The sequence below is a fragment of the Sinorhizobium fredii USDA 257 genome (genome assembly GCF_000265205.3).
Taxonomy (GTDB): domain Bacteria; phylum Pseudomonadota; class Alphaproteobacteria; order Rhizobiales; family Rhizobiaceae; genus Sinorhizobium; species Sinorhizobium fredii_B.
On record NC_018000.1, the window covers coordinates 5,107,485 to 5,163,617 of the forward strand.

General features: G+C 62.7%; 55 protein-coding genes and 2 pseudogenes (2 of these 57 running past the window's edge). 21 read left to right on the forward strand and 36 right to left on the reverse strand.

Features of this window, described 5'->3' with window-relative positions; genetic code table 11:
• The 8 genes from ureC to USDA257_RS24000 all read right to left on the reverse strand — a co-directional run.
• Window positions 1-1,558 carry the 5' portion of an urease subunit alpha gene (gene ureC / locus USDA257_RS23965; protein WP_014765584.1) on the reverse strand. 155 nt of this gene lie to the left of the window's left edge, so the window shows 1,558 of its 1,713 coding nt (coding positions 1-1,558); the start codon lies at window positions 1,556-1,558; its stop codon lies beyond the left edge, outside the window.
• 4 nt (window positions 1,559-1,562) lie between these two features.
• Window positions 1,563-2,213 (reverse strand): hypothetical protein, encoded by a 651-nt coding sequence (locus tag USDA257_RS23970; RefSeq protein ID WP_014765585.1) that lies wholly within the window; start codon window positions 2,211-2,213, stop codon window positions 1,563-1,565.
• Window positions 2,214-2,216: 3 nt separating this feature from the next.
• A complete protein-coding gene (locus USDA257_RS23975; RefSeq protein ID WP_014765586.1) occupies window positions 2,217-2,639 on the reverse strand; it encodes a lysozyme inhibitor LprI family protein in 423 nt (140 codons plus the stop codon).
• Window positions 2,636-2,941, reverse strand: coding sequence for an urease subunit beta (locus USDA257_RS23980; protein WP_014765587.1), 306 nt, complete (start codon window positions 2,939-2,941; stop codon window positions 2,636-2,638). Before USDA257_RS23980 ends, USDA257_RS23975 begins: the two co-directional genes overlap by 4 nt.
• A 13-nt stretch (window positions 2,942-2,954) precedes the next feature.
• A complete protein-coding gene (locus USDA257_RS23985) occupies window positions 2,955-3,209 on the reverse strand; it encodes a DUF1272 domain-containing protein (protein WP_014765588.1) in 255 nt (84 codons plus the stop codon).
• 10 nt (window positions 3,210-3,219) lie between these two features.
• Window positions 3,220-3,522 carry an urease subunit gamma gene (locus tag USDA257_RS23990; protein ID WP_014765589.1) on the reverse strand — a complete coding sequence of 101 codons (303 nt, stop codon included), beginning with the start codon at window positions 3,520-3,522 and terminating at the stop codon, window positions 3,220-3,222.
• Between the two features lie 27 nt (window positions 3,523-3,549).
• Window positions 3,550-4,383 (reverse strand): urease accessory protein UreD, encoded by an 834-nt coding sequence (locus USDA257_RS23995; RefSeq protein WP_041414599.1) that lies wholly within the window; start codon window positions 4,381-4,383, stop codon window positions 3,550-3,552.
• A gap of 237 nt (window positions 4,384-4,620) precedes the next feature.
• Window positions 4,621-5,610, reverse strand: a complete 990-nt coding sequence (locus USDA257_RS24000) for an alpha/beta fold hydrolase (RefSeq protein WP_014765591.1) — start codon at window positions 5,608-5,610, stop codon at window positions 4,621-4,623.
• A 183-nt stretch (window positions 5,611-5,793) separates the two neighbouring features.
• Here USDA257_RS24000 and USDA257_RS24005 point away from each other — a divergent pair, with 183 nt between their 5' ends.
• Entirely contained in the window at window positions 5,794-6,246 is a 453-nt protein-coding gene (locus tag USDA257_RS24005) for a MarR family winged helix-turn-helix transcriptional regulator (RefSeq protein WP_014765592.1), read from the forward strand.
• Window positions 6,247-6,272: 26 nt separating this feature from the next.
• Here USDA257_RS24005 and USDA257_RS24010 read toward each other — a convergent pair whose 3' ends face one another.
• The 11 genes from USDA257_RS24010 to USDA257_RS24060 form a co-directional block, all read right to left on the reverse strand.
• Complete coding sequence (locus tag USDA257_RS24010; RefSeq protein ID WP_014765593.1) at window positions 6,273-7,262, reverse strand: beta-ketoacyl-ACP synthase III; 990 nt, start codon at window positions 7,260-7,262, stop codon at window positions 6,273-6,275.
• On the reverse strand, window positions 7,259-8,527 hold the full coding sequence (locus USDA257_RS24015; RefSeq protein ID WP_014765594.1) for an adenosylmethionine--8-amino-7-oxononanoate transaminase: 1,269 nt from the start codon (window positions 8,525-8,527) through the stop codon (window positions 7,259-7,261). Before USDA257_RS24015 ends, USDA257_RS24010 begins: the two co-directional genes overlap by 4 nt.
• Window positions 8,524-9,165: a dethiobiotin synthase gene (bioD, locus tag USDA257_RS24020; RefSeq protein WP_080605681.1), complete on the reverse strand. Its 642-nt coding sequence runs from the start codon at window positions 9,163-9,165 to the stop codon at window positions 8,524-8,526. The genes USDA257_RS24015 and bioD overlap by 4 nt, the downstream gene beginning before the upstream one ends.
• Entirely contained in the window at window positions 9,162-10,304 is a 1,143-nt protein-coding gene (locus USDA257_RS24025; RefSeq protein ID WP_014765596.1) for an 8-amino-7-oxononanoate synthase, read from the reverse strand. Before USDA257_RS24025 ends, bioD begins: the two co-directional genes overlap by 4 nt.
• Window positions 10,301-11,320 (reverse strand): biotin synthase BioB, encoded by a 1,020-nt coding sequence (bioB, locus tag USDA257_RS24030; protein WP_014765597.1) that lies wholly within the window; start codon window positions 11,318-11,320, stop codon window positions 10,301-10,303. Before bioB ends, USDA257_RS24025 begins: the two co-directional genes overlap by 4 nt.
• 250 nt (window positions 11,321-11,570) lie before the next feature.
• The gene (locus USDA257_RS24035) at window positions 11,571-12,689 is read right to left on the reverse strand and encodes a branched-chain amino acid ABC transporter substrate-binding protein (protein ID WP_014765598.1); all 1,119 of its coding nucleotides are present in this window, start codon (window positions 12,687-12,689) and stop codon (window positions 11,571-11,573) included.
• Window positions 12,690-12,804: 115 nt separating this feature from the next.
• Window positions 12,805-13,149, reverse strand: coding sequence for a DUF6867 family protein (locus USDA257_RS24040; RefSeq protein ID WP_014765599.1), 345 nt, complete (start codon window positions 13,147-13,149; stop codon window positions 12,805-12,807).
• A gap of 21 nt (window positions 13,150-13,170) precedes the next feature.
• Entirely contained in the window at window positions 13,171-13,896 is a 726-nt protein-coding gene (locus USDA257_RS24045; RefSeq protein WP_014765600.1) for an ABC transporter ATP-binding protein, read from the reverse strand.
• Window positions 13,893-14,780, reverse strand: a complete 888-nt coding sequence (locus USDA257_RS24050; RefSeq protein WP_014765601.1) for an ABC transporter ATP-binding protein — start codon at window positions 14,778-14,780, stop codon at window positions 13,893-13,895. The genes USDA257_RS24045 and USDA257_RS24050 overlap by 4 nt, the downstream gene beginning before the upstream one ends.
• Window positions 14,780-16,165 (reverse strand): high-affinity branched-chain amino acid ABC transporter permease LivM, encoded by a 1,386-nt coding sequence (gene livM, locus USDA257_RS24055; protein WP_014765602.1) that lies wholly within the window; start codon window positions 16,163-16,165, stop codon window positions 14,780-14,782. Before livM ends, USDA257_RS24050 begins: the two co-directional genes overlap by 1 nt.
• Before the next feature lie 4 nt (window positions 16,166-16,169).
• On the reverse strand, window positions 16,170-17,072 hold the full coding sequence (locus USDA257_RS24060; RefSeq protein ID WP_014765603.1) for a branched-chain amino acid ABC transporter permease: 903 nt from the start codon (window positions 17,070-17,072) through the stop codon (window positions 16,170-16,172).
• A 383-nt stretch (window positions 17,073-17,455) separates the two neighbouring features.
• On the opposite strand from USDA257_RS24060, the gene cysQ reads away from it, so the two are divergent.
• Window positions 17,456-18,232: a 3'(2'),5'-bisphosphate nucleotidase CysQ gene (gene cysQ, locus USDA257_RS24065; RefSeq protein WP_041414601.1), complete on the forward strand. Its 777-nt coding sequence runs from the start codon at window positions 17,456-17,458 to the stop codon at window positions 18,230-18,232.
• Between the two features lie 14 nt (window positions 18,233-18,246).
• Here the strand turns inward: cysQ and USDA257_RS24070 are convergent, their stop codons facing one another.
• Together USDA257_RS24070 and USDA257_RS24075 are read right to left on the reverse strand one after the other, a co-directional pair.
• Complete coding sequence (locus tag USDA257_RS24070) at window positions 18,247-18,630, reverse strand: response regulator (RefSeq protein WP_014765605.1); 384 nt, start codon at window positions 18,628-18,630, stop codon at window positions 18,247-18,249.
• Window positions 18,631-18,756: 126 nt separating this feature from the next.
• Window positions 18,757-19,509, reverse strand: coding sequence for a Crp/Fnr family transcriptional regulator (locus USDA257_RS24075; protein ID WP_041414602.1), 753 nt, complete (start codon window positions 19,507-19,509; stop codon window positions 18,757-18,759).
• Window positions 19,510-19,660: 151 nt separating this feature from the next.
• On the opposite strand from USDA257_RS24075, the gene USDA257_RS24080 reads away from it, so the two are divergent.
• The 4 genes and pseudogenes from USDA257_RS24080 (at window position 19,661) to USDA257_RS33095 (ending at window position 26,896) form a co-directional block, all read left to right on the forward strand.
• Complete coding sequence (locus USDA257_RS24080) at window positions 19,661-20,521, forward strand: SDR family NAD(P)-dependent oxidoreductase (protein ID WP_014765607.1); 861 nt, start codon at window positions 19,661-19,663, stop codon at window positions 20,519-20,521.
• Between the two features lie 67 nt (window positions 20,522-20,588).
• A complete protein-coding gene (locus USDA257_RS24085) occupies window positions 20,589-22,145 on the forward strand; it encodes a VOC family protein (protein WP_041415585.1) in 1,557 nt (518 codons plus the stop codon).
• A gap of 1,003 nt (window positions 22,146-23,148) precedes the next feature.
• Window positions 23,149-24,039 (forward strand): annotated as a pseudogene (locus USDA257_RS38860) (VCBS domain-containing protein); the annotation flags it as partial.
• A 115-nt stretch (window positions 24,040-24,154) separates the two neighbouring features.
• The gene (locus USDA257_RS33095; protein ID WP_048657433.1) at window positions 24,155-26,896 is read left to right on the forward strand and encodes a beta strand repeat-containing protein; all 2,742 of its coding nucleotides are present in this window, start codon (window positions 24,155-24,157) and stop codon (window positions 26,894-26,896) included.
• An 87-nt stretch (window positions 26,897-26,983) separates the two neighbouring features.
• On the opposite strand, the gene USDA257_RS24100 is transcribed toward USDA257_RS33095, so the two are convergent.
• The 8 genes from USDA257_RS24100 to speB form a co-directional block, all read right to left on the reverse strand.
• Window positions 26,984-27,541: an NADPH-dependent FMN reductase gene (locus USDA257_RS24100; protein WP_014765610.1), complete on the reverse strand. Its 558-nt coding sequence runs from the start codon at window positions 27,539-27,541 to the stop codon at window positions 26,984-26,986.
• A 138-nt stretch (window positions 27,542-27,679) separates the two neighbouring features.
• On the reverse strand, window positions 27,680-28,633 hold the full coding sequence (locus USDA257_RS24105; protein WP_014765611.1) for a ring-cleaving dioxygenase: 954 nt from the start codon (window positions 28,631-28,633) through the stop codon (window positions 27,680-27,682).
• Between the two features lie 106 nt (window positions 28,634-28,739).
• Entirely contained in the window at window positions 28,740-29,519 is a 780-nt protein-coding gene (locus USDA257_RS24110; RefSeq protein ID WP_041414605.1) for a carbon-nitrogen hydrolase family protein, read from the reverse strand.
• Window positions 29,516-30,316: an ABC transporter permease gene (locus tag USDA257_RS24115; RefSeq protein ID WP_014765613.1), complete on the reverse strand. Its 801-nt coding sequence runs from the start codon at window positions 30,314-30,316 to the stop codon at window positions 29,516-29,518. Before USDA257_RS24115 ends, USDA257_RS24110 begins: the two co-directional genes overlap by 4 nt.
• Window positions 30,313-31,167: an ABC transporter permease gene (locus USDA257_RS24120; protein WP_014765614.1), complete on the reverse strand. Its 855-nt coding sequence runs from the start codon at window positions 31,165-31,167 to the stop codon at window positions 30,313-30,315. The genes USDA257_RS24115 and USDA257_RS24120 overlap by 4 nt, the downstream gene beginning before the upstream one ends.
• The gene (locus USDA257_RS24125) at window positions 31,164-32,201 is read right to left on the reverse strand and encodes an ABC transporter ATP-binding protein (protein ID WP_014765615.1); all 1,038 of its coding nucleotides are present in this window, start codon (window positions 32,199-32,201) and stop codon (window positions 31,164-31,166) included. Before USDA257_RS24125 ends, USDA257_RS24120 begins: the two co-directional genes overlap by 4 nt.
• A 211-nt stretch (window positions 32,202-32,412) precedes the next feature.
• Window positions 32,413-33,492: an ABC transporter substrate-binding protein gene (locus tag USDA257_RS24130; RefSeq protein ID WP_014765616.1), complete on the reverse strand. Its 1,080-nt coding sequence runs from the start codon at window positions 33,490-33,492 to the stop codon at window positions 32,413-32,415.
• Window positions 33,493-33,610: 118 nt separating this feature from the next.
• The gene (gene speB, locus USDA257_RS24135; RefSeq protein WP_014765617.1) at window positions 33,611-34,669 is read right to left on the reverse strand and encodes an agmatinase; all 1,059 of its coding nucleotides are present in this window, start codon (window positions 34,667-34,669) and stop codon (window positions 33,611-33,613) included.
• Window positions 34,670-34,884: 215 nt separating this feature from the next.
• Between speB and USDA257_RS24140 the strand changes: the two genes are divergently transcribed.
• Window positions 34,885-35,928: a LysR substrate-binding domain-containing protein gene (locus tag USDA257_RS24140; protein ID WP_014765618.1), complete on the forward strand. Its 1,044-nt coding sequence runs from the start codon at window positions 34,885-34,887 to the stop codon at window positions 35,926-35,928.
• Between the two features lie 44 nt (window positions 35,929-35,972).
• The gene (locus USDA257_RS24145; RefSeq protein ID WP_014765619.1) at window positions 35,973-37,151 is read left to right on the forward strand and encodes an aminotransferase; all 1,179 of its coding nucleotides are present in this window, start codon (window positions 35,973-35,975) and stop codon (window positions 37,149-37,151) included.
• A gap of 88 nt (window positions 37,152-37,239) precedes the next feature.
• Here the strand turns inward: USDA257_RS24145 and USDA257_RS24150 are convergent, their stop codons facing one another.
• From USDA257_RS24150 to USDA257_RS24170, 5 genes and pseudogenes are all read right to left on the reverse strand, one after another.
• Window positions 37,240-38,085: a DMT family transporter gene (locus tag USDA257_RS24150; RefSeq protein WP_014765620.1), complete on the reverse strand. Its 846-nt coding sequence runs from the start codon at window positions 38,083-38,085 to the stop codon at window positions 37,240-37,242.
• Window positions 38,086-38,282: 197 nt separating this feature from the next.
• A complete protein-coding gene (locus USDA257_RS24155) occupies window positions 38,283-39,716 on the reverse strand; it encodes an aldehyde dehydrogenase family protein (RefSeq protein WP_014765621.1) in 1,434 nt (477 codons plus the stop codon).
• A gap of 316 nt (window positions 39,717-40,032) precedes the next feature.
• Window positions 40,033-40,182 (reverse strand): hypothetical protein, encoded by a 150-nt coding sequence (locus USDA257_RS37235; protein ID WP_041414610.1) that lies wholly within the window; start codon window positions 40,180-40,182, stop codon window positions 40,033-40,035.
• A 122-nt stretch (window positions 40,183-40,304) separates the two neighbouring features.
• Window positions 40,305-41,219, reverse strand: a complete 915-nt coding sequence (locus tag USDA257_RS24165; protein ID WP_014765622.1) for a transglutaminase-like domain-containing protein — start codon at window positions 41,217-41,219, stop codon at window positions 40,305-40,307.
• Between the two features lie 284 nt (window positions 41,220-41,503).
• Window positions 41,504-42,809 (reverse strand): annotated as a pseudogene (locus USDA257_RS24170) (NAD(P)/FAD-dependent oxidoreductase).
• Window positions 42,810-42,933: 124 nt separating this feature from the next.
• Between USDA257_RS24170 and USDA257_RS24175 the strand changes: the two are divergent.
• The 13 genes from USDA257_RS24175 to USDA257_RS24235 all read left to right on the forward strand — a co-directional run bounded on the left by USDA257_RS24175 (window position 42,934) and on the right by USDA257_RS24235 (window position 55,062).
• Window positions 42,934-43,650 (forward strand): FadR/GntR family transcriptional regulator, encoded by a 717-nt coding sequence (locus USDA257_RS24175; RefSeq protein ID WP_041414612.1) that lies wholly within the window; start codon window positions 42,934-42,936, stop codon window positions 43,648-43,650.
• Complete coding sequence (locus tag USDA257_RS24180; RefSeq protein ID WP_014765625.1) at window positions 43,647-44,819, forward strand: PLP-dependent transferase; 1,173 nt, start codon at window positions 43,647-43,649, stop codon at window positions 44,817-44,819. The genes USDA257_RS24175 and USDA257_RS24180 overlap by 4 nt, the downstream gene beginning before the upstream one ends.
• 90 nt (window positions 44,820-44,909) lie before the next feature.
• Complete coding sequence (locus USDA257_RS24185) at window positions 44,910-46,172, forward strand: ABC transporter substrate-binding protein (protein ID WP_014765626.1); 1,263 nt, start codon at window positions 44,910-44,912, stop codon at window positions 46,170-46,172.
• 101 nt (window positions 46,173-46,273) lie between these two features.
• Window positions 46,274-47,209, forward strand: a complete 936-nt coding sequence (locus USDA257_RS24190; protein WP_014765627.1) for a carbohydrate ABC transporter permease — start codon at window positions 46,274-46,276, stop codon at window positions 47,207-47,209.
• A 43-nt stretch (window positions 47,210-47,252) separates the two neighbouring features.
• A complete protein-coding gene (locus tag USDA257_RS24195) occupies window positions 47,253-48,047 on the forward strand; it encodes a carbohydrate ABC transporter permease (RefSeq protein ID WP_048657511.1) in 795 nt (264 codons plus the stop codon).
• Between the two features lie 6 nt (window positions 48,048-48,053).
• Window positions 48,054-49,121 (forward strand): ABC transporter ATP-binding protein, encoded by a 1,068-nt coding sequence (locus tag USDA257_RS24200; RefSeq protein ID WP_014765629.1) that lies wholly within the window; start codon window positions 48,054-48,056, stop codon window positions 49,119-49,121.
• A gap of 211 nt (window positions 49,122-49,332) precedes the next feature.
• Window positions 49,333-49,719 (forward strand): c-type cytochrome, encoded by a 387-nt coding sequence (locus USDA257_RS24205; RefSeq protein ID WP_014765630.1) that lies wholly within the window; start codon window positions 49,333-49,335, stop codon window positions 49,717-49,719.
• Between the two features lie 137 nt (window positions 49,720-49,856).
• A complete protein-coding gene (locus tag USDA257_RS24210) occupies window positions 49,857-50,699 on the forward strand; it encodes a cytochrome c oxidase subunit II (protein WP_014765631.1) in 843 nt (280 codons plus the stop codon).
• Between the two features lie 35 nt (window positions 50,700-50,734).
• Window positions 50,735-52,516 carry a cytochrome c oxidase subunit I gene (ctaD, locus tag USDA257_RS24215; protein WP_014765632.1) on the forward strand — a complete coding sequence of 594 codons (1,782 nt, stop codon included), beginning with the start codon at window positions 50,735-50,737 and terminating at the stop codon, window positions 52,514-52,516.
• The gene (locus USDA257_RS24220; RefSeq protein WP_014765633.1) at window positions 52,513-53,211 is read left to right on the forward strand and encodes a cytochrome c oxidase subunit 3; all 699 of its coding nucleotides are present in this window, start codon (window positions 52,513-52,515) and stop codon (window positions 53,209-53,211) included. Before ctaD ends, USDA257_RS24220 begins: the two co-directional genes overlap by 4 nt.
• A 12-nt stretch (window positions 53,212-53,223) precedes the next feature.
• Window positions 53,224-53,946: a heme-copper oxidase subunit III family protein gene (locus tag USDA257_RS24225; protein WP_014765634.1), complete on the forward strand. Its 723-nt coding sequence runs from the start codon at window positions 53,224-53,226 to the stop codon at window positions 53,944-53,946.
• 10 nt (window positions 53,947-53,956) lie between these two features.
• Window positions 53,957-54,313, forward strand: a complete 357-nt coding sequence (locus tag USDA257_RS24230; RefSeq protein ID WP_014765635.1) for a cytochrome C oxidase subunit IV family protein — start codon at window positions 53,957-53,959, stop codon at window positions 54,311-54,313.
• A 293-nt stretch (window positions 54,314-54,606) separates the two neighbouring features.
• Window positions 54,607-55,062: an RrF2 family transcriptional regulator gene (locus tag USDA257_RS24235; RefSeq protein ID WP_041414613.1), complete on the forward strand. Its 456-nt coding sequence runs from the start codon at window positions 54,607-54,609 to the stop codon at window positions 55,060-55,062.
• 7 nt (window positions 55,063-55,069) lie between these two features.
• Here the strand turns inward: USDA257_RS24235 and USDA257_RS24240 are convergent, their stop codons facing one another.
• Complete coding sequence (locus USDA257_RS24240; protein ID WP_014765637.1) at window positions 55,070-56,053, reverse strand: acyl-CoA dehydrogenase family protein; 984 nt, start codon at window positions 56,051-56,053, stop codon at window positions 55,070-55,072.
• A gap of 79 nt (window positions 56,054-56,132) precedes the next feature.
• Window position 56,133 carries a 1-nt sliver of a hypothetical protein gene (locus USDA257_RS24245; RefSeq protein ID WP_041414614.1) on the reverse strand. It continues 179 nt past the right edge of the window, so just 1 of its 180 coding nucleotides falls inside the window; its start codon lies off the right edge, out of view — the gene reads right to left on this strand; the stop codon is cut by the window's right edge — 1 of its three bases falls inside, at window position 56,133.

A 56,133-nucleotide genomic window follows, 5' to 3' on the forward strand; every position in this document is an offset into this window, starting at 1 on the left:
GGGTGTTTTGAACGGCGACAAGTTCCTTGGCGACACCGAGCCTTCCGGCCAGTCCCGCGTCGAGCGAGGCCTGCGAGACGAAGGTAACTGAAGAATTGGTCCGGCTTCGACCATAGGCTCCGAACATCGGTCGATAGTGCACCGGCTGCGGCGTCGGGATCGAAGCATTCGGGTCGCCCATCGGTGCCGCGGCGATAGTGCCGCCGAGCAGCACCATGTCCGGCTTCACGCCGAAGAAGGCCGGATTCCAGATCACGAGATCGGCGCGCTTGCCGACTTCGAGCGAGCCGATCTCATGGCTAAGGCCATGGGCGATCGCCGGGTTGATCGTGTATTTGGCGACATAGCGCTTGACGCGGAAATTGTCGTTGTCGCCCGTTTCTTCCTTCAGCCGGCCGCGCTGGCGCTTCATCTTATCGGCGGTCTGCCAGGTGCGGATCGCCACCTCGCCGACGCGGCCCATGGCCTGACTGTCCGATGAGATGATCGAGAAGGCGCCAATGTCGTGAAGGATGTCCTCGGCGGCGATCGTCTCCTTGCGAATCCGGCTTTCAGCAAAGGCGATATCCTCGGGAATCGAGGGCGACAGGTGATGGCAGACCATCAGCATGTCGAGATGTTCTGCCAGCGTGTTCAGCGTATAGGGCCGCGTCGGGTTGGTCGAAGACGGGATGACGTTCGGCTGGCCGCAGATCTTGATGATGTCCGGCGCATGGCCGCCGCCTGCCCCTTCGGTGTGGAAGGCGTGAATGGTCCGGCCTTTGATCGCTGCGATCGTGTCCTCGACGAAGCCGCTCTCGTTCAGCGTGTCGGTGTGGATCATCACCTGAACGTCGTATTCGTCGGCGACCGACAGGCAGCAATCGATCGCCCCGGGCGTCGTGCCCCAGTCCTCGTGCAGCTTCAGCGAGGTGGCGCCGCCGAGCACCATTTCGACGAGCGCGCCCGGCAGCGAGGCGTTGCCCTTGCCGGCAAAGGCAAGGTTCATCGGAAAGGCATCGGCCGCCTCGATCATCCGGGCGATATGCCACGGTCCCGGCGTGCAGGTGGTGGCGAGCGTGCCGTGCGCAGGACCTGTGCCGCCGCCGAGCATGCAGGTCAGCCCGCTCATCAGCGCCTCTTCGATCTGCTGCGGGCAGATGAAGTGGATATGGCTGTCCATGCCGCCGGCGGTAACGATCTTGCCCTCGCCGGCGATCGCCTCCGTGCCCGGGCCGACGATGACGTTCACGCCCGGCTGCGTGTCCGGGTTGCCCGCCTTGCCGATCGCGGCGATCCGCCCATCCTTGAGACCGATATCCGCTTTGACGATGCCCCAATGGTCAACGATCAGCGCATTGGTGATGACGGTGTCGACAGCGCCGCCCTCGCGCGTGACCTGGCTCTGGCCCATGCCGTCGCGGATGACCTTGCCGCCGCCGAACTTCACCTCCTCGCCATAGGTCGTGAAGTCCTTCTCGACCTGGATGAACAGTTCGGTATCGGCAAGCCGGACCCTGTCGCCGACGGTCGGACCGAACATGTTGGCATAGGCCGCACGCGACATCTTGTAGGACATGGGTTCAGGCTCCTTGGGGCAAGTCTGACGAAGGTAATGGTTTGAGGCGACGAAGCCGCCCCTCGGCGGCAATCGCATCGACATAGCGTCGCTCGGCGGCAAAGGGATGCCACTCCCAGCCGCTGTGGCCGAAGCCGGCAAGCACGATATCGTCTCCGGCAGAGGCGACGCTGGCGAGGACTTCGGCGATCACCACCAGGCCGCTCGACGGTGCGACGTAAGGTGCCGGCGCGAAACGGGCGAGATCCCGCTCCAGCCGCTCGTGCGTCCCCTCCGGCACGACCCGGTGCTGCCGCCCGGTCGCCTGTGCGAAACTTTCGAAGCCAGTGGAGTAGTCGTCACAGAAATCGCCGAGGTCCGGATGGTTCTTGGCAAGTGCTGCCCGCATCGCCGCGAATTTGGCACCGGAGCGCACACTCCAGATTTCGCGCGCCTGCCGCACCGGCTCGCTCGTCTTCCAGCGTCCGCCGCCGAGCATCGACAAGGCCGGGCGACCGGTGTTGCAGACGGCGACCACGTCCGTCCTGGTTCCGCCGCGGCCGGCCGAGCGGCAGTCATTGAAGCGGATCACCAGGTCGGCGGCATCGATCGTCGCGGCAGCGCCTTCCGGCACCTCGCCATTGCCAACGACCATGATGACGCGCCGGCTCTGCAAAGGTCAGCTCCCTCGAGCTTCGAGGAGCTCTTTCAATTCGGCGGTTCGCTTGCGCGTCAGCTCGGCGAGGCAGCCGGAAACCAGCATCGGTTCCATCGAGCCGCCCCGCGCCTCGAATCCGGCGAGCTCGCACTGGCCGTCGCGATAGCCGATCCAGGCCCGTTGCGCCTTTTTCAATGCTTCGACCGCACCGACATAGGCCGCGTCGATATCACCGAGCTCCCTGTCGGTTTCCTGCATCACGGCGATCGCCTCGCGGTAGGTCTTGTTGAGTTCCGCGTCCGCTGCCTGGTACTCCTGACCGGCGCAAATGTTCAAATCCATCTGCGTCACCGCCTTTTGGCAGTCCACCTCAGGCTGTTCCTGAGCGAACGCAGACGCCGCAACAATGAGAAGCAGGCCTATAGCGGGCGCGACCGCTCTCATAGCTTGCCCATCACCTGCTGGCGGAAGCCGAAAACCTCGCGCTTGCCGGAAAGCGGGATCAGCGTGACCTGCCGGGTCTGGCCCGGCTCGAACCGGACGGCCGTGCCGGCCGGAATATCGAGCCGCTTGCCGCGCGCCGCGTCGCGGTCGAAGATCAGGCCCGGATTTGTTTCCGCGAAATGATAGTGACTGCCGACCTGGACCGGCCGGTCGCCGGAATTGGAGACTTCGATCGTGACGGTCGGAAGACCGGCATTGAGTTCGATGTCTCCAGCGGCTGCGACAATCTCGCCTGGAATCATGCTCCTGTCCCCCTTACGCGACCGTCGCTGGCGCGCAGCCTTGCGGCTTCAGCACGCGCTCCGCCGAGCCCGGATATTTCTTCAGCATCGCAGCCGGGCGCGCCGGACGGCGTACCAGTTCGCCGCTGCAGTTCGGGCAGATCCCGCCAAGCTTCGCCTCGGCGCAATCGGCGCAAAAGGTGCATTCGAAGGTGCAGATCATCGCCTCCCGGCTTTCGGGTGGCAGGTCACGGTCGCAGCATTCGCAGTTCGGACGCAGGCTCAGCATCGATCTCTCCTTACCGGATGGGTTCGTGAACGGTGACGAGCTTCGTCCCATCCGGAAAGGTCGCCTCGACCTGGATGTCGTGGATCATCTCGGGGATGCCCACCATCACCTGGTCGCGGGTCAGCACATGCGCGCCGGCCTCCATCAATTCCGCAACGGACCGGCCGTCGCGCGCACCCTCGACGACGAAGTCGGTGATGAGGGCAATCGCCTCAGGGTGATTGAGCTTGACGCCTCGCTCCAGGCGCCGGCGGGCCACCATTGCCGCCATGGAAATCAACAGCTTGTCTTTTTCGCGCGGAGTGAGATTCATGCGTCGCTATCCGGATTGACTGCGGGATCAGAGAGTCCAGACTTTCGGCACAGACGCGTCTTTACGCAAGTGCGAAATGAGCGGGACGAGGATTTTTCTAAGCTCAAATCCGTCGAGAGCGGTGACCCGGGCGACGAGCTTGTCGCGACCGCCGACCCGGTAGTGGCTGACGCCCGCCTGTACTACCGGAGCAAGCACTCCGCGCAGCTTCGAAAACGTCGCTTCGCAATCCGGCGCTATATAGAGGAGCGTCGCGAAGGCGGCCGCGCCGCCGAGCGTTGCGGGCCTGGCGGCCAGCCTCGCAATATCGTCGGCAAGCGTCAGGTTTTCCGCATGAACCAGCCCGCCGCCGCTCCGCACCCGCCAGCGATCGCGACACAAGCCGGCATGCACCGCCTCACCCATAGCCTTGCGGCCGATGAGCACCGCCTCCACCGCGAGAAAACTTGCATCCGGCGCCAGGTCGACCTCGAGCGAACGCGACAGCGAGGCCCGGTCGAAGAGGATGGTCTCCTGCGGCAGCCAATCGACGCGGCTTCCGGCGGCGGCGGCTATGTGTGTCGTGATCGCAGCCGTGCCGGCGCTCGCCTTGTAGATCTTCTCGCAGGCCTGCGTGGTCAGCGTCAGGCTCGTCCCCTCGCCGGCCGCAAAACCCCACTCGAGCTGGTCGCCACCGGTGACGCCGCCGGAAGAGTTGATGAGCACCGCTTCCATCGAACCGTCGAAGGTCTTCGGCAAACGGATCTTGGCGCAGCCTTCCTGGTAGAGCTCGGCGATGCGCGTGCGCCCCCTTTCGGACTTGGCAACAAGCCGCCCTTTTCCCCACGCCCTTTGCGGAGCGATGATCGCCGCGTCACTCAACGTCTTCAGATGTCCTTGCCGGCACGCCATTTCGACGTGCATCGTGATGCGGCATCGTCTGAAATGGCATGATTAAAGTCAAGTCTCTGTTTCGCAAGCACAATCTGTCCTGCCGAAAGAAACCAAACTCGGGCGGGCGGGCGGCTGAAAGCAGGAGCGAAACCGCGCGGCTTCCCCAAACGAGGAATGGCGCCGGCTTGCGGCGCCCTTCCAATGGCCACTCTGGCACGCATTACCCTAGGATCGCGCGAACTCCAGCAGGTCCTTGTTCAACTGCTCCTTGTGGGTATCCGTGATGCCATGCGGCGCGCCCGGATAGACCTTCAGTTCCGCATGCGGAATGAGCTTCTTCGAGGCCCGGGCGGCGGCGTCGATCGGAACGATCTGGTCGTCGTCGCCGTGAATGATGAGCGTCGGCACGTCGAACTTCTTCAGGTCCTCGGTGAAGTCGGTCTGCGAGAAGGCGACGATCGAATCATAGGTATTCTTGTGGCCGCCGGTCATGCCCTGCAGCCAGAAGCTGTCGATCATCCCCTGCGACGGCTTCGCGCCTGGCCGGTTGAAGCCGAAGAACGGACCAGAAGCGATGTCCTTGTAGAGTTGCGAGCGGTCGGTGAGGCTTGCGGCCTGCAAGCCATCGAACACATCCTTGGGTAAGCCGCCGGGGTTCTTGTCGGTCTTGACCATCAGCGGCGGCACTGCCGAGATCAGCCCGGCCTTGGCGACGCGACGAGTGCCGTGGCGACCGATATAGCGGGCGATCTCGCCACCGCCGGTCGAGAAGCCGGCCAGGAAGATACCCTTCAGATCCAGTTGCTCGATCAGATCGGCAAGATCGTCGGCATAGTGATCCATGTCGTTGCCGTCCCAGGGCTGGCTGGACCGGCCGTGGCCGCGGCGATCATGGGTGACGACGCGGAAACCATCCTTGGCCAGATGGAAGGCCTGGGCTTCCCAGCTATCGGATGACAGCGGCCAGCCGTGGCTGAGGATGACGACCGGCCCATCCTTCGGGCCCCAGTCCTTGTAGTAGATTTCAACGCCGTCGCGAGTGGTGATCCTGCTTCCCATGGTCCTTGCTCCTTCGGTGGTTGATGGCTTCACTGTATCCGCCGCGGCGCCTGGCTGCGAGACGGCAAGCGCGGCGGCCGCGCTGGCGGCGCCGAGTGCTCCCGTCAGCATCTCCCTCCTGGAAACGGTGGCTGTACTGTCCTGAACCTTCGTCATCGAATTGTCCCTCCTTCGTGAGACAGCTATTTAAATCGCGCACGATATAAATCGGCGCCGACTTTTAGTCGCTATCGATTAAATCGTGCACGATACTTACGGTGCGCTGTTCCTCCTGTCAATACCTTGCGATTATATCGCGAACGATTTATTGTGCCTTTGCGGAAAACTCGGGACAAGACCATGACGAAGGCAGACACTCCCTCGCCCGAAGAGTTGATGAAGCTCGACAATTTCCTGTGCTTTGCGATCTATTCCGCGAACCACGCGTTCACGCGCGTCTACAAGCCGCTGCTCGATGAATTGGACCTCACCTACCCGCAATATCTCGTGATGGTTGTCCTGTGGGAAAAGGACGATCAGACCGTTGGCAGTCTCGGCGAGAAGCTCTTTCTTGAGTCGAGCACCCTCACTCCCATGCTGAAGCGTCTCGAGGCGATCGGCTATATATCGAGGATTCGCGACCGGGCCGATGAGCGGCAGGTCCGCGTGCGCTTGACCGAAACTGGCCGGGCGCTGAAGGCAAAGGCCAGCACCGTTCCATGTGGCATCCTCGATGCGACAGGAATGCAGCCCGCCGAGATCGGCCGGCTCAAGCAGGAAATCGTCGCACTCCGCGCCTCGCTGTTGCGGTAGCGATTACAGCACTCTCACGTCCCGCTTCAGATACTGACGAGCACCGCCCCTCCGGTCAGCCCCGCGCCGGCCGCCGTCAGCAACAGCTTTTCACCGGCGATGAAGGGCTTGGCCTTGTGCGCCAGCGATAGCGACAGCGGGATCGTCGCAGCCGACGAGTTGCCGTGCTCCTCGATGGTCCGGACGGTCTTCGACGGGTCGATTCCGAGATTGTTGCAAACCGCATCGAAGATCCGGACATTCGCCTGGTGCGGCACGAAGCGGCTGACATCCGCCGGGCCAAGTCCCCCAGCGGCGAGCGCGCGGGTTGCGCAAGCCGACATCATCTCGACGGCGCGGACAAACACCTCCCGCCCGTCCCGCATCGTCATCAATGCATCCTCCGCCGCCATCCCTGAAGCAAAGGGCTGGCTGCTGCCGCCGGCGGGAATCGTAATCAGATCGTAGCCGCTCCCATCCGAGGCCACATCGACGCCAAGCACCCCCTTTTGTGGATCGTCCGACGGCATGATGACGACGGCGCCGGCCGCGTCGGCAAAGAGCACGGCGCTTGCCCTTTCCGCTTGGTTGATGCGACGGCTCAGGATATTGGCGGCAACGACAAGGACCGGCTTTCCCTGCGCGCGAACGAACCCATCTGCAAGCGTCAGCGCGTAGAGGAAGCCCGAACAGGCGCCGGCGAGGTCGATCGCGCCGGAATTGGCAAGCCCGAGGCGATGGGCAAGCAGCGGCGCAGTGGGCGGCAGCAGGTGATCGGGCGTCGAGGTCGCAAGCAGCGTCAAGGCGATTTCGCCGCGCGAAACCCCCGCATCCTGAAGCGCGGCTTCGCCGGCCCTGGTCGCAAGGCCGCTCAGCGTATCGCCCGCCTCGACCCAGCGCCGCGCCCGGATGCCGGTGCGGCGTTCGATCCAGCCCGGCTCGAGGCCGAGTTGCGTTTCGATCTCGGCATTGTCGACGCGCCGCGCCGGCACAGAGTGGCCAAAGCCGGCAAGGTGGGATGAGCGGACGATGCTCATAGCCGCCCCGATACAAAGGCCGAGGCCGCCGCGTCGATCGCCTCATAGGCCCGGTCGAGATCGGCATCGACGACGCAATAGGGCGGCATCAGATAGATGACGTTGCCAAGCGGGCGGATGAGCACCCGGCGCTCTCGAAAGAAGGCCCTGAGCCGTGGCCCGACATCTGCAAGATAGCCCCCCGTCGGTACGGCAAGGTCGAGCGCGGCGATCGTGCCTGCCTGGCGAACATAGCGGAAGCGCGGATCGGCGCCGAAGCGCTGCAGATGCCGCCGCTGCTTCGCGGCAAGCGCTTCGATGCGTTCGCCGACCGGCTCCGACTTCCACACGGAGAGATTGGCGACGGCCGCCGCGCAGGCGATCGGATTGGCCGTATAGGAGCTGGAATGAAAGAAGGTCCGGCGCCGGTCCGCTGACAGATGCGCGTCGAATATCTCGACCGTGCACAGGGTCGCCGCCAGCGGCAGCGCGCCGCCGGTCAAGCCCTTCGACGTGCACAGGATGTCGGGCGCAATGCCCGCCTGTTCACAGGCGAAAAGTGTGCCGGTGCGGCCCCAGCCGGTCATCACCTCATCGGCAATCAGGAGAGTGCCATGCCGTTCCGCGATCCGCTTCAGTTCGGCAAGGACGAAGGGTGGATAGACCTTCATTCCGCCGGCGCCGAGGACCAATGGTTCGATGAGCAGCGCCGCCACCTGGCCGGAAGCGCAATAAACCTCGAACGCGTCGAGCGTCTCCTGTTCGCGACCGGCTTCGGGAAATGGCAACCGGTCGACGGCGAAGAGAAGCGGCTCGTAAGCCACATTGAAGACGCCGCGCTCGCCGGCCGACATCGTGCCGATCGTGTCGCCATGGTAGCTGTGCTCCATCACGCAGACGCGGCTGCGCGGCGCGCCGATATTGTGGAAGTAGCCAAGCGCCATCTTCAGCGCCACCTCCACCGCGGTCGAGCCGCTGTCGGAATAGAAGACGTGCTTCAATCCGGCGGGCGCGATCCCGATCAGGCCCTTGGCCAGTTCCTCCGCTGGCGCGTGGGTGTATTCGGCAAAGATCACCTGGTCATGGGTTTCCGCGGCACGCCGGATCGCCTCCATGATCGCCGGATGCCGGTGGCCGTGGGTGATTACCCACCAGGACGAGATCGCATCGAGAATATGCGAGCCATCCTCGTCGATGAGATAGGCACCCTCGGTGCGGACGACATGCTTCATCGCCGGCTCCAGCGCGTGCTGGGTGAAAGGGTGCCACACCGGCGAGACGCTCATGCCAGCACCTCCCGGAAATCGTCCACCTTGAACTGTTCGCGAAAGGCCTGGCGGAGACGGTCGGGCGTCAATAGTTCGAGCCGCGGCAGCCGCCCAAGCACTCTGACATGACCAAGTTCCGCGATAATGCTTTCCGTGTCTGGCTGCTCATCGCCGATGAAGGCGACGCCGAGAACCGGAATCGACCGGGCGCGCAGCGCTTCGAGCGTCAGCAGCGTGTGATTGATCGTGCCTAGTCCAGTGCGGGTGCAGAGGACAACGGGAATTCGCCAGCGCGCAAAAACATCGGCAAAGACCATCCGCTTCGTTAGCGGCACCAGCAACCCACCCGCCCCTTCGATGACGAGCGGCGCGTTGGTCTTCGGCGGGGAGAGGCTTTCTGGCCGGATCGTCACGCCGTCGAGCCTGGCAGAGAGATGCGGCGAGGCGGGCGTGGCGAGCCTGTGGGCCTCCGGCAGGATTCGGCGAGCGTCTATCCGGCCGAGCCGCTGGACGGCTTCGCTGTCCGTTTCGCCGTCGAGCCCGGACTGCACCGGCTTCCAGTAGCAGCCGGCAAGGGCATCGGTGAGTGCGGCGGCGAAGACGGTCTTGCCGATGCCTGTATCCGTGCCGGTGATCACGATGCGCGATGTCATCATCTCTCCTCTGCAATCGCGACCTTCAGCCGTTCCAGCATCTGCGCGATCGCAGGCCTGTCGACATTCAGGGTGATTGCGATTCGGAGCCGCGCCGTGCCCTCAGGAACCGTCGGCGGGCGGATCGCGCGGATGTCGAACCCCTCCTCGCGCAGGCGATCGGCGATCTTCACAGCGCGCCCATTGTCGCCGACCATCACCGGAAGGATCTGCGATCCGCTGCCTTCGACCCCGAGCGTAGCGGCAAGAGCCGCATTGGCAAAGGCGCTGAGCGCGTCGAAGTCCGCCCGGCGCTGCGGTTCGTCCGCGGCGATCCGCAACGCCTCGCTAACCGCGGCGGCCGTCAAGGGCGACGGTGCGGTCGAATATATGAAGCCGCGAGCGCGGTTGACGAGATAGTCGCAAAGGAGCCCATTCGCACCGAGCAATGCGCCGGAAACGCCGAGCGCCTTGCCGCAGGTGTGCAGCACCACGAGCTTTTCCCGACCCTTGAGCGCCGCCGAAAACCCGCGGCCACCGGGACCGAAAACACCCGTGGCATGGGCCTCATCGATGACCAGGAAGCCGTCGTGCTCTTCTGCAAGCGCGGCAAGGTCCACGAGCGACGCTCTATCACCGTCCATCGAATAGAGGCTTTCGACGGCAATCCACGGATGCCCGGTTCCGCCGGCGCTGCGCCACTTCCGGATGACGTCGGCAAAGGCATCGACATCGTTGTGTCTTACGGCAACCGCCCGCGCCTTGCTTGCGGCAATGCCCTCATGGGCGCTCGCATGAATCAGCGCGTCGTGGACAATGATGTCGTCGCGCTGCGGCAGGGTCGAAAACAGTGCAACATTGGCGGCATAGCCGCTGCCGAAAAAAAGCGCACGATCCGAGCCGAAGAATTCGGCCGCTTCCGCCTCCAGCGCCTCATGCTCCGGATGATTGCCGCGCAACAGCCGCGATCCGCTGGCGCCGACCGGCACGCCTCGATCGAGCGCCGCGGCGATCGCCGCCTTCAGGCGCGGCGCGTTGGCAAGGCCCAAATAGTCATTCGAGGTGAAATCAATTCCCGCTCGGGCGACAAGCGCGCGGTGCCGGCCCTTTCGCTCGAGTCCAGCCAGGGTTTTCGCGTAGCGGCCCAGACCATCGGCGATCATTTGGCCGGCTCCATCTCCGCCGGCTGCAATTCCATCGGCTTCAGTCCGAGGCGGCGGAAGAGTGCCGCGTCGTGGTCCTCGCCGGGATTGTCGGCCGTCAACAGCGTCTCGCCGACGAAGATCGAATTCGCCCCGGCGAAGAAACAGAGCGCCTGCATCTCGTCGCTCATGTCCGTGCGACCGGCCGATAGGCGGACATGGGACTGCGGCATCAGGATGCGGGCAAGCGCGATCGTCCGGACGAAGTCGATCGGATCGACCGGCGCCGCATCGGCAAGCTTCGACCCGGGAATGGGTATCAGCATGTTGATCGGCACGCTTTCCGGCGCCGCCGGAAGATTGGCGAGCGTCACCAGCATCGAGATCCGATCATCGATTGTCTCGCCCATGCCCAATATGCCGCCGGCGCAGACCTTGATGCCCGCGTCGCGGACGTTGGCAAGCGTTTCCAGCCTGTCGGCGAAGGTCCGGGTGGTGATGATCTCGCCGTAGAAGCGCTCTGAAGTATCGACATTGTGGTTGTAGTAGTCGAGCCCGGCCTCTGCGAGCCGCTCCGATTGGGCCGGCGACAGCATGCCGAGGGTCATGCAGGTTTCCAGCCCGAGCGCCTTGACGCCGCGCACCATCGCGGCGATCGCCTCCATATCGCGCTCTTTCGGCCCGCGCCAGGCGGCCCCCATGCAGTAGCGCGTCGCGCCGCCGTCCTTGGCCCTGCGTGCCTCGGCGATGACCCGTTCGACCTCCATCAGCTTCGACGCCTTGAGGCCGGTTGGGTAATGCGCCGACTGGCTGCAATAGCCGCAATCCTCCGCACATCCGCCGGTCTTGATCGACAACAGCCGGCTCATCTGCACCGCGTTCGGATCGAAATGGATGCGGTGGACGGACTGGGCCCGGAACAGAAGATCGTTGAAGGACCAATTATAGATAGTTTGCGCCTCAGCGAAACTCCAACGCGTTTCATCGGCGCCGGAGCTGACCGATTCTGCTCCGTTCGTTACGATCGCATCCCGCATTCCTGGCTATCTCCCTCTGCTCACCGCAACTAGTATAGATAGAATCACATTTTATCTATAATTCGTCGGTGGAGAGGGACGCAACCGCCTATCGGAATTCTTCCACGCCGATCGCACCCGCGGCGGACCCGGCCGCGGCGTTCACAAGCTCCTCGCAATGTCTCGCCGACAGCGGTTCGGGCCTTTGCGAAAAGCAAAGGCCCGGCGCTTGCACGCCGGGCCTCGCTCGCTGTTAAGCGTCGGAACGAAACTATTCGTTCTGGAAGTAGCTGAACTTGCCGTCTTCACCCTTCTTCCAGGTATACATGACGTAGTCCGGGCGGGTGATGTCGCCCTTTTCGTCATAGCCGAGTTCGCCGATTGCGGTCTTGAACGGACCCTTGGCCTTGATCGCTTCGGCAACGGCCTGCGGATCGTTGCCTCCGGCGGCCTTGGCAGCATCGGCGATCACCTGCATGGCGGCATAGGAATAGAGCGTGTAAGCTTCCGGTTCGAAGCCGGCAGCGCGGAACTTCTCGACGAGTTCCTTGGAGGCCGGGTTCTTGCGCGGATCCGGAGCGAAGGTCATCAGCGTCCCATCGACGGCGTCACCGGCGATCGAAGCCAACTCGTTCGAAACAATGCCGTCGCCCGACATGAACGTTGCCTTCAGGCCCTGGTCCTTCATCTGACGCATGATGAGGCCGGCTTCCGTGTGCAGGCCGCCGTAATAGACGACCGAGACGCCGCCTTCCTTCATCTTGGCGATGAGAGCCGAGAAGTCCTTGTCGCCGATGTTGATACCTTCGTAGAGAGCCTCGGTGAGGCCGGCTTCGTTCATCGACTTCTTGGTTTCGTCGGCAAGGCCCTGACCATAAGGAGTCTTGTCGTGAATGACGGCGATCTTGGCGTCCTTGAAGTTGGCCGCGAGGTAAGCGCCGGCAACTGCACCCTGCTGGTCATCACGGCCGCAGGTGCGGAACGTGTTCCACATGCCGCGTTCGGTGAACTGCGGGTTGGTCGCAGACGGAGTGATTTCAAGGATGCCGTTCTCGGCATAGACTTCCGATGCGGGGATCGAAACGCCCGAGTTGAAGTGGCCGACCACGAACTTCACGCCGTCGGCAACGAACTTGTTGGCGACCGAAATGCCCTGCTTCGGGTCCGAAACATCGTCGCCGAGCACAAGCTTGATCTGTTCCCCGTTGATGCCGCCTGCAGCGTTGATGTCGGCGGCTGCCTGCTCCGCACCTTTCTGGAGCTGCGCGCCGAATGCGGCGTTCGGGCCGGTCAGCGGACCAGCGACGCCGATCAGGAGATCGGCCCATGCGGTGCCGCTGAAGGCGACCATTGCCGTCAGCGCCACAGCCGACAGAAGAGACTTTTTCATTTTGTTACTCCCAAATATTCGAGCGGGTCTCGTTTCATAAGCCTGCGCAATGCCCACCATAATCGCGCCGGTGTTCCTTCGCACCGGCCGCACCCGACCGGCACGCGCTGTTCCCTTATTTGGCCTTCCAGGAGAAAGGTGAGGTCTTCTCGTAGAGCCAGTAGTACATGTTCGACATCTGCTTGGTCCGGTAGTACCGGTAACCGGCGGTAGCAAACAACAAAAGCACGAGCGTGTCTACGATATAGTACTGCGGGCTGAACATCGTGCCGCCGAAAAGCGCATGGTGCACGAAGCGGATAGCAAGCCCCAGAAGGGCCACGTAGACGAGCAGCCGTGGAACCTCTCCCCAGCTTTCCGCGACGCTCTTGCCGGTCCGCCATGCAGTCCAGCCGCCGAGGACGCAGGTGATGAACAGAAACTGCCAGATGGAGGCCTCTTCGTAGAGAATTCCTTGCATGTCACTTAACTCCAGCGTGCATCAATGCCGGCCGCCTTCGAGATAGGCCGCGCGGACCTCCGGATTAGCGAGCAGCTCCTTGCCCGTTCCGCTCATCGTCACTCGGCCGTTGACGAGGACGTAGCCGCGGTCGGAAAGCTTGAGCGCCCCGAAGGCGTTCTGCTCGACCAGGAACACGGTGAGGCCCTCCTGCTTGTTGAGCTTCTTGATCGCCTCGAAAATGCCCTTGACGATCAGCGGCGCGAGGCCGAGCGACGGCTCGTCGAGCAGCAGGAGCTTCGGTCGGGCCATCAGCGCCCGGCCGATCGACAGCATCTGCTGTTCACCGCCGGAGAGCGTCCCGCCGCGCTGAGCCTGCCGCTCCTTGAGCCGCGGGAAGAGCGTGAAGACCTTTTCCACGTCGTCCTTGAAATGCTTCAGATTGTCGAGGCTCGCGCCCATCTGGAGGTTTTCAAGCACGGTCATGCGCGGGAAGATGCGGCGGCCTTCCGGCGACTGGGCGATCCTGAGACGGGCAATCTCGTGCGTCGGCATGCGCGTGATGTCCTGCCCTTCGAAGAAGACCGAACCCGTGCGCGCCTGCGGCTTGCCGCAGATCGTCATCATCAGCGTGGACTTGCCGGCGCCGTTGGCGCCGATCAGCGCAACGATTTCCCCACGATGGACTTCGACATCGACGCCGTTCAGCGCCCGGATATTTCCATAATAGGTCTCGACGCTTCTTACATTCAGCAGCGGAGCAGTCATGGCTGGGTGCCTCCCCGCTCGCTTTCGATTTCTTCGATCTGTTCGATCACCTCTTCAACCTCTTCGTCCTCGACGCCCAGATAGGCCGCGATGACCCTCGGATCATTCTTCACGAAATCCGGATTGCCGTCGGAAATCTTTTGTCCGTATTCGAGCACCACCACGTGGTCGGAGATTTCCATGACCACGGACATGTCGTGCTCGATCAACAGGATGGATGTGCCGGTGTCGCGGCGAATGGTCTGCAGCAGGTTGTTGAGAGCGGCCGATTCGCGCGGATTGAGGCCCGCTGCCGGTTCGTCGAGGCAAAGCAGCTCCGGTCCGGTGCACATGGCGCGAGCGATTTCGAGCCGCCGCTGGGCACCATACGGCAGGTCGCCAGCCGGATCGTCGGCACGATCGATGAGCGACGCCATCTCGAGCCAGTGGCGGGCGAGCTCGATCGAGTCCTTGGAAGCCTGGCGGTAGGCCGGGAAGCCGAGCAGGCCGAGGATGGTGTAGCCGGAAGCCAGCATCAACTTGTTATGCTGCGCCACCAGCAGATTTTCCAGGACCGTCAGGCCCGAGAACATCCGGATGTTCTGGAACGTGCGCGCCACCTTGGCGCGCTTGGTGATTTCGAAATCGGGTAGACGCTCCAGCAGGAACTCATCGCCGGACTTCTGCCGCATGGTGATCATGCCCATCGTCGGCTTGTAGAACCCGGTGATGCAGTTGAACACCGTCGTCTTGCCCGCCCCGTTCGGGCCGATCAGCGCGGTGATCTCGCCGCGCTCCGCCTCGAAGGAGAAGTCGTTGATGGCCATGAGACCGCCGAAGCGCATCGACAGGCGCTCAACCTTGAGAATGGGGTCTTTTGTCATTGTGCTCGTCTCGAAGGTCATCAGCCATGCCCTTCCTTGGTGAAGCTGCCGGAGACCGCCCTGCGTTCGCGCAGGAAGGCGGTCGGTTCGCGCGATCCGACGAAGCCACGCGGCTTCCAGACCATGACCACCACCATGGCAAGCCCGAAGATCAGCATGCGATAGAGTTCAGGCGTGAAGTTGGGCCCGAAGATCATCTTCAGGAAGGTGAGTTCGCGTAGGATCTCCGTACCGCCAATCATCACGACCGCAGCGACGAAGATACCGGTCAAAGACCCCATGCCGCCGAGCACGACGATGGCAAGGATGACGGCCGACTCGAGGAAGACGAAGGATTCCGGAGATACGAAGCCCTGGCGCACCGCGAAGAACGAGCCTGCAAACCCGCCGAACATGGCGCCCGTGGCAAATGCAGTCAGCTTCGTGGTCGTCGTGTTGATGCCGAGCGAACGGCAGGCGATCTCGTCCTCGCGAAGCGCTTCCCAGGCCCGACCGACTGGCATGCGGCGCAGCCGGATGGTGACGAAGGCCGTCAACAGCGCCAGGCCAAGGATCAGGTAGAAGAGGAAGATCTTGTAGTAGGCCGAAGAGATCGGAAGCCCCATCAGCGCCGCGAAGCCGTCCTTCGAGGCATCGAACTTGATGCCGAACAGTGTCGCCTTGGCGATGCCCGACACGCCGAACGTGCCCTTGGTAACCTCGGTCCAGTTGATCAGCACGAGGCGGATGATCTCACCGAAAGCGAGCGTCACGATCGCCAGATAGTCGCCACGCAATCGTAGTACCGGGAAGCCGAGGACCACGCCCCAGCAGGCGGCGAGAAGGCCCGCGACCGGCAGCAGCACCCAGAAGGACAGGCCTAAATAGCTGGAGAGCAGCGCATAGGAATAGGCACCGACCGCATAGAAGGCCACATAGCCGAGGTCGAGCAGACCGGCGAGGCCCACCACGATGTTGAGACCCCAGGCGAGCATCACATAGATCAGGATCTGTACGCCGAAATTGTCGACCCATTTGAGCGAACCCTGGATGCCAAAAAGCGCGACGATGACTGGCGGATAGAGCACAAGCGCGAGGATCGCGATCTTCGAGAAGTTGCGGCTGAAGAAGCTCTCCTCCTTCGCCACCTCTGGAGCAGCGGCCTTGACCGCCTTGCGTTGAGCGAGCCATGGCTGCACGTAGGCAACCATGAGGAAGCGGCCGACCATGGCGGTGATCACGAAGATCGCCAGCAGGCCCCAGCGCTGGTTGAGGATTAGCTCGTTGCGGATGTTCTGATCGGTCTTGAGACCGACGAACAGCACGAACAGCCCAAGCGTGATGAGCCCCGAGAAGACAGCCTCGCGCAGGGCCCGCGCCGTCAGCTCACTGCCGGCGCTTGCAGTCGTAGATGCAACATTTGCCATGGAACTATACCTTCTCGACTTCCGGTCGTCCGAGAATACCCGACGGCTTGAAGATCAGGACGATCGCGAGAATGGAGAAGGTCGCGACATCCTTGTAGTCGATTGTGAAATAGGCCGACCACAGCGACTCGATGAGGCCGATCAGCAGTCCGCCGAGAACGGCGCCCGGCAGCGAGCCGATGCCTCCGAGAACGGCGGCCGTAAACGCCTTGACCCCCGGAGCGAAACCGTCGGTGAAGACGACAACGCCGTAATACATGAGATACATGGTCCCGGCGACGGCAGCGAGCGCCGCACCCATGATGAAGGTCACCGAGATGGTCCGGTCGACGTCGACGCCGAGCAGCGCCGCCATCTTGCTGTCCTGTTCGGTGGCGCGTTGTGCCCGGCCGAGCGGCGTCCGGTTGACGATGTACCAGAAAACCGAAAGCAGGATCGCAGTAATGACGACGATGACGATCTGCTTCAGGGAGACTGTGATCCCGAACAGCTCGTAGACCGACGAGACGAGCGGCGGGATCGGCTTGTTGCGCGGACCCTGCGTCACCTGGATGAAGTTCGACAGGACGATCGACATGCCGATCGCAGTAATCAGTGGCGCCAGACGGAAGGAGCCACGCAGCGGACGGTAAGCCACCCGCTCGATGGTCCAGTTCCAAAGTGCCGCCGTCAACATGCCGACGATCATCATAAGCAAAAGCGCCAGTACAACTGGTATGCCTGCCATGAATGTTGTGAGAAGCAAGAAGACAATCAATGCGGCAAAGCCGCCTAGCATGAATATATCGCCGTGGGCGAAGTTGATCATGCCGATGATGCCGTAGACCATGGTATAACCGATCGCGATCATACCATAAATAGACCCAAGCGTCAGCCCATTGACGAGCTGCTGGATGAAATACTCCATCAATCTTCCCCTGGACCGGATCCTGATGGTCCGATCTCTTTTTATTAGTTTTCGTTCACAAGCGTACTCTGAGCCGATTTCATACCTCTTTCAAACGAAAATGAAAGTCAAAAAATCGCGCGACCCGCAGATTCTTCCGAGATAAAATCGATTTGACGCTTTTCGTGCCAAGAAAATCAAAAATTTTGCAGCCTTCGCACCAAAAATGATCAATTTTCGGCGCGGAAATCAGAAAAGCGCGGCGTCTGCGTCATCAACCTATGAGAAAAAAATATGACTCTCCTGGTACTAGTATCCAGTTGATTTGGCCCGAAATCATCGTGATCTAGGATCTACGGCTATACGTCCGAATCGACGCCGCGACAGCTCAGAGAACAGGGACGATGTTGGAAGTATTAGAAAGATCGGCGCTTGCGGCCGGGCGGGCGATCATGGAAATCTACAATACCGGCCCAGCCGTGACCTACAAGGCGGACACCTCGCCGGTCACCGACGCGGATCATCGTGCCGAGCGCATCATCCTTGACGATCTGGCCACCGCCTTTCCCGACATACCGGTCATCGCCGAGGAAGCCGTTGCCGCCGGGCATGCCCCGCACATCGCCGGCAAGCCATTCTTCCTCGTCGATCCTCTCGACGGCACCAAGGAATTCGTCGAGCGTAACAGCCACTTCACGGTCAACATTGCGCTTATCGAAAACGGCGCTCCGGTCGCAGGCGTCGTCCATGCGCCGGCACTCGGAGTGATCTATGCGACAAGCGGCGGAGTGGCCTTCAAGGCAACAGTAGAAGACAACCGGATATGTGGCTCATGGCAGCCTATCGGCTGCCGCAAATGCGGCGATCGGCCACTCGCTCTGACGAGCCGCTGGCACAACAGCGCCGAAACGCTCGTCTATCTCGCTGAACACCGCATCACCGACCATGAGGCCGTCGGCTCGTCGCTGAAGTTCTGCCTGCTCGCCGAGGGCTACGCCGACATCTATCCGCGCTTCAGTCGCACGATGGAATGGGATACCGCCGCCGGCGATGCGATCCTGCGGGCGGCGGGTGGGGAAACGCTGGCGATCGACGGCGGGCCGCTTGCCTATGGCAAGCGCAACCAGCCAAACGACAGCGACTTCGCCAATCCCTGGTTCATCTCGCGCGGCACGGCGTGAATCGCCGCTCGACTTCAAGGATTTCCCGGACGGAAAGCCGCCGCGATGAGACTGCTGAGACTGCCTTCGCTGAAAGGCTTTTCGATCCGCGGAATATCGCGGAGATGACCGGGCAGGGCCAGCAAATCGCCGTAGCCGCTGGTGAACCCGAAATTGATGCCCCGTGCGATCAGCGATTCGGCAACGGCGAAGCTCGTCTCGTCGCCGAGATTGATATCGAGAATGGCGAAGTCGATCGGATGAGCGCCGACAATTTCCATCGCCTTCTCAGTTGTGGTGGCGATGTGCACGCTCGTGACGCCGAGCGCCCCGAGGATTTCCTCCATATCCATGGCGATGAGAAAGTTGTCCTCGACAACGAGCACCGATCTGATGGTCGGCGAAATCTGATTCATCATCTATTTGCATCCTCGGTCCCCTCGTTCTTCCGCGACCCGACCACATTGCGCACCCTAGGCCAGACGGAGAAGTATGGCATTTAAGAAAGACATGTCTCGCTCCTTTGAAACAGCCAGTTCCGGAAATCAAATCAGCGGCCTTTTCGTTTCCTTGAACCCCTCCCATCCGGCCAGCGCCAACAAGCCGCCGATGTCGAGGACATTGCACCCTCCTTCGGCCCAGCGAATGAGCTTGAGCGCGGCCAGCTTCCTCAGTGTCTTGTTGGTGTGGACGATCGACAGGCCGAGCGTGTCGGCAAGATGTTGCTGGGTGATTGGAATGGCGACGCGGCCGCCACGGAACAGTTCCAGCACCTCCGCCCTCTGATAGAGAAAGGCGAGGAGATAGGCCGCCCGTTCGAGCGCCGAGCGCCGGCCGATGCTCAAGAGGTTTTCGTCCAATATGCGCTCCTCGCGGGCGGCAATCCAGGTCAGGTCAAAGGCAAGTTCGGGATGGCGCCCGTAGAGCTGACCAAGCCTGCTTCGCTTGAAGACGCACAGGGTAACCGGCGAGAGCGCTTCGATCGAGTGCTGCATCTCGCCCATGAGGCTACCCTGCAGCCCGACGATATCGCCGGGCATCACATAGTTCAGTATCTGCCGGCGTCCGTCGTCCAGCATCTTGTAGCGAAATCCCCAGCCGGAGAGCACAGTGAAAAGATGCTCGCTTGTCTCGCCTTCGGCAAGGATGGTCGCGCCGCTTTCGACGGTCTGCTCTCCGATTTTGAAGTCCGATACAAAGGCGAGTTCCTCTGGCGTGAACGGACGGAACACGTCGAGCGGCCGCAGGGGACAGTCCTGACAGGGTGTGCCTTTGCCGAACTTGCCTTCAACAGCCATGGAATGTCTCGCGGCGGGGGGAACGCACTCACTCAGCGACCGAACAACAGGATCGTGCCTCGGAGAACCATCGGCGCCCATCCCTCATGGACTTGTGCGCCACCGGGCCCTATGTCTCCTCGATCGTCCGTCGCAAGCAGGATTGTGAACCATGTTGTCCTATTCCGCCATCGCCAAAAACAATGTCGCCGTCGTCACCGGCGCCGCCTCCGGCATCGGACTTGCCGCAGCAATGCGTTTCGCCGATCGCGGCATGAAGGTCGTGCTTGCCGATCTTGCCGGCGAGCGGCTGCAGGCGGCGGCGGCGAAAGTGGCGAAGTTTGCTCCGGGCGGGGCCGCCGATGTCGCTGCGATCGCGACGGACGTCTCCCGGGCCGACGAGCTTGTCGCGCTGGCGCGCGCCACGCGCGAGCGATTCGGCCATGTGCATGTGCTGATGAACAATGCCGGCATTCAGCCCGGCAGTTCGACGTTCGGGCCACTGGAGAACTGGGAAGCGGTGATCGGCGTCAATCTCTGGGGCGTGATCAACGGCTCGCGCATTTTCGCGCCTGCCATGATCGCGCATGGCGAGCCCGCGCTGATCATCAATACCGGTTCCAAGCAGGGTATCACTACGCCGCCCGGAGATCCGGCCTACAACGTCTCGAAAGCCGGCGTGAAAGTTTTCACCGAGGCGCTTCAGCACGAGTTGCGCAATAGCGAGAACTGCAAGGTCAATGCGCATCTCTTGATACCCGGCTTCGTCTACACGGCGCTGACCGCGCATGGCCGCACGGAAAAGCCGGCCGGTGCCTGGACGCCGGAGCAGACGGTCGATTTCATGCTGGAGAGCCTCGCCAGTGGCGATTTCTACATCCTCTGCCCCGACAATGAGGTCGAAAGGCCCACGGACGAAAAGCGCATCCTGTGGGCCGCCGGCGATATCGTCGAGAACCGCCCTCCCCTTTCGCGCTGGCACCCGGAGCATGGCGAGGCTTTCCGCGCCTTCCTCGCCGGAAAACGGGATTGAACGACGTTCCGACTTGATCGATCTTTCAAGCATGAACCGCCACGGACGGCGGCAGGAGGCTAAGACCGTGCCCAGCGGCATCCACCACATCACGCTGATCAGCCGCAAGGTCCAAGCGAATGTCGACTTCTATGTCGGATTCCTCGGCCTGCACCTCGTCAAGCGAACCGGCGGCTTCGAAGATCCCAATCAATTGCATCTCTTCTATGGGGATGCGTCGGGATCGCCCGGCTCGCTCGTTTCCTTCCTGATCTGGGAGGATGGTTCGCCGGGGCGCGTCGGCTCCGGCCAGCCGAGCGAGATCGCCTTCGCCATCCCGGCGGAAAGCATCGGCTTCTGGCTGACGCGCGCGCTGCAGTTCAACGTTCAGATAACCGGACCGGCGCAGGAGTTCGGCGAACCCGTGCTGCGGCTCAAGGATCCGGATGGGGTGATCGTCAAGCTGGTCGGCACCGATGCGCTCGCCGAGCCGGCGCCCTGGGCAAGCCGGGACATTCCGGAAGCGGACTCGATCCGGCGCTTGCGCGGAGCGACCGTGCTGACCGAAAAGCCCAAGGAGACGGCGCACTTTCTTCGCAGTCATTTCGGCTATCGCGAGGCTGCCGCGACGGATACGATCCATCGCCTCGTCTCGTCATCCGGCGATGTCGTCGACGTGCGCGACGCGAGTGGCTTCTGGGCCGCCGCGCCCGGCACCGGCACGATCGATCATATCGCTTTCCGCGCCCTGGACGAGGCGACGGTTCTTGCCGTGCGCGCCGATCTTGAGCAGGAACACGCCGGCGCCACCAACGCGCATGACCGGAAGTATTTCTTCTCGCTTTATGTGCGCGAGCCGGGGGGCTCGCTGTACGAGCTTGCCACGGACGGCCCCGGCTTTGCGATCGATGAACTTCCGGACGCGCTCGGTTCGAAGCTCTTCCTGCCGCCGCATCTCAGCAGCGATCCCGCCGCGACAGTGGTGCGGCTGCCGCAATTCGCGCTGCCGGGTGAACCGCGGCTGACGCTTCGCGAGCTGCCCTTCGTCCACCGCTTCCATCACCCGGAGCGGATGAACGAACGGACCTTCGTGCTGCTGCACGGCAGCGGCGGCAACGAGACCGACATGCTTCCCTTCGGCCACCAGCTCGATCCGCGCGCGACGCTCATGGGCGTGCGCGGCCGCAGCACCGAGGAGGGATTTCCGCGCTGGTTTCGCCGCTTGTCGATGACCAGCTTCGACCAGCGCGACATCCGCTCGGAAGCGGAAGCCTTCGCCGCCTTCGTCGAAGAGGCACGCGAGGGCTACGGGCTCGACCTCGCGAGGACCGTGTTCATCGGCTATTCGAACGGCGCAAATTTGCTGGCGGCCGTCATGCTCCTTCACCCGGGCGTCATCAGGAATGCGGTGCTGATGCGGGCGATGGCGGCTCTCGAGGATGCGCCGAAGGCCGATCTTGCGGGTACGAACGTCCTGATGCTGACCGGCAAGGACGACCTCTATGGCAAACATGCGCCGCAGTTGAAGGCGGAATTGCAGGAAAGCGGCGCGAATTTCGAGGCGGTCGATCTGGACACGGGCCACGGCATCGGCCCGGAAGACATTGCGGTCATTCGGCCGTGGCTCACGGAAACCGGGCTTTGAGCATGGCGATGCGCACTCCTCGTTCGCAACAGCGTCGCGACCGCGTGCGGCGCCGAATTAGCGGAATGAGTATGGCGGGCTCGGGGACCGAACGAGGCAAAGGTGAGAGGGACATATCACGCTCGCTGGTAGCAAGAATGTACGCGGCGATAAATTTCTGGATGCAGTGTTAACGACAGGCCGAAAGCTCTCCAGTATAGATAAATGCTCAATGGATGAGCATGCGACGATCATAAGAGACCACGCTAGGCTTACTCCGTTTTGCATTAAAGTAGTAATCAGAAAGTTTAGTTTTCTAATTTATCAAAAATGTTAAGACGTTAACAAAGTATAGGGGATTGCCGAAGCCGCTGACACGTTTAAGAAGCGGTTGACGGGACTCAAAAATAAATTTGGCAAAGTATTACCGGACCGCTGCTTGAACGCTGTCCGGGGAGGAGCAGGCGTGTGTAGAGTAGTTTCGCCCAATGAGGGCGCGCCGGCTTTGAACACGGGGAAGCCGGCCGGGGCTGGCCGGTTTTCCACACCCTTTCTAAACGCGATCTGCATCGCGACGAATTTCTCCAATCCCCGACGGTACAGCCACTCTGGACGCCCTTGCCCGGAATTCTCCGGGAGTCACCTGGGTTTGCGAATACGGAATTCAGACGCCTTTTGCGCGTGCGCGCGAAATCTTGAAACAGCAGCATATCAGGTCGACGGCCGGACCGTGGAGGGGAAGGCCGCCGCTATCTATCAAACTTGAAATCACACGACCCGAGCAGGGCACCCAAAGTAATGGAGAGGGCTTATGGCGACGCAGACCACAGGTGGTGGGAGCACTACATCCTTCAACAACGCTCCGCAGGCGCAGGGCAACACCTATGGATGGACTGAAGAGCAGCTGCTGGCGTCCGGAATCTACGATGCGGCTACCTGCACCATCGCGCTGAACGTGATGTCCAACGATCTCGGCGGCAAGGCGAAGACTCTCTGGTCGATCGACGACGGCGGCTCGAATTTTATGAGTGAGCTGTTGCAGAGCAATATCACAACAGGCTGGGAGAAGACCGCCGAAGGAAACTGGATCCGAATCTACAGCGGAAAGATCGAATTCAGGATCGATAACGGTTCCAATTCGCCTGAGAATGCCCGGAGCGTGGATTCGCTGACTGAGGGCGAGTCTATTCAGGACTCTTTCTATTATTCCATCCGGCTATCCAATGGCACGCTCAGCTACGCGAAAGTGACGCTGGACATCGTCGGCCAGAACGACGCGGCAGCGATCGGCGGCACGTCCGCAGGGTCCGTAATCGAAGCAGGAGGCACGAGCAATGGCGACCCCGGTTCGGCGACTGCCGCCGGCACACTGAACGTCTATGATGTCGATACCGGCCAGAAACATTTCCAGGCGCCTCAAGAGAATGCGCTCGACGGCACCTACGGCCGCTTCAGCTTCGACGCGACGACGGGGGCGTGGACGTACGCGCTCGACAACGCGTGCGCGGCGACGCAGGCACTGACCGCCGGCCAGGTGGTAACAGAGACGCTGACGGTGTGGTCGGCCGACGGTACGGTCAGTCGAGACGTCGTGGTGACCATCACCGGCAGCAACGACGCCCCGGCGGTGTCGGCGGCGGTCGCGGCGAGCCGCGGCGAGGACGAGGCGGGCTTCAGCGTCGATCTGCTGGCGGGGGCGAGCGATGCCGATGCCAGCGATGTGCTGCACGTCGCCGGCCTGACGCTGACGGGCGGCGACGCCTCCGGCGTCACCGTCGACGGCGACGGCCTGTCGGTCGACCCGAGCGCCTACAATTATCTCGCCGTCGGCGAGACCGCGGTCATCACCTACAGCTACAACATCATCGACGGCCATGGCGGCGCGGTGGCGCAGACCGCCACCATCACCATCACCGGCAGCAACGACCAGCCGACGGTGTCGGCGGCGGTCGCGGCGAGCCGCGGCGAGGACGAGGCGGGCTTTCAGCGTCGATCTGCTGGCGGGGGCGAGCGATGCCGATGCCAGCGATGTGCTGCACGTCGCCGGCCTGACGCTGACGGGCGGCAATGCCTCCGGCGTCACCGTCGACGGCGACGGCCTGTCGGTCGACCCGAGCGCCTACAATTATCTCGCCGTCGGCGAGACCGCCGTCATCACCTACAGCTACAACATCATCGACGGCCACGGCGGTGCGGTGGCGCAAACCGCCACCATCACCATCACCGGCAGCAACGACCAGCCGGCGGTGTCGGCGGCGGTCGCGGCGAGCCGCGGCGAGGACGAGGCGGGCTTCAGCGTCGATCTGCTGGCGGGGGCGAGCGATGCCGATGCCAGCGACGTGCTGCACGTCGCCGGCCTGACGCTGACGGGCGGCGACGCTTCCGGCGTCAGCGTCGACGGCGACGGCCTGTCGGTCGACCCGAGCGCCTACAATTATCTCGCCGTCGGCGAGACCGCCGTCATCACCTACAGCTACAACGTCGTCGACGGCCATGGCGGTGCGGTGGCGCAAACCGCCACCATCACCATCACCGGCAGCAACGACCAGCCGGCGGTGTCGGCCGCGGTCGCGGCGAGCCGCGGCGAGGACGAGGCGGGCTTCAGCGTCGATCTGCTGGCGGGGGCGAGCGATGCCGATGCCAGCGACGTGCTGCACGTCGCCGGCCTGACGCTGACGGGCGGCGACGCCTCCGGCGTCACCGTCGACGGCGACGGCCTGTCGGTCGACCCGAGCGCCTACAATTATCTCGCCGTCGGCGAGACCGCCGTCATCACCTACAGCTACAACATCGTCGACGGCCATGGCGGTGCGGTGGCGCAAACCGCCACCATCACCATCACCGGCAGCAACGACCAGCCGGACGGTGTCGGCGGCGGTCGCGGCGAGCCGCGGCGAGGACGAGGCGGGCTTCAGCGTCGATCTGCTGGCGGGGGCGAGCGATGCCGATGCCAGCGACGTGCTGCACGTCGCCGGCCTGACGCTGACGGGCGGCGACGCCTCCGGCGTCACGTCGACGGCGACGGCCTGTCGGTCGACCCGAGCGCCTACAATTATCTCGCCGTCGGCGAGACCGCCGTCATCACCTACAGCTACAACGTCGTCGACGGTCATGGCGGTGCGGTGGCGCAAACCGCCACCATCACCATCACCTGCAGCAACGACCAGCCGGCGGTGTCGGCCGCGGTCGCGGCGAGCCGCGCCGAGGACGATGTGGGCTTCATCGTCGATCTGCTGGCGGGGGCGAGCGATGCCGATGCCAGTGACGTGCTGCACGTCGCCGGCCTGACGCTGACGGGCGGCGACGCCTCCGGCGTCAGCGTCGACGGCGACGGCCTGTCGGTCGACCCGAGCGCCTACAATTATCTCGGCGTCGGCGAAACCGCGGTCATCACCTACAGCTACGACATCGTCGACGGCCACGGCGGTGCGGTGGCGCAGACCGCCGCCATCACCATCACCGGTGCCAACGATGCCCCGGTCAACACAGTACCAGACTCCCAGACAGTCGGCTCCAACACCGCAACCGCAATTACCGGTGTCGCAGTGACCGATGTGGACAGCGCCAACGTGACCACAACTCTCTCCGTATCCAGCGGCAAACTGACGGTTGGAACGGGAGGAGGTCTCACCGTGAACAACAACGGCACGAACACCGTGACGATCAGTGGGACCCTTGCCCAGGTGAATGCCGCGCTTGCTACGCTGAGCTATCTCAGTAACGCCAATTACAGCGGTGCCGACACGTTGACCGTGGTGACATCGGACGGTGTTCTGAGTGACACGGACACGGTGGCCATCACCGTGAATCCGCCGGCCAATGTGGCACCGGCGGCATCGAACGATGTTATCGTCATATCAACAGGGACGTCCGTTTTCCTCTCCGCTGCGTGGTTGCTCAACAACGACGCGGACACCGACGGAGGCGCACTTTCGATTTCTGGGGCGGGCTTCCCCTCGCTGCCGAGCGGCTGGACGATCACACCAGTGACTGCGGGCGGGGTCATCACCGGGTTCAACGTGAGCACGGGCAATCCTGGCCAATCGGTGACATTGTCGTACACGGTCAGCGATGGACAGGGAAACTATTCCACTGCCGAGTTCACGCTTCAAACACCCTCCACGGCATCAACCAGCGGCAAAAATGACATCGATCTGGGTTCTTTGAGCTACAACTATTCGTACATTGATGGAAAGGACCACAATGATACCCTTGCTGCGAACCTGACACTTACTGGAACGCAAGGGAACGACGTATTCGTTGGCAATGACGGCAATGACATCCTTGATGGCGGCGCCGGGTACAACATTCTCTCCGGGGGGGCCGGCGGCGACACGTTTGTCTTCCGGAACTTCGCAAGCGCAACAAACCACGTCACCGACTTCAATTCCGGCGCGAACTCGACGTCTGTTGATAGGTTGGGATTCGAAGTCGGGACTGCGCCCAACGAGTTCTCCGTCGGTAACAACGATACGGCCTTCATTTTCAAGACCGGGAACAACGCGGCGATCAATGTTGCCGACACAGAGATCGCGGTGAAAACGGATTCCAGCGTCACCACAGCGACAGTCCAGAGCACGATCAACGGCTATACCAACATAGAGTCAGGTGCCCTGTTCGTCTTTCATAACACGACACTCGGCCACGCTGCGGTTTACTACGACTCCAATCCGAGCGCGGCCGGCGGCGCAGTGCTGGTGGCAGAACTCGACAACATCACGCTGCTGGGGAACCTCGGCAGTTTCAATGCCAGCGATTTTCTGTTGATCTAACGTCCGTCCACGATCCAGGCGGCGATCACCGAACTCGTGCCCGTCGCCTGGCCCTTCGGAGCTATTCAGTGGAGCGCCGGCCCCGCTCTATTTCATCGTCGCGACATAATCTGCAAAGGCCTCAACGAAGCCACGCAGCCGCTCGCGGGTTTCTTCGTCGGTCAGTTGCCCCTGGCTGTCGAAGAGCGTGTCCGCATTCTGCACCATCAGCCGCTTGCCCGACCAAAGCTCGGCGCCGAGCGTCCGCATCACGGCGAGCCAGGCGTTCTGGCTGAGTATCGTGCCGAACTTGCTCGGCGAAGCGCCGGCGACCGCGAACGGCCGGCCGCGGAACACCTTGCGAATGTCGGCGGGCGGGCGGCTCAGCCAGTCGATGGCATTCTTGAAAACGCCGGGCACGGAATTGTTGTATTCCGGCGTGAAGAGAACGACGCCGTCCGCAGCGATGATCCGCTGTTTCAGCGCCTCTACCGGCGCGGGCACGCCGCTTTCGGCCTCCACGTCGCCGTCATAGAGCGGAATGCCGTGCAGGGTCGCGATCTCAAACTCGACCCCCGCGGGCGCGACCGCTTTCGCCGCGTTGAGCAGTCCGGTGTTGAAGGAAGCCTTGCGCAGGCTCCCCGATATGCCGAGAAGTTTCGTCATGAGAAGGCCATCCTCTGCTCGCGCAGCCGCACGTAGTCTCGTTGATGGAAGAACTAGAGGGGTGGAAATAAAAGGAAAGCCGGAGACATCCCGGCTTTCGCTTGCCGCGTGGTAAGCGTGAAAAACGGACGCGCCACCCTATTCCAACGGCTTCAGCCTAGCCTCGATCTGCGCCCGCTTCGGCTCCAGGAAGGGCGGCAGCGACAGGCTTTCCCCGAGCGACTCCAGCGGCTCGTCGACAGCAAAGCCGGGTCCATCCGTGGCGATCTCGAACAGGATGCCGTTCGGCTCGCGGAAATAGAGCGACCGGAAATAGTAGCGCTCCACTTCGCCGCTCGACGGCAGATGAAAGGCCTTCAGCCTCTCCGTCCACTGGTGCAGCCCGTCGACGTCCGGCGCCCGGAAGGCGACATGGTGGACGGCGCCCGCTCCCTGCCGGGCGATCGGCAGCCCCGGCTGGACCGCGACATGGAGTTCGGCCGCCGCGCCGCCCTCGCCCATCGAGAAAACGTGCACCTCGCCATTCCCGTCCGGCGAAGGATAGTGACGCGCCTCGCGCATGTTCATGACCTGGGTGAGCACCAGCGCGGTGTTGGTGATATCCGGCACGCTGATGGTGATTGGTCCGAGGCCTTTGATCTGGTGCTCGGCCGGGACCGGGCTCCTTTCCCAGGAATGCGACGGGACAAGCCCGCCATCGTCCACCAGTCGAAACCGCTGGCCCTCGCCGTCTTCGAAATCAAGGGAGGTTCGGCCGTCGATTTCGCTGATCTCGCCTGAGGCGACATTCAGTTCGTCAAAGCGCCGCTTCCACCATTCCACGCTTTGGGCATTGCCGACGCGGAGCCCGGTGCGGGAGATGCTGTGCGTTCCGCGCCCCTCCGGTCCGACCGGCCAATCGAAGAAGGTCAGATCCGTGCCGGGCGTCGCCTTCCCGTCGGCGTAGAAGAGGTGGTAGGCGGTGGTGTCGTCCTGGTTGACGGTCTTCTTGACGAGCCGAAGCCCCAGCGTCTTGGTGTAGAAGCGCAGGTTTTTCGGCGCGTTCGCGGTGATTGCCGTGAGATGGTGGATACCTGTCAGTTGCAAGCTCATGGATGCCTCCTGGGGCTTTCGGTTGAGCTGAATATCGGTCTCCAGCCAAGCGTTCCACAAGTGGAAACGCAGAAACAGATTGTTCCCTGACAGTGATCGACCGGGATCAGACCCCTTTGAGGTCCCTGAGATAGGTATTCTCCGCGCGCGAAATGGCAAAGGCCTGCGGATCGATTTCAGCGTAAATCAACGTCTCATCGGCGGCATTGGCTTTCGCCATGACCTGCCCATCGGGCGACGCAATGCATGAAAGACCGGCGAAGGAGAACATTGCGTCGGAGCCGCAATGGTTGACATAGGCGACGTAGACCTGGTTCTCGAAGGCGCGCGTCTGGATCATGTGATCGGTTATGAACGTGCCCGACCAGCCGGCCGGCAGCGCCGTCGGCACCAGCACGACATCGGCGCCGGCGGATGCCAGCCGGCGGACATTTTCCGGGAATTCGACGTCGTAGCAGATCAGCATGCCGCAGCGGACACCCCGATGCTCGAAGAGCCGCGTCGAGGGCTGCTCCGGCGTGAAAAGCGACCGTTCGTAATCGCCATAGAGATGCGACTTGCGATAGACCGTCGGCTCGGCGTCGCCGTCCAGATGGACGGCGCTGTTGTAGACCGCCGCTCCTTCGCGCTCGGCAAAGCCGGCGATAATAGCGATGCCGGCGTCGCGGGAGATCCGCCGCAACGCTTGCACAATCGAGCCTTCGGCCGGTTGCGCCAGCGCACGGATGTCGTCGCCCGCGCCGTAGCCGGTAATCCCGAGTTCGGGTGTCACCAGCAATGTCGCCCCCTTGGCCGTGGCCTCCGCGGCCGCTCCCTCGATACGGGCGAGATTGGCGGCGATATCGCCGCCGACGCTTTTCATCTGCAGTGCCGCGAGCTTCATCATTTTTGATCGGATGCCATGGCGCCGAGCAGCTTCGGCAAGTCGCCGAAGCGAGCGACGAGACTGAAGATGACCGCCGCCGTCAATACGAAGAGCACCGTCACCGAGGCCATGGTCGGCGTATACCCATAGCGGAGCGCGTTGAAGATCTTGATCGGCAGCGTCTCCATCGTGAAGCCGACCGTCATATAGGCGACGATATATTCGTTGAGCGAGAGCACGAAGGCAAAGGCGTAGCCGGAGACGATATAGGGCAGGATCAGCGGCAGCACGATCGTGCGGAAGATGGTGCGCTCGTCGGCGCCCATCGTTGCGGCGGCCTCCACCAGCGAGCGATCGATCGAGGTGAAGCCGAGCGACAGCGTCACCAGCGGCAAGGTCACGAAGAAGATCGCGTGACTGACCACCGCCGTCCAGGGCTGGCCGTAGAAGCCCGCGGTCGCCCAGAAGGTCAGGAGCCCAAGCGCCGTGATGACCGGCGGCAGCGTGAAGGGCGCGACGCCAAGGAGCTGGAAGATATTCGCCCACGGCGCCACACGTCGCCACAGGAACCAGGCGAGCGGCAGCGCAATCGCCACGGCGAGCGCCGCCGAGAGTACCGCAAGCGTCACCGAGGCAAGGAGCGCGTTTCGCCACTCGGGGTTGACAAAGATTTCGCCGTACCAGGAGGTCGAAAAGCCCTGCGGCGGAAAGGCCAGCGTCTGCTTCTGATTGACCGAGACGCCGGCGACGACGATCAGCGGCAGCGCCAGGAAAAGGGCGATCAGGAAGAAGTAGAACTTGCGGAAAAAGGACGTCATGCCGCCTCTCCTCTGCGTCCGGCGATCACCGTCAGCGCCACCAGTCCAAGCGTCACCAGCACGAGGAACACGGCCATCGCAGCGGCAAAGGGCATGTTCGACTGGTAGATCGCCTGGTCGGTGATCAGCACCGAGAGCGTCCAGTGCTGCGGCCGGCCGAGAAGCTGCGGCAGCAGATAGGAGCCGAGCGCGAAGATGAAGACCATGATCAGCGTCGCGACGATGGTGTTCCTGAGCGCGGGCACGACGACGGTGAAGAAGGCCTTGAGCGGCGAGGCGCCAAGCGTTCGGGCTGCTTCGGTCAACGTCGGGTCGAGCCGCACGAGCGCCGGGAACAAGACCAGCACCGTATAGGGAAAGGCCTGGTAGACCATGCCGGTCAGCACCGCCGCAAAACTCGGCGTCAGTGCCTTCGCCTCGCCCATCAGGCCGAGCGCGACGAGGATATTGGTGATGCCGGCGGTGCGCGAGAAGAGCGTCGACCAGGCAAAGCCGATGATGACCTCGGAAAGCGAGAGGATCGAGAGAAGCGCGACCAGCCAGACGATCTGCACGCTTCGTGCCATGCGCGTCAGCAGATAGGTGAACGGCAGAGCCAAGACCACGCAACAAATGGCGACGGCGATCGCCATCATCAGCGAGAATCCGAGCACGCCGCCGAAGAAGGCCGAAAGGAAGCGCGCGTAATTGTCGAAGACGAAGGCCGGCGTATAGAAGCCGCCCTGCTGGCGCTGGAAGAAACTGACGGCAATCATCGTGCCGAAGGGCACGACGAAGAAGATGGTGAGCATGGCCGCGGGGAAGAGGAGCGGCGAGTAGTCGGCGAATGTCTGGGGCGGTTCGCGTCTCATTTGCGCAGCACCACGCAGACATCTGGCGTCAGCGCCACCCCGACCTCTTGGCCGACCCTCACCTCCGGCCGGGCTCGCGGCGTCGAAACGGCGACGATCTGGCGGCCGGCAACGTCGACAAAGGTCTCGATCGTGCCGCCAAGGTCGCGTACGAAGTTAACCGTGCCGGTCAACGCGCCGGCGCCGGGTGCGGTCAGGTGCACGTCCTCCGGCCGAATCGAGATCGTCGCCTTGGCCGCCCCGGGCGGCAATTGCAGGCCCGGCACCGGCTGGCCGAGCACCGTCACATGGTTCCGCGCGTCCGATTCCGCTTCGATCAGATTGGTCTGGCCGATGAAGTCGGCAACGAAGCTGTCGGCCGGCCGGCGATAGATTTCGATCGGCGAGGCCGCCTGGCGGATTTCGCCGCCGCTCATGACGACGACCGTGTCGGCCATGGTCATCGCCTCGCGCTGGTCATGGGTAACGACTATCGTCGTGATGCCGAGCTTCTGCTGCAATTGCCGAAGCTCCACCTGCATCGCCTCGCGCAGCTTCGCGTCGAGCGCCGAAAGCGGCTCATCGAGCAGGAAGAGCTTCGGCGAGATCGCGAGCGCCCGGGCGATCGCGACACGCTGGCGCTGCCCACCAGACAATTTGGAGACCGGGCGGTCCGCAAAGCCGGAAAGATGGATCATCGACAGGAGTTCCTCGACCCGCTTTCTCTGGTCCTCCTTCGGCGCGCCGCGTATGCGCAAGGGATAGGCGATGTTTTCGCCGACCGTCAGATGCGGAAAGAGCGCCAGCGACTGGAACACCATGCCGAGATTGCGCTTGTGCGTCGGCACACGGGTGATGTCCTCGCCATCGAGCCGGATGGCGCCGGAGGTCGGCAGGTCGAGTCCTGCGATCATCCGCAGGAGGGTCGTCTTGCCGCAGCCCGAAGGGCCGAGCATGCAGACGAACGTGCCATGCGGCACCGTTAGATCGACGTCGTTGACGGCCTTGAAGGCCCCGAATTCCTTGACGACGTTCTGAAGGGCAAGTCCCGACATATGTTCCCCGCTTTGGCGCTTCATGCGCAGATGCTGCGATGCCAGCGCCTATCCGAGCGCCACGGTCGCAGCAGCATTCGAGTTTCGGCATAGGTTATCCCTAAACCGCACGCGGTTTAAGGGATTATGCACTGAGCCATGCAGCCGTTCAAAGGACTACAGCGCACGGCGCTGTAGTCCGCCCCGGTCAACGGGCGGACGCTCGCGATCATCAGCCGACGATCAGTTCCGTCCATTTCTGGTTCAGCCAATCCGACTTGGTCTGGTAGAGGTCGTAGCGCGGGACGATCGGCTCGATATCGGACGACACTGCGGCAAACTCCTTGTCCGTCAGGTCGGTCGACTCGCGCTTGACCGTTGGCGAGGTGCCGACCTTGCGCGACAGCGTCGCCTGGACGGCAGGCTGGCACATATAGTCGATGAAGATATGCGCCTCCTCCGACTTCTGCGAGACGCGTGACAGTGCCCAGCAGCCGGAATCCTGGATGCCGCCTTCCTTGGGGAAGGTGGAACGAACCGGATGACCGTCGGCCGCGGCCAAGCCCGTAACGTCGTGGTAATACTGGCCCATCGGGATTTCGCCCGACTTCAGCGCCTGCTCGAACTGCGCCTCGTCGCGGTACCAGAGGCGGACATTCGGCTTCACTTCGGCAAGCTTCTCGAACGCCTTCAGGATGCCTTCCTCGGTGTCGAGCGCATTGGTGCCACCCATGTGAATCTTGGCGGTCACCTCGAGCAGGAAGGAGTTCGAAACCAGCGCCAGCAGGCCGAGCTTATCGGCGTTCGCCGGATCCCAGAGGGCCGTCCAGGAGGTCGGCGCTTCCTTGTAGACATTGGTGTTGGTGACGAGCGTGATGTACCAGGAGACGGCCCCGACGCCGGCAACGCGGCCGTCCGGATATTTGTTGACGAAGCGATCGAGGAGGTTCGAGGCATCCTTGATCTTCGCCATGTCGATCGGCGTCCAGAGCTCGGTTGCCTGACCTTTGAGCATCGCGACCTGCGACATCATCGAAACATCTGCCGGTGCCTGCCCTGCACGGGCGGCCTGTTCAAGCTGGACCAGCCAGGCCTCACCGGTCGGTTCGGCGATCGACTCGACCGTAATGCCCGTCGCCTTGGTGAACTCCGGGAAGATGTTCTTGTCGAAGGAGTCCTTGAAGTAACCGCCATAAACGCCGACCTTGAGCGACTTGTCCTGGGCTCTCAGCACCGCGGGCATTGCCAGCATCGATGCACCGGCAAGTCCCGCCCCCAGCAGTGTGCGGCGCTTGATCGAACTGATGTTCATTGCACGTCTCCTTTGTTTTGGCGGCTACCGCCGCGTTCCCTGTTCTCGTTGAAATCTTATGGCATTCCGGTGGAATAATACTCTTTCCCGGGCTCTTTGGCGCGGGCTGACGGCCGCTTCACCCTTTGCCGATGACGGTCGGGCTGAAGACCATCAGGCTCAGGATCTCGAAAAGCACCTGCGCGCCGGCATGAGCCGTATTGGTCGTCGCATCGTATTGCGGGGCGACCTCGACCACGTCGCCGCCGACGAGATTGACGCCCTTGAGTCCACGAATGAGTTCAAGCACCTCACGGGTCGTCAGGCCGCCGACCTCCGGCGTGCCGGTGCCTGGCGCGAAACTCGGGTCAAGGCTGTCGATGTCGAAGGACAGATAGGCCGGGCCATCGCCGACGATCTTCTTGGCTTTCTCGATGATCGCCGGAATGCCGAGACCAGTGACTTCCTCCGCATGGATGACAGTCATGCCGGACTCGTAGGAGAACTCCCAGAGATATTCGGCTGAGCCGCGGATGCCGATCTGGACAACGCGGGTAGGGTCGAGCACGCCGTCGAGAACGGCATTGCGGAACGGGCCGCCGTGATGGAACTTGGTGAGGTCATAGGCGCCGCCGGTGTCGCAATGGGCGTCGATATGGATCATACCAACCGGCCGCTTCTTGCCGACCGCCTTCAGGATCGGATGAGTGATCGAGTGGTCGCCGCCGACCGAAAGCGGCACGACGCCCGCATCGACGATCTGGTTCATGCGCTTTTCGATGTCTTCGTGGCTGAGTTCCAGCCGATAGCGGCTTTGGAAGGCAACGTCGCCGATATCCGCGACACGCAGATCGTGAACGGGCGCGCAGCCCAGCACGTGGTTAAACGGTCCAATGCGCTCGATCGCTCGCAGTGCCCGCGGTCCGAAGCGGGACCCCGGGCGGTTGGTGACGCCGAGGTCCATCGGTATGCCGACGATCCCTACCTGCAGATTGCCGAAGTCCGGGTTGTCGGCATCGACTGGCATGTAGGGCGCGGTGAGAAAAGTGGGGATGCCGGAATATGGCGCGAGCCGCGTGCCGCTTTTCGTGAAGATCTTGTCCGCGACCTTGCGGAAGGCCGGGTCGAAGAGTTCTCCGCCATGGCTTTCGCCATATTTCGCCTTCAATTCGCTGAGCTTCTTCTCGTCCCAGACCATGCGCCGGAGCCTCCCATGTCTGTCGCCGGGGATCAAAGCGTCGCGAAGCGGATCGCAACTGGCGGTTTCGCCGGCGGGCCGGCGCGATCATGTTCCCCAGGCTTTTGCCCTTGTTGGAACCTATTAGGTGACAAATCTTCTGGAAAATCAATTGACATTGTTATAGCGTTTCGTGTGAGAAAAACTCACATTGCTAAGACCCTTCGGAGCCTCACGTGTCGAGCCGCCTGCCCCCCTTGAACCCGCTGCGCGCCTTCGAGGCGACCGCTCGGCGCGGCTCGGTTTCCGCGGCGGCCCGCGAGCTCAACGTCACCCATGGCGCCATCAGCCATCAGATCCGCGCGCTCGAACTTTCCTTCAACGTGCCGCTCTTCGAGCGCGGCGGCAAGCGGCTGAGGTTGACGCCGCAGGGGGCGCTGCTGCTGCCAGCCGTCACCCATGCCTTTGCAGAGATCGCCGCCGCAACGGCGGCGATGACCCGGCCGGCGACAAGTGGCGAGCTCAGGATCACCTGTGTTCCGGCACTGCTCTCGTTTTGGATGATCCCGCGCCTGCATCAGTTTACCGAGCAATTTCCCGACTTGCAGCTGACGCTGGTCGCCTCCAACGACGAGGCACATCTCCACTTTCCGGACGTCGATGTCTGCCTCCTCTATGGCGATGGCAATTGGGGAGACTGCTGGGTCAGGCTCTGGAGCCGGCTGGAGCTGTTTCCCGTGGTCAGCCCGACGCTCCTCAACATGCGGCCGCTGCGCTCGATCCGGGATCTGCGCGACCATGTGATGCTGCATGGCGATGACGGCCGCGAGTGGAACACTTGGCTGGCCGCCGCCGACGCGACCGACCTTCAGCGCGGCCGCCAACACTTCATGAGCGACGCACGGCTGTCGACCGAAGCCGCACTCCACAATCAGGGCGTGGCGCTCGGCGATACCATCACCGCCGGCAGCCTGATCGCCCGCGGCGAATTGATCGCGCCATTCGACCTGACAGTGCCGGCCAACGACGCTTTTTTCGTCGCCTGCCGCAACGAGGTGCGCGCCGCACCGATCGTCCGCGTCTTCATCGACTGGCTGTTTGCGGCGCTCGAGAGCGATCCGATGCCGGAGCTTCAGACCTCCGCCCGCACGATGATCCGCTCCCGCATATCCAGACCGGAAGATAACGATCGCAATTCGGCAGCGGGCAGCTTTCAACCAGTTTCGTCACCCCGCAGCCGGCGCGTGGAAAGCCCGCAAAAGCGCAAGACCAAGTCATAAAGCAGGCGCCACAGGCGCCGCTCGCCAACAACAGGAAACGCTCGATGCCCCACCTCAATCCGCTCATCGCAAAGCTCTCGCAGCCGCCGGTCCCCTCGGTGCTGGCCTGGGCGAAGGCCTATGACGGGGCAAAGGGGCCGCTGATCGACCTCTCGCAGGCGGTTCCCGGCTATCCCGCCCATCCGGATATGCTCAAATGGCTTGGCGAGGCGGCCGCCTCGCCTGCCTATACCGGCTATGGCCCGATCGAGGGCGAGACCGAACTGCGCAGCGCCTATGCAGACCAGGTGGCGGCGCTCTACGGTGCCCCAATTACCAGCGACAACATTCACATCACCTCCGGCTGCAACCAGGCCTTCATCTGTGCCGCCATGGCGATCGCGAGCGCCGGCGATACGGTGCTGATGACCAATCCCTATTACTTCAACCAGGAAACGACGTTGGCGATGCTCGGCATCAATGTCGAGCTCGCACCGTGCGATGCCGGCGCCGGCTTCCTGCCCGAAGTCGAGACCATCGCCGCAGCACTTCGGCCGGGCGTTCGCGCCCTCGTCCTCGTCTCCCCGAACAATCCGACCGGCGCCGTCTACCCGGCCGATCTGCTCCAGCGCATCTACGACGCCTGCCGGGCGAACGGCACCTGGCTCATCCTCGACGAGACGTATCGCGACTTCCTGTCCGACGCCACGGTCGCACCGCATCGCCTGCTCCAGACCAAGGGCTGGCAGGACGGCTTCATAGGCCTCTACAGCTTCTCCAAGTCCTTCTGCATCCCCGGCCACCGGCTCGGCGCGATCACTGCCGGGCAGGCGGTCGTCGAGCAGGTGACGAAGATCATGGACAACCTGCAGATCTGCGCGCCGCGCTCGGCCCAGGCCGCCGTCGCCAAGGCCATCCCGGCGCTCACCGACTGGCGGCTCGCCAACCGCGCCGAGATCACCGCCCGCGCCAACGCGCTGAAGGACGTGATGGGCCGCCTGCCGCAATGGAAGCTGCAGGCGGTCGGCGCCTATTTCGCCTATGTCCGCCACCCGTTCCGCGACATCGACTCGCAATTCGTCGCCGAGAAGCTGGCAAAGCTTGCCGGCGTCGTCTGCCTGCCGGGCGATTATTTCGGCGCGGGCCAGGAAAGCTATCTGCGCTTTGCCTTCGCCAATGCCGATGTGCCGACGATCAGAAAGCTGGAAGAGCGGCTCGCGGGATTTGAACTGCCGGGCATCTGATGCATGTCGCCCAAAGGTGTGCAGCGGTTTTGGGACGACGACATGCGTTGAAACAAACCTAAAGCGCGGCGTCGCGCTTTAGGTAGATTTAACCGCGGCGGGCGATCAGGATGCCGATGAGCACGATCGCGCCGCCGGTTGCCTGCATGAGACCCACAGGCTCGCTCAGCAACACCCAGGCGAGCACCGCAGCCACGACCGGCTGCACGAGCAGCGTCAGCGATGAAAAGGCCGGCGGCAGATAGGCGAGCGCATAGGTGATCGCCACCTGCCCGCCGGCGTGGCTGACAAAGGCGAGACCGACGAGCATCGCCCAGCCGAAGGCGCTCGGCGGAAACAGCGCCGGCTCGGTCAGCAGCGTCATCGGCAATATGCAGAGGGCCGCCGACGCGGTGCTCCAGATCATGATGCGGTTGGTGCTGAAGCGGCTGCGCAGTTGCCCGATCGCAAGAATATAGCCCGCATAGAACATGGCGGCGACTATCGCGATTCCATCGCCGGCCAGGTCGCCGCCGCCAAGGGCGGCGGGCCCGCCCTTCAGAACCACGACACCCACGATGGCCGTGGCTAGGCCCGCTCCGAAAATTCCGCTCACGGGAGAGCGGAACAAGGCCCAGCCCGCAAGCGTCACGAACACTGGCGCAAGATTTGCCAGCAGCGTCGCGTTTGCCACAGACGTCATGGTGAGGGAGAGATGCCACGCCCCGAGGTCGATGGCGAGAAAGACGCCCGGCAGGATGAGCAGAGCATAGTCGGACAAGCGCTCCGGGCGCCGGTCGGCGGCCGCATCCTTGCCAAGCCACGACCAAGCAAGAAGCGGGATCAGCGCCAGTGCCACACGCCAGAAGGCCGTCGCCATCGGCCCCACTTCCGAAAGCCTGACGAAAATCGGCGATCCGGCTATGGCGACACCGCCGACGAGCAGTGCGGCCATGGCCAGGGACTGTTGGGAGGAGGCGGAACTGACGGCTTGGTTCACGGCGATATCCGAAGGCTGGGAAGGAGCGCCTTGAGGGCGCCGCTACGCCAGCTATCAGAACGTCGGATCGGACAACAGCCTGAATTCGCCAAAAAGGCGATCATCGGCGGCCGCCGCACGAAAAGTTGTAGCCGCCAAGCTCCAAACGGCGCTCAGGCCGCGTCCGGCAGATGCACCGTCTTCACCTCGAGGAAGTCCTCGAGGCCGAAGGTGCCACCCTCGCGGCCGTTGCCCGACTGTTTGTAGCCGCCGAACGGGCTCCCGTAGCGATGCGGTCCGCCATTGATATGCACCATGCCGGCGCGCAGCCGCGCCGCGACCCGTTCGGCGCGCTCCTGGTCGCCGGTCTGCACATAGGCAGCAAGCCCGTAGCTCGTGTCGTTGGCGATTGCGATCGATTCCTCCTCCGTGTCAAAGGGGATGATCGACAGCACCGGCCCGAATACCTCCTCGCGGGCGATCCGCATCGAGTTGTCGACATCGGCGAAGATCGTCGGTTTGACGAAATAACCGGTGTCGAAGCCTTCCGGCTTGCCGGCGCCGCCGACGACGAGGCGCGCACCCTCGGCAATACCCGCCTCGATCAGCGACTGCACCCGCTCGTACTGGATGTGGCTGACGAGCGGACCGATATGGGCGCCTTCCTTGGTCGGGTCGCCGACCGTCGCCTCCCGGCCGACGCGCCTTGCGATCGCGACCACATCTTCATAGACGCTGCGCTCCACCAGCATACGGGTCGGCGCATCGCAGGACTGACCGGAATTGTTGAAGCATTCGAGGACGCTGGCGGTCACCCTCGCATCGAGATCGGCATCGGCGAAGACGATATTCGGCGACTTGCCGCCAAGTTCCAGCGTGACGCGCTTGACCGTATCGGCGGCATCCTTGCTGACGGCGATGCCGGCGCGCGTCGAGCCGGTGAACGACATCATGTCGATGTCCTTGTGCTTCGATAGTGCTGCGCCCGCGTGAACACCGTCGCCATTGACGAGATTGAAGACGCCGCGCGGGAAACCCGCCTCGTCGATCATCTCCGCATAAAGCATGGCATTGAGCGGCGTGAACTCACTCGGTTTCAAAACGCAGGTGCAGCCGGTCGCCAACGCCGGCACCACCTTGAGAGCAATCTGGTTGATGGGCCAGTTCCACGGGGTAATCAAGCCGCAGACGCCGATCGGCTCGCGCATCAGCGTGTCGCCGTTCGGCAGCTTTTCGCGCAGCTTCAGTCGCTTCAGCGCGTCGATGTAGCCCTCAAGGTGGCCGACGCCGACATCGGCCTGTTGCTCCCGGCTCATGGTTTTCGGCGCGCCGAGTTCCGCGGTGATCGTGTCGGCCATCTCGTCGTAGCGGCGTTTGTAGATCGCCAGCAGCTTTTCGAGGAGCGCCAACCGCTCCTCCAAGCTGGTCCGGCTGTAGCTCGCAAAGGCTTTCTTGGCGGCCGCAACGGCGCGACCGATATCGACTGCCGTTCCGAGGGAGATGGCGGCGATCGGCTTTTCGGTCGCAGGATTGAGCACGTAGAGGTCGTTCTGTGCTGCCGGTTCGACCCACTCGCCGTTGATGTAGAACTTGCGTTTGTCGAGCATGTGCTCTTTCCCTCCCGTCAAAGTGTGGTTTCCCGACGGACCGGACGCCGGATGGTCGCCGGGCGGTCGGTGCACGATGAGCGCGGAGCGACTTCCGATACTCTCGCGACGACGTTCACCGTACACGAGTCTTGGAGTCGATCTACGAGTCGATCTGCGCATCGAGTTGCGTGGCCGAGGCACGCTACGACGCAGCGATACGCCCTGCAAGGGGTGCGATGTCGCGTTTGCCAGCCCGTTAATGGCGTCATGGGAGACGGTGGCGCAGTGGGCCCCGACTGAGTGCAAAAGACTTCGGGGAGAAGTCCGGGCGCCGTCAGATGGCGCCGATGACGACGGCCGAAAGGAAGCTGAATGCCGCCACGATGGCGATCGTGTGGGGGATGAGATTGACTGGCAAGCGCCTGGTCGACTGCGTCACATGGAACGCGTAGCGGGAGTGGGTCATCGCCTTTGTCGCGTTCATTTTATCTCTCCGCTGCTGGCGTTGGCCTATACTCCTGTTCTCCTATATTCTCGATTAAGTTTGTAGATATTATTTTCCGCGGATCGCCCAAGGCGGGAAAAATCCGTTCCCGGACTGCGCCGTCAGTGCGGCTCGCGGTCGCGTTCCTGCAGATGGCGCGACCAGGTCTCGCTGAACCAGGGGGTCAGCAGCGACACCTCGGCGGTGCGATGCGACCGACTGAGCCGGCTGTCGACCTCGACGGAGGTCCAGACGGTGAAGTGGGTCAGCTGATGCTTGCCGAAGGTCTGGATCAACGGGACGTCTGCTGCATCTCGGCCACGAGCGACGGGAATCCGGCCGGCCCGCCGCGCGTTGTTCTTGGCATCGAACGTGTACCAGCGGTCGCCGAGGAACACCTCGAACCAGGCGTTGAAATCCATCGGCGCCGGGCTGTCGGGGACCCCGATGTCGGCCATGTAGCCGTGGACGTAGCGGGCCGGCATGTTCATGCAGCGGCAGAGAGCGACCGCAAGGTGGGCGTAGTCGCGGCTGACGCCCAGCCGATCCTCATGCGCTTCGAGCGCCGTGCGCATCGCCTGCGCATAGCCGTAGCTGAAGACCAGACGGTCATGCACATAGTCGCAGATGGCCTGCACCCGTTGCCAGCCCGCCGGAACGTCGCCGAAGAGCCGCCAGGCAAGCGCGCTCAGGCGATCGGTCTCGCAATAGCGGCTGGCGCATAGATAGGGCAGCAAATTGGGAGGCAGCCTTTCCACCGGCAACGCCTCGGCCAGAGGATCCGAGACGTCGAGCCGCCCGTCATCGCTGATCACCGCGTCGTAGCCAAGCCTGGTGTCACCTTCGGGCAGAACCATGCGCATGCAGCTGTTCCCATGCGGGTCGGTGATCTCCTCCATCGGAACGAGCGGCGAAGCGACGGGACCTCGCTCCCGCACAATCGCATCCCGCCGTTCCTTGGCGACGGACAAAAACGTCATCATCGGCGTCGCATGCGGACAATCGATGCCAATCTCATAACCGAAGCGGATGAACATGTTCGACCTCCCCGACTGCGATTTTCGTGACACTGACGCTCCGCGCCGCGAGCGCCGGCAGCCCTCCAGCGGCGGCATCGCGGGTCAGCGGCCCGTTCGAAGCTCAGTCCCGCAATTTTCTTCTGTTGAGATCCACGCGAATGACAAAATCTGTGCTCCCGTCCGGCGCACATATCAGCGGACGATCGAGCCGTCCGCGGCCGAAATACTAGCGCATCATCGCAGAGAGCGGTATCGATTTGAAGAAAGAACCCGCACCCACCACCCCGGTATCGGCAGCAGAACTACCAACCGACGGCATCCTTGAAAGAATACCACCAGGAACCGATCGTCGAATACTGCGCCCGGAACATCCGGCCGCCCGGGAAGGGATACCAGGGAAGCTTCTCGAACATGTCGAAGCGCGACTGGTCGCCGTCGATCGCCTCGGCAAGGGTACGGCCGAAAAGATGCGATCCGGTCACCCCATGACCGCTATAGCCGTGGGCGAAATAGGTGTTGGAGCCGATCCGGCCCATCTGCGGCACGCGCGTGAAGGAGAGCGCGAAGTTGCCGCTCCAGGCATAGTCGATCTTCACGCCCTTGAGGCGCGGGAAGACCTTTTCGAGATTGGGCCTGAGTTTCGCCACCACGTCGGCCGGATCGGTGCCGCCATAGACCGTGCCGCCGCCGAAGATCATCCGCTTGTCGGCCGAAAGCCGGAAATAGTCGAGGATGTAGCGCACGTCCTCGACGCACATATCGCTCGGGATCAGCGTCTCGGCGAGCTCTTCGCCGAGCGGTGCCGTGGTGATCATCTGCGTCGAGACCGGCATGACGCGCGAAACGAGCTCGGGCACCGCGTCACCAAGATAGGCATTGCCGCAGAGCACCACGATGCGCGCTGAAACTTCGCCCTCCCTGGTATGGACGGTGGGCCGCGCCGCCTTGCGATCGACTCGGGTTACCGGCGACATCTCATAGATGGTGCCGCCGAGGCTCTCGAAGGCGCGCGCCTCGCCGAGCACCAGATTGAGGGGGTGCATATGGCCGCCGGTGATGTCGAGCATGCCGCCGCAATAGGCTTCGGAATTTACGAGCTTGCGCAGCGCCTCCCGGTCGAGCAGCAGGTGGTCGTCCATCCCGTATTTGCGCCAGAGCGCCTGCTTGGCCTCGAGTTCCTTCATATGGGCGCCGGTATAGGCGGCATAGATGTTGCCGGATTTCAGGTCGCAGTCGATCCGAAATCGGCTGACGATCCGGCGAATGATCCGCCCGCCTTCCTGGACAAGGCCGCCGATGAAGCGGGCCGCATCCTCTCCGAAGCGACGCTGGATGGACGCCAGGCTGGCATTGAGGCCGTTGACGATCTGGCCGCCGTTGCGTCCGGAGGCGCCCCAACCCACCTGGGCGCCCTCGACCACGGTGACCCTGTAACCTTTCTCGGAGATGAATGGCCGTCGACAGGCCGGTATAGCCGGCGCCGACGACGCAGATGTCGGTGTCGACCCGCCCTTCGAGATTGACCGGCGTGCGGATGATGTTGCGGGTGGCGGCGTAGTAGCTCGCCGGATGGCTGCCGTCGCCGGCATAGGACTTCGTGACGCTCACCCTATGGATTCCTGCGTGTCGTGAGGCCTTTGTCAGCAGCAGGCATATCGCAATTCTTGCCGCTTGACCATGCGGCGCCGCGGCTGCATATTGCTCAGATGTCAGACCAATTTTGAGCTTGCGGATGCCCGAGCCGGAGAAAGCGATGCTGCTGCCCCTGCCCCCGGTGGATCGGGTGCAGCAGGTGATTTCCGCTCTCGCCGACTTTGTTCAGCGATCGGGCTTAAGGCCTGGCGATCGGCTGCCGGCCGAGCGCGAATTGATGGCGGCGCTCGCCGTCGGCCGATCCACGGTGCGTGAAGTCATCAGCCATTTTCAGGCGCTCGGCGTCGTCGAAGCGCGCAAGGGCAGCGGCACCTATCTGTTGCGCGCCATTTCCGGTGCGACGATCCACATGCCGCTGACGCTCGACACCCGCCATCTTCGCGACGCCCTGCTGCAGACACTCGAGGTCCGGCGCGGCATCGAAGTCGAGGCCGGCATGGTCGCCGCCCGCCGTCGCACCGAAAGCGACCTCGTCAACATCGAAACGAAGCTCGATGAGATGGAGCGCGTTCACCTTGCCAAGGGCACCTCCGGACCGGAGGACCTCGCCTTCCACCTGGCAATCTACGACGCGACGCACAATCCGCTCTTCCGCCAATTGCTCGAGCAGATGCGCGAGGCCTTCGAGCGCTTCTGGGAAAAACCCTTCGACCGCCCGGACTTCGCGCGGCGGTCGTTTCCCTATCATCGAACCCTCTTCGACGCGATCGCCTCGCAGGATCCGGATTCCGCCCGGGAAGAGACGTTGAAAATCCTCGCCGTCGTCGAGGAAGACATCAAGGAAATGTCCCAATGAATGACGGCCTCGATCCGTTCGATAGAGCCTCGCTGATCACCGCCCATGACGAGGGCCATGCCTTCGACGCCGTCGTTCCGCCGATCGTCCAGACCTCGCTGTTCACCTTCAAGGACTATGACGAGATGATCGCCTCCTACCGGGGCGAGCGCGTCCGGCCGATCTATACCCGCGGCCTCAATCCGACGGTCCGGCTGTTCGAGGAGATGCTGGCGAACCTGGAGGGCGCCGAGGATGCCATCGGCTTTGCCAGCGGCATGTCGGCGATCTCCTCCACCGTGCTGTCCTTCGTCGAGCCGGGCGACCGCATCGTTGCCGTGAAGCATCTCTATCCCGATGCGTTCCGGCTGTTCGGCACGCATCTGAAGCGCATGCGCGTCGAAGTGACCTATGTCGATGGGCGCGACGAGGAGGCGGTTGCCAAGGCCCTCCCCGGCGCCAAGCTCTTCTACATGGAGAGCCCGACGAGCTGGGTCATGGACACGCATGACGTGGCAGCCCTCGCGGGGCTCGCCAAATCTGAGGACATCGTCACCGTCATCGACAACAGCTGGGCGAGCCCGGTGTTCCAGCAGCCGATTTCGCTCGGTGTCGATCTGGTCATCCACTCGGCCTCGAAATATCTAAGTGGCCATAGCGATGTCGTCGCCGGTGTCGTTGCAGGATCGAAGGAACTGATCGGCCGCATCCGGTCCGAAGCCTATCCCTATCTCGGCGGCAAGCTCTCGCCCTTCGACGCCTGGCTGTTGATCCGCGGACTTCGCACCCTGCCGATCCGGATGAAGGCGCATGAGCGTTCGGCGCTCGCGGTCGCCCGCCGTCTGCAGGAGCATCCGCTGGTCGAAACGGTCTGCCATCCGGGCCTCGGCAATCACCTGCCGCCGGGGCTATTCGGCACGTCCGGCCTGTTCTCCTTCATCTTTCGCGAGGGCGTCGACGTGCGCCGCTTCGCCGATCATCTGCAATTCTTCAAGCTCGGCGTGTCCTGGGGCGGCCACGAAAGCCTCATCGTGCCGGGCAAAGTCGTTCTGGCGCAGAAAGCCCAACCCAATTCCGCGGCCGCCTTCGGCATTTCTCCGCGGTCGGTACGGCTCCATGTCGGCCTGGAGGGAACGGAGGCCCTCTGGAGCGATCTCGAAGCGGCGCTCGACGCCGCTTCATCAGGCTGACAAGGCGGGATGAGGCAAAGTGCAAGCGTTTTCCGCCCGCATCCCGCGCTTAAGACAATCGATCAACCGTCAAGAAAAGAGGGAACAAAAATGAGGAAGCTTATCACGGCCACCCTGCTCGCCACGTTGATGGCCGGCAGCGCACTTGCCGATACCAAGCTGAAGCTCGTCGAGGTCATCACCAGCCCCGAGCGCACCGAAACGCTGAAGTCGATCGTCGCCAAATTCGAGGCGGCGAATCCCGGCACCACCGTCGAGATCATCTCGCTGCCCTGGGGCGAAGCCTTCCAGAAATTCGCCACAATGGTCTCGGCCGGCGAAATCCCGGACGTGATGGAGATGCCGGATACCTGGCTGTCGCTTTACGCCAATAACGGCATGCTCGAGAGCCTCGAGCCCTACCTCGCCAAATGGGAGCATACGCCGGGCCTCACCGAGCGCGCGCTGGAACTCGGCCGCGACGTCAACGACACCGCCTATATGCTGCCCTACGGCTTCTATCTCCGGGCGATGTTCTACAACAAGAAATTGCTCTCCGAAGCGGGCGTCGGCGAGCCGCCGAAGACGTTGGACGACTTCGTCAAAGCGTCCGAAGCGGTCTCCAAGCTGCCGGGGAAATACGGCTACTGCCTGCGCGGCGGTCCGGGCGGCCTCAATGGCTGGGTGATGTTCGGCGCCACCATGGCCGGTGACAACAAGTTCTTCAACGAGGACGGCACCTCGACCATGAACAGCGAAGGCTGGATCAAGGGCCTGACATGGGTCATCGATCTCTACAGGAAGGGGCTCGCGCCGAAGGATAGCGTCAACTGGGGCTTCAACGAAATCGTTGCCGGCTTCTATAGCGGCACCTGTGCCTTCCTCGACCAGGACCCGGATGCGCTGATCGCCATTGCCCAGCGCATGAAGCCGGAGGACTTCGGCGTCACCACCATGCCGAAGGGCCCGAGCGGCAAGGCCTTCACAACGATCGGCTTCGCCGGCTGGTCGATGCTCGCCGCAAGCCAGAACAAGGACCTCTCCTGGAAACTCATCGAAACGCTCGAAGGTCCGGAAGGCAACATCGAGTGGAACAAGCGCACCGGGGCGCTGCCGGTCCACAAGTCGGCCGAGAAGGACCCCTTCTACGCGAGCCCGCAATTCAAGGGCTGGTTCGATGAACTTGCCGACAAGGACGTCGTGCTGACCGTCATGCCAACCTACCTCGAGGAATTCGCCTTCTTCAAGGATTCGCTGGCGATCAAGACGACCCAGGAAGCGCTGCTCGGCGACATCACGCCGGAAGAACTCGCCAATCAGTGGGCCGATTACCTGACCAAGGCGCAGCAGAAACACCTGGCGAACAAGAAGTAAGATCGGCACCGGCGGTGGTTCGCGCCCCCGCCGGTCCAACTAAGAACGACAAGCAGGCACGCCGATCGATAACGGCGGTCAAAAAGGGGAAATTTCGACCGATGGCCTATGCCGCACGCCATGATGGCCTGCCTGCAATTCGTCCGCCGCTGATGAGGCGCATCGCGGATGCCTCCGCGCCTTATCTTTACAGCGCACCGGCACTGATCCTGATCGTCGCTGTCATGCTCGTCCCACTCGTGCTCGGCGTCTCCTATGCCTTCCGCGACATCCAGCTCCTTAATCCTTTCTCGGGTGCTTTCGTCGGGCTCGATCATTTCCGGGCGCTGTCGCAGGATCAGGCATTTTTCCGCTCGCTGCGCAATACCCTCTGGTGGACAGGTGCGTCCGTCCTCCTTCAGTTTGCCTTCGGCCTAGTCCTGGCTCTGCTGCTCGACAAGCCGTTTCGCGGCCGCGCCATCGCCCAGGCGCTCGTTTTCCTGCCCTGGGCGGTGCCGAGCTTCCTTGCCGGCCTCAACTGGGCCTGGCTCTTCAATCCCGTCGTCGGCCCGTTGCCGCACTGGCTCTACGCGCTCGGGCTGATGAGCCAGCCGGCCAACATCCTCTCCGATCCGCAGCTCGCCATGTGGGGGCCGATTATCGCCAATATCTGGTGGGGCATTCCCTTTTTCGCGATCACCCTGCTGGCCGCGCTGCAGGCGATCCCGCGCGACCTCTACGAAGCGGCGAGCATCGACGGAGCCGGAGCCTTCCAGCGCTTTCTATCGATCACGCTTCCCTTCCTGGCGCCGACGATCGCCATCACCATCCTCTTGCGCACCGTCTGGATTTCGAATTTCGCCGATCTCATCATCGTCATGACCAATGGCGGCCCGGCCGACCGCACGCAGATCGTTGCGAGCTACATTTTCACTCAGGCATTCAAGCGGCTCGATTTTGGCTACGCCTCGGCGATCGCCCTGGTGCTCCTGGCGCTGCTGCTGGCCTATTCGCTGCTGATCGTCATTCTGAGACAGTGGCTGTTGAGCAAGGATTGAACCGTTGCGCGCCAAATCAGCCCTCCTCACCGTCGCGCACCGCATGGCCATCCTCGCCTATATCGCCTTTGCGCTCTTTCCGCTCTTCTGGCTGCTCAAGGTGGCGGTGACGCCCAACGACCTGCTCTATTCCGAAGGCATCCGCCTCTGGCCGTCGCGCGCCAGCCTCGACCATTTCGATTTCGTGCTGAGGCATAGCGCCTTCCCGGTCTTCTTCCGCAACAGCCTGATCGTCTCCGGGTCGACGGCAATCGTCGTGACGATCCTTGCCTCGCTTTCCGGCTATGCGCTGTCGCGCTTCCGCTTCCGCGGTAAATACTGGCTGGTGACGCTGATGCTGCTAACGCAGATGTTTCCGCTGGTGATGCTCGTCGCGCCGATCTTTAAGATCCTTTCGCCGCTCGGGCTGACCAACAGCCTGACCGGCCTCGTCATCGTCTACAGCGCCTTCAACGTGCCGTTCGCCACCTTCCTGATGCAGTCGTTCTTCGACGGCATTCCCAAGGATCTGGAAGAGGCGGCGATGATCGACGGCGCCACGCAGTTCGTCGCCTTCCGCCAGATCATCCTGCCGTTGACGCTGCCGGGCATCGCCGCCACGCTCGGCTTCGTCTTCACCGCCGCCTGGAGCGAATTGCTCTTCTCGCTGATGCTGATCTCCGGCAACGAGCAGGCGACGTTCCCGGTTGGGCTTCTGTCCTTCGTCTCGAAATTCTCGGTCGACTTCGGTCAGATGATGGCCGCCGGCGTGCTGGCACTGATCCCGGCCTGCCTCTTTTTCCTGCTCATTCAACGCTATCTCGTCCAGGGCCTCACGGCCGGCGCGGTGAAAGGCTGATTACCCATGGCTTCCATCGACATCGCCAACATCCAGAAATCCTACGGCATCCACCCGGTCTTGCATGATGTCGACCTCAAGATCCGCGATGGCGAATTCGTCGTGCTCGTCGGCCCGTCCGGCTGCGGCAAGTCGACACTGCTGCGGATGATCGCCGGGCTCGAAAGCGTGACCGCCGGCGAGATCCGCATTGCCGGCAAGCGGGTCAATGAGCTTGCGCCGAAGGACCGCGACATCGCCATGGTCTTCCAGTCCTATGCGCTTTATCCGCATATGTCGGTCGAAAAGAACATGAGCTACAGCCTCAGGCTTCGCAAGACGCCGAAGGAGAGGATCGCAACGGTGGTAACGGGTGCGGCTGCCAAGCTGGGCCTCGACCCCCTGCTGGAGCGCCGACCGAGAGCGCTATCCGGCGGCCAGCGGCAGCGCGTCGCCATGGGCCGCGCTATCGTGCGGCAGCCGAAAGCCTTCCTTTTCGACGAGCCGCTCTCCAACCTCGATGCCCGCCTGCGCGAGCAGATGCGCGCCGAGATCAAGAAGCTGCACAAGGATCTCGGCGCCACCTCCATTTACGTGACGCATGATCAGATCGAGGCGATGACGCTTGCCGACCGCATCGTCGCCATGAATGCCGGCGTCGTTCAGCAGGTCGGCAGCCCCCTCGACCTCTATGATCGCCCCGCCAATCTCTTCGTCGCTGGTTTCATCGGATCGCCCGGCATGAACTTTTTCGCGGGCGCCTATCATGCCGGCGAAAGGCCGTTGTTCGAGATTGCCGACGAAATTAGCATTCCGCTCGACTCGCCCGCACCGGTTGCGAACAATGCCAAGGCGACGCTCGGCATCCGCCCGGAGCACATCGTGCTTGCCGGGCATGGGCCGGAGACACTGCTTGCGACCGTCGATCTGGTCGAGCCGACCGGCTTCGGCATCATCCTGCATCTCTCGCTCGGCCGCGCGGGCTTCAAGGCATTCACCAATGATCGCTCGTTTTTGACGGCCTCCGGTACGATCCCGGTCCACTTTCCCGCGCACAATCTGCATTTCTTCGACGGCGAGGGTAACCGCGTCTGACGCAGCGTCGGCACGGCGGCGGGGAGAGGCCCGCCCCGACCGCCTACCCGGAAGGAGCAATTGACTTCTTTCCGGCGAGGACTAGCTTCTTTTCTGTCGCAAGTATCAACCGCCCCGGTGCGCCATTCCTTTAAGTGAAGCAAAAACCGCCAAAGCCATGATTTGACGACACTCTTCCTTGCGCCGCGCCGGGCGAAACTGGGGAAGTATGATGCGAATTGCTGTTGTTGCCCTATGTTTTTCGGCACTCTTTCTCTGTCCGGTTGCCGGCCATGCCCAGGAGGGCGATGCTGACGCCGGAGCCACCGTCTTCAAGAAATGCACCGCCTGCCACGTCGTCGACAAGGACCAGAACAAGGTCGGGCCGTCGCTCATGGGTGTCATCGGCAGGACTGCCGGCACTCATGCGGACTTTAAGTATTCACAAGCCATGGTCGAGGCGGGTAAGGGCGGGCTCGTCTGGGACGAGGCGACTTTGAGCGACTATCTCCGCAATCCGAAGGCGAAGATCAAAGGCACAAAAATGGTCTTTCCCGGGCTCAAGAAGGACGAGGAGATCGCCAACGTGATCGCCTATCTCAAGCAACACCCCAAATAGGAGCATCCCTCGGGAAGAGGGATTTTCACGTCTTTCCGATGATTTGCCAGTATTATCCGTTCGTGCAATAATTCTGATCGGAACGCTGCGGATTGTGTATTCGTCTCACGGCTGATCACGGCGGGGAGGGACAGAAAATGGCGGTTGTAGTGGCTCTGGTTCTGTTGGCCGCCGGATCAGTGTTGTTCCATTTGTTGAGTCCTTGGTGGTGGACCCCTATCGCCTCCAACTGGAATTACATCGACAATACCATCATCATAACCTTCTGGATCACCGGCATTGCCTTTACCGCCGTGGTCCTGTTCATGGCCTATTGCGTTCTGCGGTTTCGCCATCGACCCGGCAACACTGCCGCCTATGAACCCGAAAACAGGAAACTCGAAGGCTGGCTGGCAACGAGCACCACGCTTGGCGTCGCCGCGATGTTGGCGCCCGGTCTGTTCGTCTGGAACCAGTTCATCACCGTCCCGCAGGGCGCTTCCGAAGTGGAGGTGATCGGCCAGCAATGGCTCTGGAGCTTCCGGCTTCCCGGCGCCGACGGGCGGCTAGGCACGAGCGAGACACGCGACATCACCCCCGAAAACACGCTCGGCCTCAACCGGAATGACGCAGCCAGCCTCGACGATCTGATCATCGAGGGCGGCGAGCTTCACCTTCCCATCGGCAAGCCGGTCAAGGTGCTGCTCCGCTCCGTCGATGTCCTGCACGACTTCTACGTGCCGGAATTCCGCGCCAAGATGGATATGATCCCTGGCATGGTGACCTATTTCTGGCTCACCCCGACGCGCACGGGAACCTTCGAAATCCTTTGCGCGGAGCTCTGCGGCGTCGGCCACCCGCAGATGCGGGGTACCGTCGTCGTCGACACCGAAGAAGACTATCAGGCCTGGCTCGCCGAGCAGCAGAGTTTTTCGCAACTATCCGCATCGTCCGAAACAAGCCCGGCGGCGACCGCGATCACCGCCGCAGCAGCGCAGTAAGGGGGCGCCGCTGAGTAGCAAACCTGGGAGGACATATGATGGTCGACGTCCGGTCCGGTATTGGCGAGGCGCTTCCGCCTCCCGAAGTCGAGGATGTTGAACTGTATCATCCGCATAGCTGGTGGACGCGCTACGTCTTCAGCCAGGATGCGAAGATCATCGCTATTCAATATGCGACGACGGCGATCGCCATTGGCATGGTGGCGCTGGTGCTCTCCTGGCTGATGCGCCTGCAGCTCGGCTTTCCGGGCACATTTGAACTGATCGACGCCGAGGCCTACTACCAGTACATCACCATGCACGGCATGATCATGGTGATCTACCTGTTGACCGCGCTCTTCCTCGGCGGCTTCGGCAATTACCTCATTCCGCTGATGGTCGGCGCCCGGGATATGGTGTTCCCCTACGCCAACATGCTCAGCTACTGGATCTACCTGCTCGCCGTGCTGGTCCTGGTCGCCAGCTTCTTCGCCCCCGGCGGGCCGACCGGCGCCGGCTGGACCCTCTATCCGCCGCAGGCGGTTCTCTCCGGCACACCGGGCGGCAAGGATTGGGGCATCATCCTGATGCTCTCGTCGCTGATCATCTTCATCATCGGCTTCACCATGGGCGGTCTCAACTATGTCGTCACCGTGCTCCAGGGCCGCGCGCGCGGCATGACGCTGATGCGCCTGCCGCTGACCGTCTGGGGCATCTTCACGGCGACGGTAATGGCGCTGCTCGCCTTCCCCGCCCTTTTCGTCGCCTGCGTCATGATGCTCTTCGACCGGCTGCTCGGCACAAGCTTCTTCATGCCGGCGATCGTCGAAATGGGCGAACAGCTGCAACATGGCGGCGGCAGTCCGATCCTCTTCCAGCACCTCTTCTGGTTCTTCGGCCACCCTGAGGTTTATATCGTCGCCCTGCCCGCCTTCGGCATCGTGTCCGATCTCATCAGCACTCATGCGCGCAAGAACATCTTCGGCTACCGCATGATGGTCTGGGCGATCGTCATCATCGGCGGCCTCTCCTTCATCGTCTGGGCCCACCACATGTATGTCAGCGGGATGAACCCCTATTTCGGTTTCTTCTTCGCCACCACGACGCTGATCATCGCGGTACCGACGGCGATCAAGGTCTACAACTGGGTGCTCACCCTCTGGCGCGGCAACATCCACCTGACCCTGCCGATGCTCTTCGCGCTCGCCTTCATCGTCACCTTCGTCAATGGCGGATTGACGGGGCTCTTCCTCGGCAATGTCGTCGTCGACGTGCCGCTCTCCGACACCATGTTCGTCGTCGCGCATTTCCACATGGTCATGGGCGTTGCGCCGATCATGGTCATCTTCGGCGCGATCTATCACTGGTACCCGAAGATCACCGGACGCATGCTCAACGAAGTGCTCGGCCAGATTCACTTCTGGGTCACCTTCATCGGCGCCTATGCGATCTTCTTTCCGATGCACTATGTGGGTCTCGTCGGCGTGCCGCGCCGCTACTACGAACTGGGAGAGATGGCGTTCGTGGCGGACTCCGTCCACACCCTCAACGCCTTCATCAGCGTCATGGCGCTGGTCGTCGGCGCAGCGCAGATCGTCTTCCTCTTCAATCTCGCCTGGAGCGTGCGGCACGGCCGGGAGGCCGGCGGCAATCCCTGGCGGGCGACGACGCTCGAGTGGCAGACGCCCGAAACGCCGCCATCACACGGCAACTGGGGTAAGGAACTGCCCGTCGTCTATCGCTGGGCCTACGATTACAGCGTCCCGGGTGCGCCCGAGGATTTCATCCCGCAGAACCAGGCGACGCCGGGCCTCGTCACCCATGAGGCGGCCTCATGAGCGTCGCTCTAATCTTCCTCATGCTAGTCGCTGCCGTCATCGTCTGGTGGCTCGCCCAGCAGCGGCTGGCGTCGCGTCCCTGGCTCGAGGTCGGTCATGTCTACGACCGCCGGAGCGGCGCGCCGTTGCCGGCTTCAAAAATCGGTCTGGGCGTCTTCCTCGGCGTCGTCGGGGCGCTGTTCTCGCTTGCCATCAGCGCCTATTTCATGCGCATGGCCTCCTCCGACTGGGGGTCGCTGCCGCTGCCTGGTCTCCTCTGGGTCAACACGGGCATACTTGCCGTCGGCAGCGTTACCCTGCACGGGGCAAAGGTGGAGGCGGGGCGGCGCGATGACGAGGCGACCCGAACCGACCTGCTTGCCGCCCTGGCGGCAGGTCTCGCCTTCCTGGTGGGGCAACTTTTCGCCTGGCGCGAGCTGACCTCTGCCGGTTACCTTCTCGCCGGAAATCCCGCCAACAGCTTCTTCTATCTGCTGACCGGCATGCACGGCCTGCACATTGTCGGCGGACTTGTCGCGCTCGGCCGGCTCACGGTCCGCGCCTGGGGCGGGCCGCTGGACCGCAGAATGCGCCTGACGGTCGAGCTCTGCGCCATCTACTGGCATTTCATGCTGTTCGTCTGGCTGGTGCTCTTCGCGCTCTTTTCCGGCTGGGCCAGCGACGTCGTCGATTTCTGCCGCCAACTGCTGACATAGGAACCGCTGACAATGTCTGCCCCGATCAAGACCCCCGCAGCAGAAACGCTTCCCCACCGGGCCGGTCTGGCTGGGCTGGCGTCGGACTGGGCCTCGGACCAACGCACCTTCAAGAACGTCTCCTGGGGAAAGGCCATGATGTGGATCTTTCTCTTGAGCGACACCTTCGTCTTCGGCTGCTTCCTGCTCGCCTACATGGCGGCGCGCATGTCCACGATCGTTCCCTGGCCGAATCCGAGCGAGGTCTTCGCCCTTGAGATTGCCGGAACGCATATGCCGCTGATCCTGATTGCGATCATGACCTTCGTTCTCATCTCCTCGAGCGGCACCATGGCAATGGCCGTCAACTGCGGCTATCGCCGCGATCGGAGGAAGACCGCAATTCTCATGCTGGTCACGGCGCTATTCGGCGCCACCTTTGTGGGCATGCAGGCATTCGAGTGGTCGAAGCTGATCGCCGAAGGCGTGCGTCCCTGGGGCAATCCCTGGGGAGCGGCGCAATTCGGCTCCTCCTTCTTCATGATTACCGGTTTTCACGGCACCCATGTCACGTTCGGCGTGATCTTCCTGCTGATCGTGGCGCGCAAGATCTGGCGCGGTGATTTCGACACGGAGCGGCGCGGCTTCTTCACCAGCCGCAAGGGCCGCTACGAGATCGTCGAGATCACCGGTCTCTACTGGCACTTCGTCGATCTGGTCTGGGTTTTCATCTTCGCATTCTTCTATCTCTGGTGAGGAGGGCACCATGGCTCATGCCGAGGCACATGCCGCACAACATGTGGCACAGGCGGAACACCAACAGCACCCGATCAAGCTCTACCTCCTGGTCTGGGGGCTGCTGTTCGTGCTCAGCGCCTTTTCCTACCTGGTCGATTATTTCGGTCTGCAGGGATATCTGCGCTGGTCGCTGATCCTGATCTTCATGATGCTGAAGGCGGGGCTGATCGTCGCGGTGTTCATGCATATGGCCTGGGAGCGGCTCGCGCTGACCTACGCTATCCTGCTGCCGCCACTGCTGGTCCTCGTGTTCGTGGCGCTGATGGTATCGGAGTCGAACTACATTCTTTTCACACGCCTCGCCTTCTTCGGCACCGGGCCTTGACCAGGAAACAGAGGCTGTCGCGCGCTCGATGCCTTCCTTCTGTCAAAGGCGAACGGGAAAAGAAAAGAGGGCGTTCCTGACCAGCGCAGACGGCTTGAGCTGCGTGAAAGCGGGTCAAATCACTGATTCTTACGTGAGTGACTGAAAATTCATCGCCATGCGGTAGCAGTTTCGGTGGCACTCACTTGCAGATTAAATCGGCAAAAACTATTTACTAAGTAAGAAATAATAAACGTCCGTTCCTTGTGCGCGCCATCCGGCACGTGCGCGACGGACACTATCCGAGTCCCACAATGCTTACGAAAAAAGGCAAGTACGGATTGAAGGCGCTTGTTGATCTGGCGCGCCTTGGTCCTGGAGAAACCGCGTTCGTGACGGAGATTGCGACACGCAACAATATCCCGAAAAAGTTCCTCGACACGATCCTCCTGGAATTGCGCAACACCGGCATCCTGCGCTCGAAGAAAGGTCCCAACGGCGGCTATTCTTTGTCGAAGCCCGCCTCGGAGATAATGATCGGCCAGGTCATTCGCGCGCTTGACGGGCCACTCGCTCCCATCCGCTGTGCGAGCCGGACGGCCTTCGAGGCGTGCGACGATTGCAACGATCCGGTCGGCTGTCAGGTGCGCCTCTCGATGACCGAGGTTCGAGACGCGATCGCCACCATCCTCGACAATATGACGCTCGCGCAGTTCGTCTCCAAGGAGCGGGCGAAGACCGTCGAGGAAGCGCTTATCGCCGGCGAATAGGCTGACCTCAGCCTGTGAATAGCGTGCGCCCGAGCTCTGCGAGCAGGTGCCCGGTGCCGCGCGTTCCTTCCAGCGGAAAGGCGATCTCGATCGCGGTGGCAACTCTGGCCACCTCCACGACGCCAGCCGGCGTGGCGTTCACCTGCGCGAGGTCGAGGGCGGTCGAAGCCCGATCGATCAGGGCCGCCAATGTCTCGATCTCGACCTGGAATCGCCCGATCCGCTCGTCCCACGGCCGGTCGCCCGACGGACGGCCGGCGCGCCACAAGTTCAAATTGCCTGCCAGTTGCCGGCGCTTCTCCCCGAGGACGGTTGCGGCCTGCAGGATCGTTCCGAGCGATCGCGCAAGGACCAGCGCATCGCGGTTGAGGGCAAGCACCGAGTCGGCCGGCACATGCACCCCATCAAGGCGATACAGTGCCGGCTCGCCCACACGGACGACATTGGCGTCGGTGCTGCCACGCTGGACGAGCAAGAGGCTCGTCGCCTCGGCGTCGTTTAGCGCAAGAATGGCGAACCAATCCGGCTCGCCGAGATTGGCAGCCTCGAGAGCACCGGTCAATTTGAACCCGATGCTATCGGGGACGTAGCGCTGCGTCGTGCCCTGATCGATCGGGCCTGTTGCCGACAACCTCTCACCCGTTGCCACATGCGAATAGATACTGCGCCGCTGTTCCTCGCTGCCGCCATTGCGGACCAGTTCGAGGGCGCGGAAGTGGTCGACAAGCGCACCGGCCGCAGCCGGCTGCACTTCGGCGATCTGCGACACGGCCTGAGCGATCAATCCATTCGATACGTCAGCGCCATCGAAATCAGAGGGAATCGAGATCGCCAGCAGGCCGGACCGCACGAGGGCGTCTGCCAGGACAGCCGCGGGAGCATCGGCGCCGAGCGCCACAACCTCGCCGGCCGCCGTCAATACCTCCTCGTCGGATGATATTCGAAGCGGCACCGGTCGAAGACGCTCATGCAGATGCGTAATGGATCCCATCTTATGCATCCCTACTGATGCTGGCTCAGCCAGACCGGCATATGGGCAGAGGCCGCGTACACTGCTCGCCACTTCCGCCT

Excerpts from the sequence above, each read along its gene's own strand:
- USDA257_RS23975 (WP_014765586.1), bottom strand. The coding sequence starts at position 2,639 with ATGAGAGCGGTCGCGCCCGCTATAGGCCTGCTTCTCATTGTTGCGGCG.
- USDA257_RS23980 (WP_014765587.1), bottom strand. The coding sequence starts at position 2,941 with ATGATTCCAGGCGAGATTGTCGCAGCCGCTGGAGACATCGAACTCAAT.
- USDA257_RS23985 (WP_014765588.1), bottom strand. The coding sequence starts at position 3,209 with ATGCTGAGCCTGCGTCCGAACTGCGAATGCTGCGACCGTGACCTGCCA.
- USDA257_RS23990 (WP_014765589.1), bottom strand. The coding sequence starts at position 3,522 with ATGAATCTCACTCCGCGCGAAAAAGACAAGCTGTTGATTTCCATGGCG.
- USDA257_RS24000 (WP_014765591.1), bottom strand. The coding sequence starts at position 5,610 with ATGACGAAGGTTCAGGACAGTACAGCCACCGTTTCCAGGAGGGAGATG.
- USDA257_RS24005 (WP_014765592.1), top strand. The coding sequence starts at position 5,794 with ATGACGAAGGCAGACACTCCCTCGCCCGAAGAGTTGATGAAGCTCGAC.
- USDA257_RS24010 (WP_014765593.1), bottom strand. The coding sequence starts at position 7,262 with ATGAGCATCGTCCGCTCATCCCACCTTGCCGGCTTTGGCCACTCTGTG.
- USDA257_RS24015 (WP_014765594.1), bottom strand. The coding sequence starts at position 8,527 with ATGAGCGTCTCGCCGGTGTGGCACCCTTTCACCCAGCACGCGCTGGAG.
- bioD (WP_080605681.1), bottom strand. The coding sequence starts at position 9,165 with ATGATGACATCGCGCATCGTGATCACCGGCACGGATACAGGCATCGGC.
- USDA257_RS24025 (WP_014765596.1), bottom strand. The coding sequence starts at position 10,304 with ATGATCGCCGATGGTCTGGGCCGCTACGCGAAAACCCTGGCTGGACTC.
- bioB (WP_014765597.1), bottom strand. The coding sequence starts at position 11,320 with ATGCGGGATGCGATCGTAACGAACGGAGCAGAATCGGTCAGCTCCGGC.
- USDA257_RS24035 (WP_014765598.1), bottom strand. The coding sequence starts at position 12,689 with ATGAAAAAGTCTCTTCTGTCGGCTGTGGCGCTGACGGCAATGGTCGCC.
- USDA257_RS24040 (WP_014765599.1), bottom strand. The coding sequence starts at position 13,149 with ATGCAAGGAATTCTCTACGAAGAGGCCTCCATCTGGCAGTTTCTGTTC.
- USDA257_RS24045 (WP_014765600.1), bottom strand. The coding sequence starts at position 13,896 with ATGACTGCTCCGCTGCTGAATGTAAGAAGCGTCGAGACCTATTATGGA.
- USDA257_RS24050 (WP_014765601.1), bottom strand. The coding sequence starts at position 14,780 with ATGACCTTCGAGACGAGCACAATGACAAAAGACCCCATTCTCAAGGTT.
- livM (WP_014765602.1), bottom strand. The coding sequence starts at position 16,165 with ATGGCAAATGTTGCATCTACGACTGCAAGCGCCGGCAGTGAGCTGACG.
- USDA257_RS24060 (WP_014765603.1), bottom strand. The coding sequence starts at position 17,072 with ATGGAGTATTTCATCCAGCAGCTCGTCAATGGGCTGACGCTTGGGTCT.
- cysQ (WP_041414601.1), top strand. The coding sequence starts at position 17,456 with ATGTTGGAAGTATTAGAAAGATCGGCGCTTGCGGCCGGGCGGGCGATC.
- USDA257_RS24070 (WP_014765605.1), bottom strand. The coding sequence starts at position 18,630 with ATGATGAATCAGATTTCGCCGACCATCAGATCGGTGCTCGTTGTCGAG.
- USDA257_RS24075 (WP_041414602.1), bottom strand. The coding sequence starts at position 19,509 with ATGGCTGTTGAAGGCAAGTTCGGCAAAGGCACACCCTGTCAGGACTGT.
- USDA257_RS24080 (WP_014765607.1), top strand. The coding sequence starts at position 19,661 with ATGTTGTCCTATTCCGCCATCGCCAAAAACAATGTCGCCGTCGTCACC.
- USDA257_RS24100 (WP_014765610.1), bottom strand. The coding sequence starts at position 27,541 with ATGACGAAACTTCTCGGCATATCGGGGAGCCTGCGCAAGGCTTCCTTC.
- USDA257_RS24105 (WP_014765611.1), bottom strand. The coding sequence starts at position 28,633 with ATGAGCTTGCAACTGACAGGTATCCACCATCTCACGGCAATCACCGCG.
- USDA257_RS24110 (WP_041414605.1), bottom strand. The coding sequence starts at position 29,519 with ATGATGAAGCTCGCGGCACTGCAGATGAAAAGCGTCGGCGGCGATATC.
- USDA257_RS24115 (WP_014765613.1), bottom strand. The coding sequence starts at position 30,316 with ATGACGTCCTTTTTCCGCAAGTTCTACTTCTTCCTGATCGCCCTTTTC.
- USDA257_RS24120 (WP_014765614.1), bottom strand. The coding sequence starts at position 31,167 with ATGAGACGCGAACCGCCCCAGACATTCGCCGACTACTCGCCGCTCCTC.
- USDA257_RS24125 (WP_014765615.1), bottom strand. The coding sequence starts at position 32,201 with ATGTCGGGACTTGCCCTTCAGAACGTCGTCAAGGAATTCGGGGCCTTC.
- USDA257_RS24130 (WP_014765616.1), bottom strand. The coding sequence starts at position 33,492 with ATGAACATCAGTTCGATCAAGCGCCGCACACTGCTGGGGGCGGGACTT.
- speB (WP_014765617.1), bottom strand. The coding sequence starts at position 34,669 with ATGGTCTGGGACGAGAAGAAGCTCAGCGAATTGAAGGCGAAATATGGC.
- USDA257_RS24145 (WP_014765619.1), top strand. The coding sequence starts at position 35,973 with ATGCCCCACCTCAATCCGCTCATCGCAAAGCTCTCGCAGCCGCCGGTC.
- USDA257_RS24150 (WP_014765620.1), bottom strand. The coding sequence starts at position 38,085 with ATGGCCGCACTGCTCGTCGGCGGTGTCGCCATAGCCGGATCGCCGATT.
- USDA257_RS24155 (WP_014765621.1), bottom strand. The coding sequence starts at position 39,716 with ATGCTCGACAAACGCAAGTTCTACATCAACGGCGAGTGGGTCGAACCG.
- USDA257_RS37235 (WP_041414610.1), bottom strand. The coding sequence starts at position 40,182 with ATGAACGCGACAAAGGCGATGACCCACTCCCGCTACGCGTTCCATGTG.
- USDA257_RS24165 (WP_014765622.1), bottom strand. The coding sequence starts at position 41,219 with ATGTTCATCCGCTTCGGTTATGAGATTGGCATCGATTGTCCGCATGCG.
- USDA257_RS24175 (WP_041414612.1), top strand. The coding sequence starts at position 42,934 with ATGCCCGAGCCGGAGAAAGCGATGCTGCTGCCCCTGCCCCCGGTGGAT.
- USDA257_RS24180 (WP_014765625.1), top strand. The coding sequence starts at position 43,647 with ATGAATGACGGCCTCGATCCGTTCGATAGAGCCTCGCTGATCACCGCC.
- USDA257_RS24185 (WP_014765626.1), top strand. The coding sequence starts at position 44,910 with ATGAGGAAGCTTATCACGGCCACCCTGCTCGCCACGTTGATGGCCGGC.
- USDA257_RS24190 (WP_014765627.1), top strand. The coding sequence starts at position 46,274 with ATGGCCTATGCCGCACGCCATGATGGCCTGCCTGCAATTCGTCCGCCG.
- USDA257_RS24195 (WP_048657511.1), top strand. The coding sequence starts at position 47,253 with ATGGCCATCCTCGCCTATATCGCCTTTGCGCTCTTTCCGCTCTTCTGG.
- USDA257_RS24200 (WP_014765629.1), top strand. The coding sequence starts at position 48,054 with ATGGCTTCCATCGACATCGCCAACATCCAGAAATCCTACGGCATCCAC.
- USDA257_RS24205 (WP_014765630.1), top strand. The coding sequence starts at position 49,333 with ATGCGAATTGCTGTTGTTGCCCTATGTTTTTCGGCACTCTTTCTCTGT.
- USDA257_RS24210 (WP_014765631.1), top strand. The coding sequence starts at position 49,857 with ATGGCGGTTGTAGTGGCTCTGGTTCTGTTGGCCGCCGGATCAGTGTTG.
- ctaD (WP_014765632.1), top strand. The coding sequence starts at position 50,735 with ATGATGGTCGACGTCCGGTCCGGTATTGGCGAGGCGCTTCCGCCTCCC.
- USDA257_RS24220 (WP_014765633.1), top strand. The coding sequence starts at position 52,513 with ATGAGCGTCGCTCTAATCTTCCTCATGCTAGTCGCTGCCGTCATCGTC.
- USDA257_RS24225 (WP_014765634.1), top strand. The coding sequence starts at position 53,224 with ATGTCTGCCCCGATCAAGACCCCCGCAGCAGAAACGCTTCCCCACCGG.
- USDA257_RS24230 (WP_014765635.1), top strand. The coding sequence starts at position 53,957 with ATGGCTCATGCCGAGGCACATGCCGCACAACATGTGGCACAGGCGGAA.
- USDA257_RS24235 (WP_041414613.1), top strand. The coding sequence starts at position 54,607 with ATGCTTACGAAAAAAGGCAAGTACGGATTGAAGGCGCTTGTTGATCTG.
- USDA257_RS24240 (WP_014765637.1), bottom strand. The coding sequence starts at position 56,053 with ATGGGATCCATTACGCATCTGCATGAGCGTCTTCGACCGGTGCCGCTT.